This window comes from Enterococcus sp. DIV0561, assembly GCF_050539875.1.
GTDB classification, from domain to species: domain Bacteria; phylum Bacillota; class Bacilli; order Lactobacillales; family Enterococcaceae; genus Enterococcus; species Enterococcus faecalis.
On the sequence record NZ_CP172927.1, the window covers coordinates 1 to 57,671 of the forward strand.

Below are 57,671 nucleotides of genomic sequence, written 5' to 3' on the forward strand. Positions count from 1 at the left end.
ATGCCCGACGTGGAAAGTTTTTGGCATAGCCTTGAAGAAGCTTATCAAGCGATTTTGTCGGCGCCAAGTTTTGATGCTTGGATTAAAACCACACGCCCTTTGAAATTAGACAACAATCAATTGTGGCTAGAAGTCCCTTCTGCAGTTCATCGTGATTACTGGGAAAAAAATCTTTCGGCAAAAATTGTCGAAACTGGATTTAAATTGACCGGTGCAGAAGTGATGCCCCATTTTGTTGTTGCCGATGAAAAAGACGCAGCACTGGCACAAGAACTCGAAGAACCTGCCGAAGAAGAAGTTGTTTTTAGTGAACAAAGTAAAAAAGCGATGCTTAATCCTAAGTACACTTTCGACACCTTCGTTATTGGTAAAGGAAACCAAATGGCTCATGCTGCAGCGCTTGTTGTTGCCGAGGATCCGGGTTCGATTTACAATCCCCTTTTCTTCTATGGTGGTGTAGGGTTAGGGAAAACCCATTTGATGCATGCCATTGGTCATCAAATGTTAGTGAATCAACCAGATGCCAAAGTCAAATATGTTAGTAGCGAAACGTTTACGAATGAATTTATCAACTCAATTCAAACAAAGACATCCGAACAATTTCGGAAAGAATATCGCAATGTTGACTTATTATTAGTCGATGATATTCAATTTTTGGCGGAAAAAGAAGCTACATTAGAAGAATTTTTCCATACCTTCAACGATCTTTACAATGAAAATAAACAAATTGTTTTAACAAGTGATCGCCCGCCGAATGATATTCCAAAATTACCTGAACGATTAGTTTCTCGCTTTGCTTGGGGTTTGTCTGTCGATATCACTCCGCCTGATTTAGAAACACGGATTGCAATTTTGCGCAAAAAAGCAGATGCCGAGCGTTTAGAAATTCCGGATGATACACTAAGTTATATCGCTGGTCAAATTGATTCCAACATCCGTGAATTAGAGGGTGCTTTGGTCCGCGTTCAAGCCTTTGCAACTATTAATGGAGAAGATATTACCACTAGTTTAGCGGCGGACGCCTTGAAATCTCTAAAATCAGTTGGTAGTAAAAATCAATTGTCCATCTTACAAATTCAAGAAGAAGTATCCAAATATTATCATGTGCCTCTTAAGGATTTAAAAGGGAAAAAACGGGTGAAAACAATTGTGGTTCCTCGTCAAATCTCAATGTATCTTGCTAGAGAAATGACCGACAATTCCTTGCCAAAAATTGGTGCCGAATTTGGCGGCAAAGATCATACAACGGTGATTCATGCGCATGAAAAGATTCAGCAATTATTGGAAAAAGATCCAGCGATTCAAAAAGAAGTCAGTGAAATTAAAAATTTATTGAACTCTTAGGATGTGGAAAACTAAATAAAAAAGAACAAAGTTATCCACAACTTATACACAAGTGGATAACTTAGTAAAAACAATGCTCTTTTGACTTTTCCACAGAATCAACATGCCCTATTACTTTTATTATTTATTTATATATAATATACAAAACAGTGGCATACAAAATTAGAACGTATTGAAAATACTTAAAAAGGAGTTTACATTATGAAATTAACGGTCAAACGAAGTGTCTTTTTACAAGAATTACAAACTGTTCAACGAGCAATTTCTTCTAAAACAACGATTCCAATCTTAACAGGTGTTAAAATTGTGTTATCAGAAGATGGCTTATCACTTACTGGGAGTAACGCGGATATTTCAATTGAAAGTTTTTTAAGTAAAGATGATGAAAAAGCTCGAATGACCATTGAACGCACAGGTAGCATCGTTTTACAATCTCGTTTCTTTGGCGAAATTATTCGTAAATTACCAGAAGATATGTTCACAATGGAAGTTCTAGATAACAATCAAGTTGCAATTACTTCAGGAAAAGCTGATTTTACGGTTAATGGATTAGATGCTGACAATTATCCGCACTTACCAGTAATTGATACTCAAAACCAAATGAAATTACCTGTTCATTTATTGACAAAAATTATTAGTGAAACAGGTTTTGCTGTCTCGATGCACGAAAGTCGTCCAATTTTAACTGGGGTCCACTTTATTTTAGAAAATCAAAAATTACTTGCCGTTGCGACAGATTCACATCGTTTAAGTCAACGTGTGATCCCGACAGAACAAGCAGTAGAAGACTTTAACATTGTAATTCCAGGAAAAAGTTTAACTGAACTTTCTCGTTCATTAACCAATGAAGAAGAAATGGTTGAAATCAGCATTATGGAAAATCAAGTGCTATTTAAAACAGAAACAATGTACTTCTATTCTCGTTTGTTAGAAGGAAATTATCCTGATACCAACCGTTTAATTCCAACTAGCCATAACACGCAAATTGAATTTTATGTACCAGAATTGCTTTCAGCAATCGAACGTGCCTCTTTACTTTCTCATGAAGGACGTAACAATATTGTTCGCCTTTCAATTTCAACAGATTCTGTTGTTTTATATGGAAATTCACCTGAAATTGGAAAAGTCGAAGAAGCGTTAAACTATGAAAATGTTTCTGGTGAAGCGTTGGATATTTCTTTCAACCCAGATTATATGAAAGATGCGTTGCGAGCGTTTGGCGATATGAATATTACCGTGAAATTCCTTTCTCCAATTCGTCCGTTTACATTGGAGCCAACCGAAACAGAACTAGATTTCATTCAACTAATTACACCGGTTCGTACAAATTAATCATGTTTAAAAAAGACCTTCGGAAAATCACTATGATCGCCGAAGGTTCTTTTTTGTCGTCTGTTTAAAGCCGATAAACGCTGCTAGATAAGCTTTTTAAAACTGGAATAGCTTTTACGCTAATATGATTGTGAATGTTTGAACTATCGTTTGACGAATAAATTCAGCTTTTTTTTTCATGGATAAAGAAAAAAGCCCTTTAATTTTTCGTTTAAGAGCTGTTCAGTTTTTTATGAACATTTCCTAGTGAAAGAAGTTTACGTTGCTTAAAACGACGCTCAGACCTCTACAAGCTACTTTTCTTCAATGCATGCCCTCTTCGTTTGTCTTTGAGTTACCCCAAATTGTTTTTTAGTTAAACGCTACTCGTCATTTCTGCCAAATCAGGCCCCTTTTTTCTCAAGAAAATATCAATTTCCGTTTTAAAATGCTTTTTAAGAGTTTTTTTATCCTAATAATATTTTCGGTCATTTAGAATTAAAATTGCTTAGAATGAAAATTAGACAGATAAATTTGTTTTCTCTTATGAAAAAGGGTATAATATATATGAGAACGTATTAGAAAAAAGAGGGATGCACATTGAAAAAAACGTTTGTTTTAGCAACTGAGTATATAACGCTTGGTCAGTTTCTTAAAGAAATCAACGTCATTGGTAGTGGCGGCCAAGCCAAATGGTATTTGGCAGACAATAGCGTGTTTGTTGATGGCGAGTTGGAAAATCGTCGCGGACGGAAACTTTATGCGGGCATGATGATTGAGATACCTGAAGAAGGTACTTTTTTTATGGTGAAAAACGGAAACGAGTCCGACGATGCGGCTGAATGAGCTGACACTTCAGCATTATCGTAATTATGAAACAGTCAGCTTAGATTTTCCAAAAACGTTAAATCTTTTTTTAGGCGAAAACGCCCAAGGAAAAACCAACTTGTTAGAAAGCATTTATGTTCTAGCAATGACACGAAGTCATCGAACCAGCAATGAAAAAGAATTAATTGGCTGGGAACAAGCAGCAGCTAAAATTAGTGGCGTAGTTGAAAAAAAGACAGGCACCGTGCCGTTGGAAATTTTAATTTCCAACAAAGGACGTAAAACCAAGGTTAACCACATTGAGCAAAAAAGGCTCAGTGCGTACATTGGGCAATTGAATGTTATTTTATTTGCCCCAGAAGATTTATCTTTGGTGAAAGGCTCACCTCAAGTCCGCCGGAAATTTATTGACATGGAACTCGGACAAGTGAGTCCTATTTATCTTTATGATCTTGTCCAATATCAGTCTGTTTTAAAGCAACGGAACCAATACCTAAAACAACTAGCTGAAAAGAAACAAACAGATACTGTTTATCTGGATATTTTGACAGAGCAGCTAGCTGAATTTGGCGGGAAAGTTCTATACGCTCGGTTAGGTTTTCTTAAAAAATTAGAACACTGGGCAAACTTACTCCATCAAAAAATTAGTCATGGACGCGAAACGCTCACCATTGACTACGCATCAAGCATCCCAATTGACAACACGGATCTTTCCTTAGAAGCACTTCAAAATCAATTGCTCCAACAATTAATGAACAATCGTAAGCGTGAATTGTTTAAAGCGAATACTTTTTTAGGCCCTCATCGTGACGATTTGCTATTTATTGTCAATGGTCAAAATGTTCAAACGTATGGCTCACAAGGCCAACAGCGAACGACAGCTTTAAGTATTAAATTGGCAGAGATTGATTTGATGCATTCAGAAACAGGAGAATATCCTGTGTTATTACTAGATGATGTCATGAGTGAATTAGATAATGAACGTCAAATTCACTTGTTAGAAACGATTGAAGGCAAAGTTCAAACGTTCTTAACGACAACTAGTTTAGATCACATAAAAGACAAGCTAACAGTTGAACCAGATATTTTTTATGTTCAACAAGGCAAGATAGAAAGGAATTCAGCGACATGACAGAAGAAGAAAAAAACATGAGAGAACGTGCGCAAGAATATGACGCTAGTCAGATTCAAGTTTTGGAGGGCTTAGAAGCTGTCCGGAAACGTCCTGGTATGTACATAGGTTCTACTAGTGGCGAAGGGTTACACCACTTAGTATGGGAAATCGTTGACAACTCTATCGACGAAGCCTTAGCAGGATTTGCTAAATCAATTCAAGTAATTATCGAACCAGACGATAGTATTACTGTTATCGATGATGGTCGTGGAATTCCAGTCGGGATTCAAGCCAAAACAGGTCGCCCAGCTGTGGAAACAGTGTTTACAGTGCTACACGCCGGCGGGAAATTTGGCGGTGGCGGCTATAAAGTATCAGGTGGCTTGCACGGTGTTGGTTCCTCTGTTGTTAATGCTTTATCGACCAGTTTAGATGTTCGTGTTTATAAAGATGGCAAAGTGTATTACCAAGAATATCGTCGTGGTGCGGTTGTTGATGACCTAAAAGTTATCGAAGAAACGGATCGTCACGGAACCACTGTTCACTTTATTCCAGATCCTGAAATTTTTACAGAAACAACCGTTTATGATTTTGATAAATTAGCAACACGGGTTCGTGAATTAGCCTTTTTAAATCGAGGCTTACACATTTCAATTGAAGACCGTCGTGAAGGACAAGAAGATAAAAAAGAGTATCACTATGAAGGCGGGATTAAGAGTTATGTTGAGCATTTAAATGCCAATAAAGACGTTATTTTCCCAGAGCCAATCTTCATTGAAGGAGAGCAACAAGATATTACAGTGGAAGTGTCAATGCAGTATACAGATGGCTACCACTCAAATATTTTAAGTTTTGCCAACAATATTCATACTTATGAAGGCGGAACGCATGAATCTGGTTTTAAAACTTCTTTAACACGTGTGATTAATGACTATGCACGTAAACAAAAATTGATGAAAGAAAACGATGAAAAATTAACTGGGGAAGATGTTCGTGAAGGCTTAACCGCAGTGGTTTCCATCAAACACCCAGATCCTCAATTTGAAGGACAAACCAAAACGAAATTAGGAAACTCAGAAGTACGGACCGTCACGGATCGTTTATTCTCAGAATACTTTACAAAATTCTTGATGGAAAATCCAACAGTCGGTAAACAAATTGTCGAAAAAGGTATGTTGGCCTCAAAAGCTCGTTTAGCCGCTAAAAGAGCCCGTGAAGTCACCCGTCGTAAAGGCGCTTTAGAAATTAGCAACTTGCCAGGGAAGCTGGCTGATTGCTCAAGTAAAGATCCGGAAAAATGCGAATTATTTATCGTCGAAGGAGACTCGGCCGGCGGTTCAGCAAAACAAGGCCGTAGCCGTGAATTCCAAGCCATTTTACCAATTCGTGGGAAAATCTTGAATGTCGAGAAAGCCAGCATGGATAAAATTTTAGCCAATGAAGAAATTCGGTCATTATTTACAGCTATGGGAACAGGCTTCGGCGAAGATTTCGATGTTTCTAAAGCACGTTATCACAAACTAGTGATTATGACCGATGCCGATGTCGATGGTGCGCATATTCGAACGTTGTTATTAACCTTGTTCTATCGCTTCATGCGGCCAATTGTTGAAGCTGGTTATGTGTATATTGCCCAACCACCACTATATGGTGTGAAACAAGGGAAAAACATCACCTACGTTCAACCGGGCAAACATGCTGAAGAGGAACTAGCAAAAGTGTTAGAAGAATTACCTGCTTCACCAAAACCAAGTGTTCAACGTTACAAAGGGTTGGGTGAAATGGATGATCACCAACTTTGGGAAACAACAATGGACCCAGAAAAACGATTAATGGCGCGAGTGAGTGTCGATGATGCCATTGAAGCTGACCAAATTTTTGAAATGCTAATGGGCGATCGTGTGGAACCACGTCGTGCGTTTATCGAAGAAAATGCCCATTACGTGAAAAACTTGGATATTTAATGTGTCGCAACGTTGTAAGAGACGCTAGAACATATATTTAGAGGGGAAAAAATTCATGAGTGAAGAAATTAAAGAAAACATTCAAGACGTCAATCTGACCAGCGAAATGAAAGAATCTTTCATTGACTACGCAATGAGTGTTATCGTAGCCCGCGCGTTACCTGACGTTCGTGACGGTTTAAAACCTGTTCATCGCCGAATCTTATATGGAATGAACGAATTAGGGGTAACCCCTGATAAACCACACAAAAAATCAGCCCGGATTGTTGGGGATGTTATGGGTAAATATCACCCCCATGGGGACAGTGCGATTTACGAATCAATGGTGCGGATGGCACAACCTTTTAGTTATCGGGCTATGTTAGTTGACGGCCACGGAAACTTCGGTTCTGTCGATGGTGACGGCGCTGCCGCTATGCGTTATACCGAAGCACGTATGAGTAAAATTGCTTTAGAAATGCTACGAGATATTAACAAAAATACAGTCGATTTCCAAGGAAACTATGATGATTCAGAACAAGAACCAGTAGTTTTACCTGCTCGTTTTCCAAACTTACTAGTTAACGGAACAACGGGGATTGCGGTGGGGATGGCAACAAATATTCCACCACACAATTTAAGTGAAGTGATTGATGCAACAAGTTTATTGATGGACAATCCTGATGTAACGACGAATGAATTGATGGAAGTGTTACCTGGACCAGATTTTCCAACAGGCGGTTTAGTGATGGGGAAATCAGGGATTCGCCGAGCATATGAAACGGGGAAAGGTTCGATTACAGTTCGTGCAAAAGTTGAATTGACTGAAATGCCGAATGGAAAAGAACGTATTTTAGTAACTGAATTGCCTTATATGGTGAATAAAGCCAAATTAATCGAACGAATTTCTGAATTACACAGAGATAAACGAATTGAAGGAATTACTGATTTGCGGGATGAATCTTCTCGTGAAGGCATGCGGATTGTCATCGATGTTCGTCGAGATGTGAGTGCCTCTGTTGTGTTAAACAACTTGTACAAAATGACTGCCTTACAAACATCTTTTGGTTTTAACATGTTAGCCATTGAAAAAGGTGTACCGAAAATTTTAAGCTTGAAACGTATTTTAGAAAACTACGTCGAGCATCAAAAAGAAGTCATTACTCGCCGGACGATTTTTGACAAAAACAAAGCAGAAGCACGGGCACATATTTTAGAAGGTCTCCGAATTGCCTTAGATCATATCGATGAAATCATTGCCATTATCCGTGGATCACAATCAGATGACGAAGCAAAAGCAACGTTAATTGAACGCTTTGAATTTTCAGATCGTCAAGCGCAAGCGATTTTAGATATGCGTTTACGCCGTTTAACAGGCTTAGAACGCGACAAAATTGAAAATGAATATCAAGAGCTATTGAAATTCATTGCGGACTTAGAGGACATTTTAGCCCGCCCAGAACGCGTCATTGAAATCATTAAAACAGAGTTAAATGACGTTCGTACAAAATTTGGTGATGCACGACGCACAGAATTATTAGTAGGTGAAGTCTTAAGTCTTGAAGATGAAGATTTAATCGAAGAAGAAGAAGTCGTGATTACGTTAACCAATAACGGCTACATTAAGCGGATGGCAAACTCTGAATTCCGGGCGCAACGCCGTGGCGGACGTGGTGTCCAAGGCATGGGCGTTCATGATGATGATTTCGTGAAAAACCTAGTTTCTTGTTCAACACACGACACGTTATTATTCTTTACGAACACTGGGAAAGTTTACCGAGCAAAAGGTTACGAAATCCCTGAATACGGTAGAACAGCAAAAGGAATTCCAGTGATTAACTTACTGGGAATTGATTCTGCAGAAAAAATTCAAGCGATTATTTCTGTTGAGGGCAAAGCGGAAGCAGGTAAATACTTGTTCTTCACAACCTTAAAAGGAACCGTCAAACGGACAGCCGTAACAGCCTTTTCTAATATCCGTAGTAATGGATTAATCGCCATTAGCTTAAAAGAAGATGATGAGTTAGTTAACGTGGTAACGACTAATGGCAATCAGAAGATGATTATCGGAACACATGCAGGATACTCTGTCACATTTGATGAAAATACTGTACGTGATATGGGCCGGACAGCATCAGGTGTTCGTGGAATCCGTCTCCGCGAAAATGATTATGTGGTCGGCGCAGCGATTCTGGATGAAAATAAAGAAGTCCTAGTCATTACTGAAAATGGTTATGGTAAGCGTACAAAAGCTTCTGAATATCCAGTTAAAGGACGTGGCGGTAAAGGGATTAAGACAGCAAATATCACTGAGAAAAATGGTCCATTAGCTGGTTTAACCACGGTCAATGGTGATGAAGATATCTTATTGATTACGAACAAAGGCGTCATTATCCGCTTTAACGTTGATTCTGTTTCTCAAACAGGACGCGCAACATTAGGGGTTCGTTTAATGAGAATGGAAGATGGTGCCAAAGTGGTAACAATGGCTGTTGTAGAACCAGAAGAAGTGGAAGAAGAAATCGTTGAAGTTGTAGAAACAACAGAAAACGAAACAACATCAGAAACAGAAGAATAACATAAAAAAGTTTCGCCAGTTGGCGAAACTTTTTTATTGGGGCTTTTCAAAACTATTTCTTGCTTTTGTCCATCAATTAGCATATAATTAGAGATTGTGAACTACCTTTTTAGGTATGTTCTCCTTGCTCTTAGCCAACTAAGAGCCTTGAAGTCCATAGGGAGGTGAAAATCAATGAGTCAAGATACGAAGTACGAAATCATGTACATTATTCGTCCGAACATTGATGAAGAAGCAAAAACTGCTTTAGTAGAACGTTTCGACACAATCTTAAAAGATAACGGAGCAGAAGTTATCGAATCTAAAGATTGGGAAAAACGCCGCTTAGCATATGAAATGAACGGATTCCGTGAAGGCATCTATCATATCGTTAACGTTACTTCTCCATCAACAGCTGGCGCAATCAACGAGTTTGATCGTTTAGCAAAAATCAATGACGATATTATCCGTCATATGATCGTGAAGGTAGAAGCATAATTTGTTTCACATGAAACATTTATTGACGAAAGGAGATGTTTTGAATGATTAATAACGTTGTATTAGTCGGAAGATTGACAAAAGATCCTGACTTACGTTACACCGCGAGTGGTTCAGCTGTTGCGACCTTTACACTTGCTGTAAACCGTAACTTTACGAATCAAAATGGTGACCGTGAAGCAGACTTTATCAACTGTGTGATTTGGCGTAAACCCGCAGAAACAATGGCTAATTATGCCCGTAAAGGTACATTATTAGGTGTTGTCGGAAGAATTCAAACTCGTAACTACGAGAACCAACAAGGTCAACGTGTCTACGTAACTGAAGTGGTTTGTGAAAACTTCCAATTGTTAGAATCTCGTTCTGCTTCAGAACAAAGAGGAACTGGCGGCGGTAGCTTTAATAACAACGAAAATGGTTATCAATCACAAAATCGTAGCTTTGGTAATAACAATGCCGGTTCTGGATTTAATAACAACAACAATAGTTTCAATCCATCATCTTCTCAGTCGCAAAACAATAACGGTATGCCTGATTTCGATAAAGATTCTGATCCATTTGGTGGCTCAGGTTCATCTATCGACATTTCAGATGATGATTTACCATTCTAAACGAATTTGATAGGAGGGAACAAGAATGGCACAACAAAGAAGAGGCGGACGTAAACGTCGTAAAGTCGACTACATCGCAGCAAACCACATCGAATACATCGACTATAAAGATACTGAATTGTTAAAACGATTCATTTCAGAACGTGGCAAAATTTTACCACGTCGTGTTACAGGTACTGGCGCTAAAAACCAACGTAAATTAACGATTGCTATTAAACGCGCACGTATCATGGGATTATTACCATTCGTTAGTGACGAACAATAATTTTATGACAATTTCCAGAACCAAAGAGCTTGCTCTTTGGTTCTTTTTTATCTTGACTAGTGTTTCACGTGAAACATAACAAGGTTCGCAGAATGAAGTGTTTTGTGATAAAATAAAGGATGAAATAACTAGTGAATCACCAGAGCAATATGCTCGTTGGAACAAGTCGCCTCAAAGGTCTGCAGAAAGATTGGAGGCAAAAAAATGCAAAAGAAGAGAATTCAAAAAAACGGTTTCTTAATTGTTGTGGGTCTTCTCTTAGTAGAATTTCTCCTCTATTTCTTATTAACAAATAAATGGCTGCTATTGGCGGTAATTATCGCATTAGATATCTTTCTCTTAGTGGTTATTCGGCTGTTGATTAGAGATGTAGAAATTACGAACGTAGAAAAGATTCAAGAAGCAAGTTCCATTGCTGAACAATCGTTGGATTATGTTGTGAATGAAGTACCTGTGGGAATTATTACGTATAACGGGGAAACACGCGCGGTAGAATGGCTTAATCCTTATGCTGCTTCTATTTTTAATAAAGACAATCAGCTAACGTTAACCGCTAGCCAAGTGACGTCCTATTTAGAATTAGCAGAACGAAACCAAGATATCTTTACGATTGATGAAAATACCTATCGCTTTAGCGTCAATAAAGAACAACATACAATTACTTTTGAAGATATCACTAAAGAAAGTAATTTGTATCAAGAAAAAGTCGAAATGCAAACGGCTATTGGCATTGTGTCTGTCGATAATTATGATGATGTCACCGATACAATGGACGAGAAAGAAATTTCTTATTTGAATAGTTTCATTACGACGATGGTTTCTGATTGGATGGACCAATACAAAGTTTTTTATAAGCGAATCAACGCAGAACGTTATTTTTTCATTGCCCAATGGGAAGATATTCAAAAAATGATGGACGAAAAATTTTCTATTTTGGATACGATCCGTAAGGAATCAGCTAACCATGAAGTAGCCATTACGTTAAGCATGGGGATTGCTTATGGGGGGCCAACCTTAGATCAAACCGGGACCACGGCTCAAACAAACCTAGATACAGCTTTAGTACGTGGCGGCGATCAAGTGGTTGTAAAAGAAGCCAAAGATGAAGCGAAGCCGTTATTTTTTGGTGGAAAAACGGCAGTAACGACGAAACGTTCCCAAGTACGTTCTCGTGCAATGAGCATGGCAATTAAGGGAATTATTGCGGAATCAGCTGACATCTATATTATGGGCCATCGTTATCCAGATATGGATGCGTTAGGTTCAGCATTTGGTGTTGCTCGTTTAGCTTCGTTTAATAATCGAAAAGCGTGGATTGTTTTAGATGAAAATGAAATCATTCCCGATGTCAAAAGAGTGTTAGAGGCGATTAAAGAGTACCCAGAATTAGAAGAGCGCATTATTAGTCCTAAAGAGGCCATGAAGCGCAAGAAAGAAAGTAGCTTATTAGTTATGGTAGATTACCATAAACCGTCTCTATCGATCTCACAAGAGCTCTATGAGCGTTTTGATAAAGTGGTAATCATTGATCACCATCGACGAGGAGACGAATTTCCAGCAAAACCCTTGCTTTCTTATATTGAATCTTCTGCCTCTTCTGCTTCAGAATTAGTCACAGAATTGATCGAATACCAAAGTAATAGCGCAAATAAACTGCAGGCCTTTGAAGCAACCATGATGTTGGCGGGAATTGTGGTTGATACGAAAAGTTTCAATACACGAACGACGGCGCGAACATTTGATGTGGCTAGTTATTTACGAACTTGTGGAGCAGACTCATCTTTAGTACAATATCTATTAAGTTCTGATCTTACAAGCTATCTGGAAATGAACAACTTAATCTCTAAAAGCGAATATGTCACAAAAGATACCGTCGTTGTTGCCGGGAGTGAAGACAAAGAATATGATAGTGTCACAGCTGCCAAAACAGCGGACACATTACTTTCTATGGCAGGGATTAATGCAGCATTTGTCATTACCAAGCGGACGGATCAACAGATTGGCATTAGTGCTCGGAGTAATGGTTCAATTAATGTCCAAATTATTATGGAAAATTTAGGTGGTGGCGGTCACTTTACTAATGCGGCAGTACAATTATCAAACGTAACAGTAGCAGAAGTAAAAGAGCAACTACTTGATGTAATTCGTCAAAATATTAATGAAATGTATGAACAGGAGTGAAGGAAATGAAAGTCATTTTTTTACAAGACGTTAAAGGAAAAGGAAAAAAAGGGGACGTAAAAGAAGTGCCAACTGGTTACGCCCAAAACTTTTTAATTAAAAATGGTTATGCGAAAGAAGCCAATAAAGGAAGCATGAGTGCGTTAGCGGGTCAAAAGAAAGCCCAAGAAAAACATGAAGCAGAAGTTTTAGCACAAGCAAAAGAAATGCAAGCCTTTTTAGAAGATGAAAAGACTGTTGTAGAGATCAAGGCAAAAGCTGGAGAAGACAGCCGTTTATTTGGCTCAATTCCTTCAAAACAAATTGCAGAAGCCTTAAACAAACAATACAATGTAAAATTGGATAAACGCAAAATCGAATTAGCCAACCCAATTCGTTCTCTAGGTTACACTAACGTACCAGTCAAACTACATCATGAAGTTACAGCGAAAATTAAGGTTCATGTCGTAGCGGAATAATACAATTGATAAAAAAGAAGCCGATTTCCCCGGCTTCTTTTTTATATCAAATAAATTACTAGAATTATTTTTATAATGTTTAAAAATAAAATAAAAAAACACTTTAAATTAATAAAAATATTATATTTTTATTAATTGTATATTTTTTAAAATTGGAAAGTGAACTAAAAATAGAGAAATCAGCAGAGAAAAAATGTACTTTTTTTAATGAAATTGTGTTAAAATGGATAGACTAAATGAACCAGAAAGTAAGACATCGTGGGAGAGAACAAAATGAATGAATTATTGCAAGATAGGGTACCGCCACAAAATATTGAAGCGGAACAAGCCGTTTTAGGTTCTATTTTCTTAGATGCAGATGTGCTAATAGAAGCGATGGAATATGTGGAACCTAAAGATTTCTATCGTCGTAGTCATCAGTTGATTTTCCAAACGATGATGACCTTAAGCGACCGAAATGAAGCGATTGATGTGGTAACAATCAAAGATCGCCTAGAACAAGAGAATTTGTTAGAAGATGTTGGTGGACTAAGTTATCTGTCAGATTTAGCTTTAGCTGTGCCGACAGCTGCCAATGTCATTTATTATGCAAAAATTGTTGAACAAAAATCGTTGCTGCGCAACTTAATCCAAACTGCTACAGAGATTGTAACTAAAGGCTTTGAGCAAGGTGAAGATGTTGAATCTATTTTGGATGATGCAGAACGAAGCATTTTAGAAGTCTCTGAAAAGCGGAATCGCAGTGGCTTTTTATCAATTTCAGATGTTCTAAATACAACTATTGCGAATATTGACCAATTATACCAAAATGATGAAGAGATTACTGGTTTACCTACAGGCTATCAAGCATTGGATAAAATGACTGCCGGCTTGCAAGCGGAAGAGCTAATCATTCTAGCGGCCCGTCCAGCGGTAGGGAAAACTGCTTTTGCATTAAATATTGCCCAAAATGTCGGCACCAAAACAGATAAAGCTGTCGCTATTTTTAGTTTAGAAATGGGGGCAGAATCATTAGTGAACCGGATGCTTTGTGCAGAAGGATCCATTGAGGCCAGCCATTTAAGAACAGGGCAATTATCTGAAGAAGAATGGCAAAACTTAATTATTGCGATGGGTAGTTTGTCCCGTGCGGATATCTATATTGATGACACACCAGGGATTAAAATTACCGAAATTCGTGCGAAATGTCGTAAATTAGCACAAGAAAAAGGCAACTTAGGTCTAATTTTGATCGACTACCTACAATTGATTGAAGGAACTGGAAAAGAGAACCGCCAACAGGAGGTTTCTGATATTTCACGTCAATTAAAAAAATTAGCGAAAGAATTAAAAGTCCCGGTTATCGCTTTGTCACAGCTTTCTCGTGGCGTGGAACAACGTCAAGATAAACGTCCTGTGTTAAGTGATATTCGTGAATCAGGTTCCATTGAGCAAGATGCCGATATCGTTGCCTTTCTTTATCGTGATGATTACTATGATCGTGGTGAAGGAGAAGACGGCGATCATGAGCCACCAGAAGTTGACAATGTTGTAGAAGTCATCATTGAGAAAAACCGTAGTGGTGCGCGTGGAACGGTCGAATTACTTTTCATTAAAGAATATAATAAATTTTCTTCGCTTTCGCCGAGGACAGAATTTTAAAAAAACGAACTCATTTTTTGAGTTCGTTTTTTTGCTTATTAAGGGATTAAAATCAGAGAGTAAAACACGAACAATATTCGTATATTTTATTATTTTACAAAAACATAACTAAAAATGTTCGTATTTTTGACAGAAACGCTTTTGATTGTGAAAGAATATTCGATTTTTACCCTTGAAAGGGACTGGTTTTACTGGTACAATGATTCAGGACAAAAAAATTATGAACGAGGTGTTCGAATGTCATCAGTAGTAGTTGTTGGAACGCAATGGGGCGACGAAGGTAAAGGAAAAATTACAGACTTTCTAAGTGAAAACGCAGAAGTGATCGCTCGTTACCAAGGCGGAGATAACGCCGGACATACCATTAAATTCGACGGCGTAACGTATAAATTACATTTAATTCCTTCAGGGATTTTCTATAAAGAAAAAATTAGTGTAATTGGTAACGGCGTAGTTGTGAATCCAAAATCTTTAGTAAAAGAATTAGCTTATTTAAAAGAAAATAATGTTGCCACTGATAATTTACGTATTTCAGATCGTGCCCATGTCATCTTGCCGTATCATATTAAATTGGATCAATTGCAAGAAGATGCGAAAGGTGAAAACAAGATTGGGACAACGATTAAAGGAATTGGCCCAGCCTACATGGATAAAGCAGCACGGGTGGGAATCCGTATCGCTGATTTATTGGATAAAGAAATTTTTGCGGAACGTTTGAAAATTAACTTAGAAGAAAAAAATCGTCAATTCGTTAAAATGTTTGATAGCGAAGCCATTGAATTTGATGATATTTTTGAAGAATACTATGAATACGGACAACAAATTAAACAATATGTTACAGATACTTCGGTTATTTTAAACGATGCATTAGATGCTGGAAAACGGGTTTTATTTGAAGGGGCACAAGGTGTCATGTTGGATATCGATCAAGGAACCTATCCATTTGTTACTTCCTCTAATCCAGTAGCTGGTGGCGTAACTATCGGTAGTGGCGTTGGTCCATCAAAAATTAATAAAGTGGTTGGTGTCTGCAAAGCGTACACTTCACGTGTCGGTGACGGCCCATTCCCAACAGAATTATTTGATGAAACAGGAGAAACCATTCGTCGTGTCGGTAAAGAATACGGAACAACAACAGGACGTCCGCGTCGTGTCGGTTGGTTTGATTCAGTAGTTATGCGTCATTCAAAACGTGTATCAGGGATTACAAACTTGTCATTAAACTCGATTGACGTGTTAAGTGGTTTAGAAACGGTGAAAATTTGTACAGCTTATGAACTTGATGGTGAATTAATTTATCATTATCCAGCAAGCTTGAAAGAATTAAGCCGCTGTAAACCAGTTTATGAAGAATTACCAGGTTGGTCTGAAGATATCACTGGTTGCAAAACTTTAGCTGATTTACCAGCTAATGCTCGTAACTATGTGCATCGGATTTCAGAATTAGTTGGTGTGCGCATTTCAACATTCTCTGTAGGTCCAGACCGTAACCAAACGAACGTTTTAGAAAGCGTTTGGGCACAAATTTAAGCAGATTTTTAAGGGAACGTAAAGGATGGCTTATGCCAATTCAGCCTTTACGTTCTTTTTTAATTTTATATAAAAATGAAAAACTATGGTAAAATAAAAGAAAACATGAAGGGGGCAATTGTCCGTGAATTATCAATTAGTGACAGATTCTTGTTGTGACTTGCCGTATACATACTTAAAAGAAAACCAAGTACCTTTTATTAGCATGAATATTCAAATTGACGGGAAAGAATATCGCGATGATTTAGGCGAAACGTTTGATTATCAGAACTTCTTAACGGCCATTAAAAATGGAAGTATGCCCACTACCTCTCAAGTTAATGTAGGACGCTACAATGAATTTTTCCGTCCTTTTGTGGAGCAAGGGTTACCGGTAATTTATTTAGCTTTTTCATCTGGGTTAAGTGGCTCTTATCAAAGTGCGTTGCAATCAGTAGAGATGTTAAAAGAAGAGTACGATAATGTAGAAATTCATATTATTGATACAAAAGCAGCTAGCTTAGGTCAAGGGATGTTAGTCCGAGAAGCCATTCGATTACAAACAGATGGTCATTCATTAGGAGAAGTTGTTGCCTATCTTGAAGAGCAAAAAATGAAACTTCACTCGTGGGTAACGGTAGATGATTTAAAACATTTAGAACGTGGCGGACGGATTTCTAAAACAGCGGCAGCGCTTGGTGGCTTAATGAACATTAAACCAATTATTCGCGTGGATGCGGCGGGTAAACTAGCATCCGTTGGTAAAACTCGTGGACGAAACAAGTCCTTGCAAAAGATTGCGCAAGAAACGATTCAAGGCATTGTAGAGCCAATGAAACAAACACTATTGATTGCATATGCAGGAACGAAAGATGACGCGGAAAAAGTCAAAGAATTAATTGAAAAAGAAATAGAAGTTAATGAGATACTGATTTATCCTCTAGGACCCACTATTACTAGTCATACTGGAATAGGTTGTATTGCTGTGTTTTCTTTTGGTGAAAAAAGAAAATAAAAAATGAGCCTGGGACAAAAATCACTTTGGATTTTTGTCCTAGGCTTAAAAATTGATAAACGGCGGGAACAGAAGCAACACTACGCGTTGCTCCGATCTCAACAACTTCTAAGAGCTAAAGCTCTAAGAGTTGAAGGTCCTTCGGAAATAAGCCGAAATTCTCCAAAAATTATAGAACAATTTTCGGAAATTCCTTCTTATTTCTCGGAGTTAAACGTTTCTGTCCCGACCTCATTTTTTAATAATCTGAACTGAATAAAACGTCCATTTGTTTTTGAATTTCTGGGTTTTCCAAGAATTCATCATAGGTTGTTTCTGCCCGATCAATGACCCCTTTATCAGAAACAGCAATAATTCGGTTCGCTAATGTTTGGATAAATTGGTGGTCATGTGAAGCAAAAAGAATTGAACCAGTGAAAGCCATCAACCCATCATTTAACGCAGTGATTGATTCTAAGTCTAAGTGGTTCGTTGGATCATCTAAAACTAAGACATTGGCTTTGGAAAGCATTAATTTTGAAAGCATGACACGCACTTTTTCGCCTCCGGAAAGAACATTGACTGGTTTTAGTACCTCTTCACCAGAGAATAACATCCGACCTAAGAAACTACGTAAGAACGTATTGTCATCTTCTTCTTTACCAGCAAATTGACGTAACCAATCTAAAATGGTTAATGGCTCTTCAAAGTCTTTGCTGTTGTCTTTTGGTAAATAAGCTTGGCTAGTTGTAACGCCCCAACGAACAGAACCTGTATCGGGAGTAATTTCGCCCATAATCACTTTGAATAACGTAGTCGTTGTAATATCTGAGTCAGCGATGAATGCCACTTTATCATCTTTTGTTAAGTTGAACGAGATATTATCTAAGATTTTTTTGCCATCAATCGTTACAGAGACATTTTCAACTTGTAATAAGTCATTGCCGATTTCACGTTCTGGTGTAAAACCAACGAATGGATAACGACGAGAGGAAGGTTGAATGTCATCTAAGGTAATTTTATCTAACATTTTTTTACGTGACGTTGCTTGTTTTGATTTTGAGGCATTGGCGCTAAAACGAGCGATAAAGTCTTGTAATTCTTTGATTTGTTCTTCTTTTTTGGCATTAGATTGTGCTTGCAATTTTGTCGCTAGTTGGCTTGATTCCAACCAGAAATCATAGTTACCAACGTAAAGTTTGATTTTACTAAAGTCTAAATCTGCCATGTGGGTGCAGACTTTGTTTAGGAAATGACGGTCATGGGAAACCACGATAACGGTATTTTCAAAGTTGATTAAAAATTCTTCTAACCAATTGATTGAGCGGGTGTCTAAACCATTTGTCGGCTCGTCTAATAGTAAGACATCTGGTTTACCAAAAAGAGATTGAGCTAATAATACTTTGACTTTTTGACCAGCTGTTAATTCGCTCATTTTTTGATCATGTAATTCTTCTGGAATGTTTAGCCCTTGGAGTAAAACAGCTGCTTCAGGTTCTGCTTCCCAACCGTCAAGTTCAGCAAATTCGCCTTCTAGTTCTGCGGCACGAATCCCATCTTCATCTGAAAAATCTTCTTTCATATAGATAGCATCTTTTTCTTTCATTACTTCGTAAAGACGTTTATGTCCCATAATTACAGTTTCTAAAACAGTGTAGTCTTCGTAGTCAAAGTGATTTTGTTTCAGCGTTGCTAGTCGCTCATTAGGACCCATTGAAACCACGCCAGTTGTCGGTTGAATCTCACCTGATAAAATTTTAAGAAACGTTGATTTTCCTGCACCGTTTGCGCCGATTAAGCCGTAACAGTTGCCAGGAGTAAATTTAATATTCACTTCTTCAAAAAGTTTACGATCTGGAAATTGTAAACTTACATCATTAACAGTAATCAATTGTTTTCCTCGCTTTTAATATATTCTTGAACCTCTCTGCATTATATCGGCTACAGAACCTTTTTTCAAGGAGTTTCAATCTTTTTACAGAAACGAATAAAAAGGTGGGTTTTTTATAGAAAAAAAGGCGTTATTTTAAAATGTTTCATGTGAAACAGAAAATTTTTTCATGAAAGGGTTTTTAGTGTATTTTTTTAATGATACACTGTATCATGTAAATTAATTAGTGTATCGATTAAAGGAGCCATCAAAAATGAAGCGGATTGAAAAAATCTATCAATATGTTAAAGAGCAAACGAAGAATTTAACACCAATGACCTTAACAAGTGATGCGGGAGTCACGACACAAGAAATTTCAGAACGTTTAAACATTCAGAGGACCAATGCTAGTAAAGATTTGAATCAACTCGTTCGTGAAGGGCGCTTGAAAAAATTATCTGGTCGACCAGTAAAATATGTCGCGCAGGTGGCGTTTCAGCATCGACCATTAACCAAGCCAGTTAAAAGTTATCGGGAAAAATCAATGGATCACTCCACAAAAACTTTTATCGAACCATTGGTTGAACCAGTAGTCACGACAAGTAAAACCCCAGAAGTTGAAGATATTTTCAAAAAAATTATCGGTTCAGCTGGAAGCATGAAAACGCCGGTGGAACAAGCCAAAGCAGCGATTTTATATCCGCCAAAAGGCTTGAATTGTTTAATTACTGGACCAACAGGTTCTGGGAAAACTTATTTTGCTCATGCCATGTTTCAATTTGCGAAGCTGAACCAAATTGTGGCCAAAGAAAAAGAGTTTGTGGTGTTTAACTGTGCAGACTATGCGCATAATCCAGAACTTTTGATGTCGCATTTATTTGGGTATGTAGAAGGGGCCTTCACAGGCGCTACGAAAGCGAAAGAAGGGATTATTGATGAAGCAGATGGCAGCATTCTGTTTTTAGATGAAGTACATCGGTTACCACCCGAAGGACAAGAAATGATTTTTTATTTTATGGATCACGGCGTGTACGCGCGTTTAGGTGAAACAGTGAAATCACATCATGCGGATGTTCGGATTATTTGTGCTACGACGGAGAATCCTACTTCTTCTTTATTGAATACTTTTGTGCGACGCATTCCGATTATCATTCAATTACCGAACTTTAGTGACCGTCCTGCGAAAGAAAAAATTGACCTCCTAAAAGTGATGGTTTCAATGGAAGCAGCGCGGATTCAACGGCGAATCTCTTTGTCAGAAGATGTGGTCAAAGCGTTAATCGGAAGTGTTTCTTATGGAAATGTCGGTCAGCTAAAATCGAATGTGCAACTTGTGACTGCGCGAGGGTTCCTTAATCAGATGGAACAAGAGGAATTAATGATTACGATGGACGAATTAACGGACAATATTAAAGAAGGCATTATGCAACTTGCCAGTAATCGAGAAGTATTGTCGGAGTTATCGAAATATCTGGAACCGCAATTAGTGGTATCACCAAATGAATCTTTAGTAGCTATTCAGTCAGATGCCTATGAATTGCCTTACAATCTATATGAGATTATTGGAGATAAAGCGGCTCTCTTAAAAGCAGACGGCTTGGACCAAGAACTAATTAATAATTTTATTACAACGGATATCAATGTTCATTTAAAATCTTTCTACAAAGATTATGGATTCACCTTTGATACAGAAAATAAATTGGCTGAAATTGTTGACCAACGAATTATTGATGTCACTAAGAAAATTTATAATTTTGCAGCGAAGCGGTTATCGTATTCGTTTCAACCCAACTTTATTTATGCAATGAGTTTACACATTAGTTCTTTCTTGAAACGCATCCAATTAGGCAAAGATCCTAAGCATCCTTTAAATGAAAGTATTCGAAATATGGTTTTAGATTATCCAACAGAGTTTGAAATAGCGAAAGAAATTAAAAATATTATTGAAAGTAGTTATCAGATGGAGATTCCTGAATCTGAAAGTTACTATTTAGCTGTTTTGCTCATTTCTTTAAGAGAAAATCCTGAGGCTGGCCGGATTGGCATTGTCGTGGCTGCGCACGGAAATAGTACCGCTAGCAGTATGGTACAAGTGGTTTCTCAATTGTTAAATGTTGATAATTTGAAGGCTGTGGATATGCCGTTAGATATGCCACCGAAAGAAGCTTTGCGTAAAATCGTTGAAGCAGTTGGTGAAGTGAATGAAGAGAATGGCGTACTATTATTGGTGGATATGGGTTCATTAAGTACGTTTTCAGAAGAAATTGTACGCCAGACAGGCATTGATGTGCGGACAGTAGACATGGTGACCACGCCAATTGTGCTTGAAGCGGCCCGCAAAACCGCATTAATTGATACACAATTGGAAACACTTCACGAGTCCTTAAAAAACTTTCATGGCTATGCCGATATTCGCCAAAGTGAAACGAAACAAATCATTGAAAATTGGAAAACAAGAGCAATTATTGCTATCTGCGCTTCTGGAGAAGGAACTGCGCGCCGAATGAAAGAGCTTATTGAGGAAGCTGTCTTGCCACAAATAGACTGGCATTTAGAAGTGATTCCTTTGTCCATTGTAAATATGAAAGAAGTCTTGCCTAAAATTCAAGAAGACTATGAAATTATTGCGACAACTGGGATTACCAATCCCAAAATTGGAGTACCTTATATTTCCATGGAAAATTTCTTTTCCGGTGAAGCAGAAAAAATTATTCAGCAATTACTAGCAGAGCGGAAAGAAGAAGTAATGAATAAGCCGTTGGACGAAGCGGCAGCAAAAGAAATTTGTCTCAAATATATGGAGCAAAGTTTCACTTTTATTAATGGAAAAAAAATCATTGATCTGTTGTGGTCATTCGCTAAAAATATCCAAACCCAATTAGCGATGCCAGAAGAGTACACATTTTACATCAATTTGATTATGCACACATCGGGCATGTTGGAGCGTATTTTACGGAATGATACACTGACGGTTTCAGAAAAGGAACTTGGTCAATTGGTTCAAGAGCCAATTTATCCAGTGATTGTGGCCTCAATTGAGACTATGGAAGAAGCTCTTAATATGGATGTTCCAGCAGAAGAAATTTATTTTATCGCACAGTTAGTCAAAAATGCCCAGTGTATCGAAGATAAAATCACCGAAATTGATACACTAGATTAATACAGAAAAATAGATACACTATTTATTAGTGTATCTATTTTTTGATTTTCTTAAAAAAACCTATAATTTTCTAGGTTTCGAACCGATACACTAAAGTTGGCACGAAACTTGCTTATAATAAGGTGTCCCTTTTTACCTAAAATTTTTAAGTAAAAAGACAAAGGTCCTAACCTTTAAAAATGAATTTAAAGGAGCATTCCCGATGGTAATGGATATTCGTTTAGCTCGAATTGATGATCGATTAATTCATGGCCAAGTAGCAACTGTTTGGGCAAAATTGACGAACATTAATCGCATTTTAGTGGTTAGTGATTCCGTTGCTCATGACAATTTGAGAAAAGCCTTGTTGGTTCAAGCTGCTCCACCTGGTGTCAAAGTAAATGTCATCACTGTTCAAAAAATGATTGATGTTTACCCTGATCCTCGTTTTGATTCGTTTCGAGCCATGTTGTTATTCACTAATCCTTTGGACGTGAAACGAGTGGTCGAAGGCGGTGTACAACTAACTTCTGTGAATATTGGCGGAATGAGTTTCAGCACAGGCAAGCGAATGATTACGAATGCAGTTGCAGTGGATGCCAACGATTTAAAAGCATTTCTGTTTTTAAATGAACAAGGTATTGAATTGGAAATTCGAAAAGTCGCAGCAGACAGCCAAGTGAATTTGATGGATTTACTGAAAAAAGAGCGTAGCAAAGAAAATAACGCCAGCTGACGTTTATTTTTACAGACGAAAGACATTGAAAGGATGTGGTGGCCTAGGACCAACATCATTGCTTCATGAACTGTATTGATAAAGGCAAGTGCTGATGTTGAAAAAAATCAAGAACTATTGAAATTTTTTCATTTATTTTTGTCAGAATCTGATTTATCTGATTTTTTTCAAAAAGTGAAAGCGTTTAGCAGTACAACCATGAAAAAAAACATCAATTATACAGGAGGTATAAAAATGGTAGGAATTATCCTAGCAAGTCACGGTGAATTTGCTGAAGGGATCTTGCAATCTGGTGCAATGATCTTTGGCGAACAAGAAAATGTAAAAGCAGTTACGTTAATGCCTAGCGAAGGTCCCGATGATGTAAAAGCAAAAATGCAAGAAGCCATTGCATCGTTTGACAATCAAGACGAAGTACTATTTTTAGTTGACCTATGGGGAGGAACACCATTTAACCAAGCGAACTCATTGTTAGAAGATCATAAAGACAAATGGGCAATCGTTGCAGGTATGAATTTACCAATGGTTATTGAAGCATATGCTTCTCGTTTCTCTATGGAATCAGCACAAGAAATTGCGACACACATTCTTGAAACAGCAAAAGATGGTGTCAAAGTTAAACCAGAAGAGTTACAACCAGCAGAAGCACCAAAAGCTGCTGCGACAGAAGATGCACAGCCAAAAGGTTCGTTACCACCAGGTACAGTTGTTGGCGATGGCAAAATTAAATTTGTGCTAGCACGTATTGATTCACGTTTATTACATGGTCAAGTAGCAACAGCTTGGACAAAAGCAACACAACCAAACAGAATTATTGTTGTTTCTGATGCCGTTGCAAAAGATGACTTACGTAAGAAATTAATCGAACAAGCAGCTCCTCCAGGAGTAAAAGCCAATGTTATTCCAATCAGTAAAATGATTGAAGTAGCGAAAGATCCACGTTTTGGCAATACAAAAGCATTATTATTATTTGAAAATCCTGAAGACGTCTTAAAAGTGGTTGAAGGCGGCGTAGAAATCCCAGAAGTAAACGTTGGTTCAATGGCTCACTCTGTTGGAAAAGTCGTTGTAAGCAAAGTATTATCAATGGGTCAAGAAGACGTTGATACGTTTGATGAATTAAAAGCCAAAGGCATCAAATTTGATGTGCGTAAAGTGCCAAATGATTCAAAAGCGAATATGGACGAAATTTTGAAAAAAGCAAAAAATGAGTTAGCAAACGCGTAACTCGCCAAATACAAATCAAAATAGGAGGCTTATCATGTCTGTTATATCAATTATTTTAGTTTTACTCGTTGCCTTTCTAGCTGGTATGGAAGGGATTTTGGATGAGTTCCAATTCCACCAACCGTTAGTAGCATGTACATTAATCGGATTAGTTACTGGTAATTTAGAAGCCGGAATTGTTTTAGGTGGTACTTTACAAATGATCGCGTTAGGTTGGGCGAACATCGGGGCTGCCGTTGCACCGGATGCCGCTTTAGCATCTGTTGCCTCAGCAATTATTTTAGTTTTAGGTGGCCAAGGTGTTAAAGGTGTTCCTTCAGCGATTGCCATCGCAGTTCCTTTAGCGGTTGCAGGTTTGTTCTTAACAATGATCGTTCGGACAGTTGCGGTTCCAATCGTTCACATGATGGACGCGGCTGCTGAAAAAGGCAACATTAAACAAGTTGAAATGTTACACATTTTCGCTGTATGTTTACAAGGTATTCGTATTGCGATTCCAGCAGGTGCTTTACTATTCATTCCTGCTGACACTGTTCGTAATTTCTTAGAATCAATGCCAGCTTGGTTAACTGATGGTATGGCTATCGGTGGTGGTATGGTCGTTGCCGTAGGTTATGCATTAGTAATCAACATGATGGCAACAAAAGAAGTATGGCCATTCTTCATTATCGGTTTCGTAGTCGCAGCGATTTCTCAATTAACATTAATCGCATTAGGTGCTTTAGGTGTCGCTTTAGCTCTTATTTACTTGAACTTATCTAAAATGGGCGGTTCTTCTAACTCAAATGGCGGAGGCAACTCTGGCGACCCATTAGGCGATATTTTAAACGACTACTAATTCTGAAGGAGGAGCAAAGAAAATGGCAGAAAAAATTCAATTAACTAAAAAAGATCGTTTAGCTGTAGCTTGGCGTTCAACATTTATCCAAGGTTCTTGGAACTATGAACGTATGCAAAACGGCGGCTGGGCATTCTCAATGATTCCAGCAATCAAAAAATTATATAAAACGAAAGAAGAACGTTCAGCGGCGTTAAAACGTCACTTAGAGTTCTTTAATACACACCCATACATTGCCTCACCAATTCTTGGTGTAACATTAGCTTTGGAAGAAGAACGTGCCAATGGCGCACCAGTTGATGACGTAGCGATTCAAGGGGTTAAAGTTGGGATGATGGGTCCTTTAGCCGGTGTCGGTGACCCAGTTTTCTGGTTTACTGTTCGTCCAATGTTAGGCGCTTTAGGTGCTTCCTTAGCAATGGGTGGTAACATCTTAGGCCCAATCTTATTCTTCGTTGCTTGGAACTTAATTCGTTGGTCATTCATGTGGTATACACAAGAGTTTGGTTACAAAGCAGGTTCTAAAATTACTGATGACCTTTCAGGTGGTTTACTACAAGATATTACAAAAGGTGCTTCTATTTTAGGGATGTTCGTACTGGCCGCATTAGTTCAACGTTGGGTATCGATTAAGTTCTTACCAATTGTTTCACAAGTTAAGTTAGACAAAGGTGCTTATATCGAGTGGGATAAACTTCCTGCTGGCGGTGAAGGAATGCATAAAGCCTTTGAACAAGTGAACCAAGGCTTGGCGCTTTCACCAACGAAAGTTACTACTTTACAAGATAACTTAGATCAATTGATTCCAGGTCTAGCACCATTACTACTTACATTCTTATGTATGTGGTTATTGAAGAAAAAAGTTAGCCCAATCGTTATCATTCTTGGTTTATTCGTAGTCGGCGTTGTCGGCCACTTAATCGGCTTATTATAAGAATGACGAGGTCGGGACAGCACCGTTTAGCTCCGAGAAATAAGAAGAAATTTTCGAAAATTGCTCTTTAATTTTTGGAGAATTTCGGCTTATTTCCGAAGGAGCTGGTTCTGTTTCCGCCGTTTATCAGTTTTTGATTCTGGAACAAAAAAAGCGGAAGAGAAGTCGAGAAACTTTTCTTCCGCTTTTTTAAACAAAGATGTAATTTTGTTTGTTTCGATCAGGAAAGAAACGTATAATAAAGAGGAATTAGTCGAATGAAATGGAGCAGATAACATGGTACAATCATTAAACACAAAAGTTGATTTAGTTATAGATGCGACGGCATTTACAGGATTAACAGATTATGGACAAATTATGATAGGTGACCGCGGGTTTGAATTTTACCATGCCAAAGATCCACGTAAGTTTATCCAAATTCCGTGGGAAGAAGTCGATTACGTGTTGGCTTCAGTAATGTTCAAAGGAAAATGGATTCCTCGTTATGCGATTCAAACCAAGAAAAATGGGACGTATACGTTTGCTTCAAAAGAGCCGAAGCGAGTGTTACGAGCTATTCGTGAATATGTTGATCCAGATCACATGGTCCAATCTTTGAGTTTCTTTGATGTCATAAAAAGAGGGATCCTCTCGATTGGGAAAAAGAAAAAATAATTTATAACTGTTACTTTTTTATAAACTAGATGAAAAAGTAGCGGTTTTTTTGTGGGATAAATTGACGGAAAGCAATGGTGATGTTACTTTTATTTATACAAAAATGTCTGAATTTTATACAAAAAAAGATAATTAATGTTTTTTTGTTTTTTTAAATATGTTTATTGTAAGAGTAGTTTTTATAAAATATAAAAAATATTTGACAACATATAAAATAGTAGTAACATAATAAGTGTAATAAATTATTTTATAGAGGAGTGAGTGTCATGGAACAACGACAACATCATGGAATAGACTGGGGTTCATTAGTATTAGGAATTCTATTTGTTCTGACTGCATTAATTTCCTTCCAAAATCCTGCCGGTAATTTAATTGCCATTGTGATGGTTTTTGCGATTTTTGCTATTATTAAAGGGATTTTCGAAATTTTTGTACGTAATCGTATGAAAGAATTGCTAGGCTACAAAGCTTATGCACCAATCATCTTAGGGATTATTGATATCCTAATTGGTGTTTACTTATTGTTTAACTTAAATATTGGTGTCGCTGTGTTACCATTTGTTTTTGCAATTTGGTTTTTATTCGACTCAATTTTCGGCTTATTTACTTTAGATTTTGCTAAACGAGTAAGCACAGGTTACTTCTGGTTCACATTAATTGTTGACGTTTTAGGGATTATCTTAGGTGTAATGTTATTATTTAATCCATTGTCTTCAGCATTAACTTTAAGCTTCTTAGTTGGCTTTTACTTTATGATGTTTGGTATTAGCAATATTGTATATGCTTTTAGATAAAAGAAGTAAAAAAACAGGTTTTCCGAAAAGGAAAACCTGTTTTTTTTTAATAACGACGGTGGCAGTTACCATTATTTCCCGAAATTGTTCGAACAAGCCACACGATAATCGCTACGGGAACTAAAATTTTTACTGCTAGCCACAATAAGCTTCCCACGATACCGACAACGGCACTAAAGAGTGAACCGACAACTAAAAATAAAAGGACCACTAAAAGAATATTTATAAACATTGGTCGTTGATTATTCATACGTACTACCTCCAAATTTTTCCTGTTTTCTATATACAGAGTATAGCAAGAATGCGCAACAAGCACCTCCATCGGAAGGCTGATTTTTTTCTCTGGCGAATGATGGAGCCGCTGTTGGTTATTTTGGACTTTCTGATTGAAATAATCAGAATATTCTGGTGTATAATTATAAAAAAGGATTTAAAGTGAGGGATTGGATGACGACTGAGGGATTAATCGCTTTGTTAGAAAAGAAACGAAATGATTTAAGTAAAATTGAAAATCAAGTACTGGATTATATTTTGACGCATATGACGGAAATTAGTTCACAAACCATTTATGAGGTGGCGCAGGCGTTGTTTGTTTCAACAGCCACTATTTCTCGGACAGCCAAACACTTAGGTTATCGAGGCTTCCAAGAATTAAAATATGCGATCGTCCAATCGGTGCAGAGCGAGAGCACAGAAAGCGATAGTCGTAGTTTTCAAGCCATTACGCAACAATTGATCGCCAACGTGCAAGATAGTTTTCAACAGATGGATGAAGCCAAAGTCGCGGAAATGCTAAAAATGATTGAGTGCGCGAATACGATTGAAGTGTTCGGTGTTGGTGGCAGTTTTCCTATTTGTACTGATTTTGCACGAAAGCTAACATTTTTAGGAAAAAAAGCCTATGCACGATCTGATTGGGATGAACAAGCGGCAGCAGTTAAGAATCTGGATGGACAGGATTTAGCCATTTTTGTCAGTTATACAGGAGAAACTAAGGGGATTTTAGCGTATGCACGTGTAGCGCAGGAACAGCAAGTGCCGATGATTAGTTTGATTTCGACTAAAGGAAGCACCTTGGAAAAATTGTCGACGACGACGTTATTTGCCAAAGGGACGACACGTTATCATCAGCGCGTGGATTTAAGTTCAAGAATTGCTGTCATTTGTTTGTTCGATACGGTTTTATTAATGTACGCAGAGGCAAAGCAGCCGCGGTAATTTTATGCAACACCATACTAAATGATGTAAGGGGATACAGAAAAAGTGTAGCCTCTTTTTTCTTTGTTTTGGGCTAGTTATAATGAGGGCAATGAATGTAAACGCAATCATTTTTAGTTTTGTAAAGAATGAATGGAGGAGTTAAGAAATGGCAGTAAAGAAAAAGAAAGCGACTTTCTGGGAGTTTTTCCAAGGATTAGGCAAAACGTTTATGTTACCAGTGGCTTTATTAGCTTTTATGGGGATTTTGTTGGGATTAGGAAGTTCTTTTTCCAGTGAATCTATGATTGAAACGATCCCATTTTTAGGAAAGCCCGCAGTAAAAATTATTTTCCAATTTATGTCGACAATTGGTGGTTTTGCGTTTGCCTATTTACCTGTCATGTTTGCAATGGCCATTCCGTTGGGGTTAGTTCGGAAAGAAAAAGGAATTGCTGCGTTTTCAGGTTTCGTAGGCTATACGGTGATGAATTTAGCGATTAATTTCTATTTAGTGCAGACGAATCGCCTCGTGGATCCTGAACAGTTGCGGGAAGCTGGCCAAGGAATGGTTTTTGGGATTCAAACGATTGAAATGGGCGTTCTCGGTGGAATTATCGCGGGGCTTATTGTCTATAAGTTGCATAATCGATTTTATACGGTGCAACTACCAGATAGTTTTGCCTTCTTTTCTGGCGCACGGTTTGTGCCAATTATTACTTCATTAGTGATGGCCTTCGTGGGCTTAGTCATTCCGTTAGTTTGGCCACTTTTCGCGCTAATGATTATGGCGATTGGCCAACTTATCCAACGTTCTGGTATTTTTGGGCCTTTTCTGTTTGGGTCAGGGGAACGTCTACTGTTGCCGTTTGGGTTGCATCATATTTTGGTTTCCATGATTCGTTTTACTGAAGCAGGGGGTTCAGCGGTGGTGGCTGGCAAAGAAGTGTTTGGTGCGTTAAATATTTTCTATGCAGAATTGCAAAATAATTTACCGATTTCACCAAGCGCAACAGCTTTCTTGTCACAAGGGAAAATGCCGACCTTTATTTTTGGCTTACCAGCGGCGGCGCTTGCGATGTATCATACTGCAGCTCCGGCGAATCGACATAAGATTAAAGGCTTACTCCTTTCAGGTGTAATTGCTACGGCTATCACTGGCATTACAGAACCAATTGAATTTTTATTCTTATTTATTAGTCCATTATTATGGCTGTTTCATGTCATTATGACTGGTCTAGGTTTCATGGTAATGGCTTTATTGGGTGTTGTGATTGGAAACACTGATGGCGGGCTACTGGACTTTGTTATTTTTGGCTTGTTACAAGGAACTTATACAAAATGGTGGTGGGTTCTCATTGTCGGCGCTATCTGGTTTGTTGTTTATTATTTCGTCTTTAAAACAGTCATTGTAACCTTTGATTTAAAAACACCTGGACGAGACAAGGTCTTAGATGAGACTGAATATACCGATCAAGAAGTTCAATATAAGAAAACGGGTGGCTATGATGCGCCTGGGATTTTAGCGGCTTTGGGTGGGCAAGAGAATATTCAAGCTATTGATAATTGCATTACGCGTTTACGTTTAGTGTTAGCAGATGCTAATAAAGTAGATGATGACAAATTAAAGCAATTAGGGGCTTTAGGCGTCGTGCATTTAGATGCGCAGAATGTGCAAGTGATTATCGGAACCAAAGTGACAACGGTCCGTAATCAATTAGAGATGATTTTAGGTTAGAAAAAAGACAGAAGGTGAAGAGTGTGTCGTTTGATAAAGCAATTGATCGACGAGGAACGTATTGTACACAGTGGGATTTTGTAGAAGATCGATTTGGGGAAGCGGACTTGCTTCCCTTCACTATTTCCGATACGGATTTTGCTGTGCCAGAGGCAGTTCTGGCAACATTACAGGAGCGTTTGAAACATCCCGTATTTGGCTATACGAGGTGGAACCATCCACAATTAAAAGAAGCAATTCAAACGTGGTACCAGACAAGATTCCAGACGAAGATTGAAGAACACTGGATTATGTATACCCCGACCGTTATCTATGGGATTTCTGCGTTGATCCAATTATTAACTAATGAAGGGGAGGGCATTATTTTACAAACACCTGCGTATGATGCATTTTTTAAAGTTATTCAGGAAAATAAGCGGCAAGTAGTGGCAAATGAACTGCTTTATCAAGAGAAGCGCTACAGCATTGATTTTATTGATTTAGAAAAAAAACTAGCGCAACCAGAAAATCGCTGTTTGCTTTTATGTTCTCCGCATAATCCAACAGGACGTGTTTGGGAGCAATGGGAATTAGAGCGAATGGTTTCATTGTGCCAACAGTATGATGTGTTTTTACTTTCTGATGAAATTCATATGGATATCGTTAATAAAGGCCAAGTTCATCGACCAATTACGCAATTTGGTTATAAAAAATCTGCCATTATTACCAGTGGCACGAAAACCTTTAATTTTCCAGGGCTGATTTTTGCTTACGCCCTAATTCCAGATAACGAATTACGTGACGCTTTTCAGCTCAAATTAAAAAATGCCGATGGTTTATCATCAACAAGTATTTTGGGAATGCTAGCAACCATGACGGCCTATCAAAAATGTGGTACTTGGGTTGACGAGTTGAATGATTATTTAGCGGAGAACCAACGTTACGTGAAAGATTTTTTACAGACATATTTGCCAAAAATTAAAGTGACGGAGCTGGAAGCCACTTACTTAATGTGGTTGGACGTCTCAGCGGCAGTTCCAGATGTGGCCCGCTTACAAGAGGCTTTAGTTTCTGTGGGGAAAGTCGCCATTATGGACGGCTCAATTTATGGCGGTAATGGACAGCGATTTTTACGGTTAAATATTGGCTGTTCGCAAGCAAAACTACACGAGGGACTTGAAAGGATGCGCCAATGTTTTGAAGCTGTTTTACAAAAGGATGGCACAACATCAGCGCTTGGGAATAATTGAGAAAAGATAGCATTCCGAAAATGGTTGCAGTACAATGGAAAAATAGAAACAAATAAAATAACAAAAAGTAACAACTTGTCATTTACTGGGGGAAAAGAAATGAGAACAATTAAAACAAAGCAAGCACCACAAGCAATTGGGCCATATTCACAAGCAAAAATTGTGAATGGTTTATTGATTACTTCTGGTCAGATTCCACTGGATCCTGAAACAGGCAAGGTGGTTGGTACAACGATTAAAGAACAAACCAATCAAGTACTGAAAAATATTCAAGGGATTTTAATAGAAGCTGGTAGTGATTTTGCTCATGTAGTCAAAACGACATGCTATTTACAAAATATGGCGGATTTCACGGCATTCAATGAAGTCTATGCTGAGTATTTTAGTGCGGAATATCCTGCACGCACAACGATTGAAATCTCTAAATTACCGATGGATGTGTTGGTGGAGATTGAGATTATCGCAGAAGTAGTGGCGTAAAAAATACAGTTAAAAGAGTGAGAAAAAATCGTCTTAGATTTTTTTTCACTCTTTTTTTTCAATAAAACAATACGATTCAGCCAAAATGTCTAGCCGTGCTGGAAAATTTTCAGCAAATAGGCTACCATGGAAGAAAATCGATAAAACGAAAGTTAAATGAATAGAAAAGAGATATGAAAGAGGCTATGATGAAAAAAAATATTAGCCAACTAACGCAGTGGTTGAAAGAACACAGTTTATTATTGAAACTAATTTTTCTTGGTTCTGTATTAGTTTTCGTGGCTAACCAAGTGACACATATCGCTCAAGGCATGACCTGGGCGGATATTTTTTCCACGATGGAACAACAAAGTACGGGACGTTTAATTGGTATGGTCTTGGCAGGACTGTTAGGGGTTATTCCAATGCTCCTTTATGACTATGTAGTCGTTAAATTATTGGAAAAAGAAGGTAAGCCACCAATGAAACGAATGGATTGGTTAACTTCGGCTTGGGTCACTAATACCATTAATAACTTAGCGGGTTTTGGCGGCGTGGTTGGGGCAACGCTACGGATTAATTTTTACGGAAAAGATGTACCGCGGGGCAAGGTTGTAGCAACGGTCTCAAAAGTTGCTCTGTTCTTGATTTCAGGGTTATCTATTTTATCTTTTGTGGCGTTTGTTGATTTATTTTTTATTCGAACCCAAAATGTTTTTCGTGAATATTGGGTTTGGTTATTATTGGGCAGCCTGATTGCGCCCGCGCTCTGGTTTTTCACGTATTTAAAACGGCGAACATTGTTTAAAACATTTTTTCCAAAAGCGGTGCTCCTTTTATTCGGCGCTTCATTAGGTCAATGGCTAGGTGGGATGTTTGCTTTCTTGATGATAGGTCGCTTGATGCAGGTGCCAGTTTCGATGGTTTCTGTTTACCCAATGTTTGTTATCGCTACGTTGATTGGGATGTTAACTATGGTTCCTGGTGGTATGGGAACGTTTGATGTCTTAATGATTTTGGGCTTATCACAATTAGGGATTGATCGATCACAAGCGGTCGTCTGGTTGTTGTATTATCGTTTGTTCTATTATGTGACGCCTTTTATGACAGGAGTTATTTTGTTCTTGCAACAAGCAGGCATGAAAGTTAATCAATTTTTTGATAATTTACCTCGGTTATTTTCACAAAAAGTGGCGCATTTTATTTTGGTGGCGGCGTTATATTTTGCAGGAATTATGATGGTTCTATTATCGACTGTGACGAATTTGTCGAATGTCAGTCGTTTATTCCAAGTGTTACTTCCCTTTTCTTTTAATTTTTTAGATCAAACATTGAATTTATTTGTAGGATTCTTGTTATTAGGTTTAGCTCGAGGCATTTCTATGAAAGTGAAAAAAGCTTATTGGCCTACAATTATTTTACTAGGATTTTGTATTGTAAATACGGTGGCACGAACGACTTCGTGGCAGTTAATTGCTGTTTATGCCGTTATTTTATTGGCGGTTATTTTGGCTCGTAAAGAATTTTATCGTGAAAAGTTTGTTTATTCATGGGGCGCTTTAACGGTAGATAGTATTTTGTTTGGCTGCTTGTTTATCGGTTATGCGGTTGCTGGCTATTACGCCGCACGACCAGCTGGTGGCAATCAAGTTATCAATCACTTTTTGTTGTTTCCGTCAGATGATGTTTGGTTTAACGGATTGATTGGTTTAAGTATTTCCTTGATTGGTTTATTCTTTTTGTATCAATATTTAGCCGAAACAACTGTTACTTTAGGTGAGGGGTTTGAAGAAGCGCGGTTGACACGCTTTTTGGAAAAATTTGGTGGCAACGAAGGCAGTCAATTTTTGTATTTAAAGGATTATGGTCATTTTTACTACCAAGAAGAAGGCGAAGATCAAGTACTTTTTGGGTTTCAAATGAAGTTTAATAAATGCTTTGTCTTGGCGGATCCAATTGGGCACCGAGAGAAATGGACAGCGGCGACACTGGCGTTTATGGATCAAGCTGATTTGTTAGGTTATCAATTAGTTTTTTATCGTATCTCGGAAGAATATGTTATGAATCTTCACGATTGCGGCTTTGAATTTATGAAAGTTGGGGAAGAAGGCTTGATTCAATTTGATGAGCCGTCAACAGTGAATCAAACAGCCTGGACGGAAACAGTGACTGAAAAAATAGCAGCAGAAGCAGCGGATTTTCAGTTTGAATTTTATCCCGAAACGATTAGTGATGCCTTATATCAAGAGTTAGAACGAGTTTCTGCGGACTGGTCACGGAATCAAAAAGAGCGCTACTTTATTGGTGGACGGTTGGATCCCGAGTACTTGAAATGCAGTAGTGTGGGCTTGGTGAGACAGAAACAAACGGTCATCGGTTTTATTACGGGAAAAGAAATGGAAAAAGGCAAAAGTATTTCGTATGATTTGTTACGTATTCGTTCAGAAGCACCTGCTTTTACTAGAGAATATTTGTTCACTCATTTTATTGAAACCTATCAACAGCAGGGCTATCAATTAATTGATATTGGGATGGCGCCGTTGGCTAACGTAGGGGAGAGCAAGTACTCTTTTTTAAAAGAACGCTTTGTTAATATTTTTTACAAGTATAGTTATCAAATTTATGCGTTTCAAGATACACGCAAGCGCAAAGAACAATATGTCACTAGTTGGCAACCACGTTATTTTGCTTATCCTAAGCGGACCAGTGTACTCTTTGCTTTTGTGCAACTTTCCTTGTTGATTACGAAAGGAAGACATCAAAGTGTTTCGCTTGTGGAAGAAGCAATGACTGAAATTTAAAAAAATCACGCGATGACTTAGCCATCGCGTGATTTTTTATTTGTCTTCTTTTTTACGGTTTCGTCTAGCAGGAATCAAGGTTACGTATGCAACGAAACCACCAGTACATAGAACGAATAACACGATGCCAGGAATCAATCCTTCTGGTAAATAAGAGAACTGAATAGTATGGGTTCCAGCGCTGACAGGAACGCTTAGAAAGGCATCTTTAAAGGCTTTTGGGGTAACTTTTTTGCCGTCAATTTTGACACGCCAACCTTTGTCATAAGGAATTGTAGTGACGAGTACTTGATCTTTGTCGGCGGTAAAGGTACCTGAAGCAGAGCGTTTGCCAGTGGTTAAATCAACGCCTTTTTCTTGCACGGCGGAAATGGCTTTTTCAAATGCATTGGTATTTAAGCCAACCACTTGCGGCTGAACAAAACTTACTGCTTTGGTTCCATAAAAACTTACTTTGAAGTTAACAGTTGTATCTTTGGGATAGTAGCCTAAATTATAATATTGGCCAGTAATGCCAATTTGTGATTGCTGACTTGAGCCGTTCACGGTGACCGTCGCAGTGGAACTTTCCAATTGAGCAAAATCCGTTGGGAATAAACTCAAATAAGCTTGCGTATTGGCGGGCACATTGACTGTATAAGAAATCTCTTTGGCTACGTTATGTTGTTTCTCCGTAAAAGTTACGCCAGCTGTATTTTGCGTAATTGTCACGTTATTTTGAAGCGTCATCGTTGGTTGATAAAAGGTAAAATACCGTTCATTGGTATTGGCTAGAGCATTTAGTAAATTTGTTTGACTACCTAAATTATCATTGAGAGGTTGCCGGACATTGTAAATCTCTTTGTCTGCTAAAAATCCTAACGGCAAAGCATTTTCGTTACGATAAAGCTGATATTTACCAGCAGCTGCTTGTCGCTCAAAGCCGAATTTCATTGGATTGTTTTCAGCAATATTGTATTTAATGCCCATCAAAGCATCCATTAACAAGGTATTATTTTGGTAACGAATATTTAAATTCGTGCCTCGTGAGCGGAAACCTAAGGCGTTTAGGTATGTTGAAGAATGTCGGTTCCGCACGGAAGAAAACATGCTAATGCCACTGTAGCCATAGTTAATGCCGTCATTGGCCGAAACACCATTTAAATTTTCCAAGCGGTAAAAGGTATCATTTTCTTTTTTTGTCTGATCGACTAGATTTTTTAGGTCAGGATAAGGTTCAGAATACAAGCTACGTGATGCGTAGTTCCAATCATCTAAAATACCAGTGACCATCGCCCGTGTGTTAATGATTGCTTCACCAGAAACGAGCAGCAATAACAAAATCACTAAGTATTGCATAGGCGCTTTTTTCAATTGATAAAAAGCAATTCCGAAAAAGTATAATAGTAAAAAAGTTGCTGTTAATACGAAAGAGGTTAAAGTCACATACGTATAACTAGTAGCACCTTTTGTGCCCATTGCAAGAGCAAAAATTGCTAAAAGAATCAAAATCAAGCCGCTTAAGACGCCGAGATCATCCTTTTCAAATTTCTCCCAACCATAACCTGCAAGCAAAATAACTAAGAATGAAAAGAGGAAACTATAGCGGAAAAGAAACATGTTCGGCGCATGCATACCGTGCCAGAATAAATTTAAGGGCGTGATGTAAAAGCTAGCAATCAATAGGACAAACAAACTGCCAAAAAGTAGTTTGTTTTTCAATGGAACTTCTTTCGTAACGAAATAGAAGAGACAAAAAACCAAAGGCAACAACCCAATGTAAATAAAAGGAATGGACCCATATTTGGTTGTATCGTAAACGCCAATCATATTTTTCATAATAATATCTAAAAAGGCAGTCGCTTCTGTTTTAAAGGTTGTAATTTCAGAAAGAGTTTCACCATTGGTTCGTAAATCTAAGACAGCAGGTAAGACCATAATCATGGATGCTCCACCAGCTAAAAGAGAAGTAGTAAAATACGCAACGATTCGAGATTTATATCGTTGCCAGTCTGTAAACGTTCGTGCAAAATAGTACAGGAAGGAAAACAACCCAATCATAAAGCCAAAATAATAATTTGTAATGAAAAGCAAGAAATAACTGACAAACAATAATGTCGGCTTTCGTTGGTCCATTAAACGATGAATTCCTAAAATTACGAGTGGCAGATAAATAAAGGCATCCAGCCACATAATTAATTCTGAATGGGCCACAATGAAGGACATTAGCGCATAAGACACACTTAAAGTCACATGGGACCATTTAGGAATCTTAAAGGTTTGTTTTGCCAAGAACCAAAAACTCAAGCCAGCACTCCCAATTTTCAACAACGTTAGGAAATAGAGCGCATCAGGCATGTTTTGATTGTTAAAGAAAAAGACGAGCGGCGTAAATAAGCCACCAAGATAATAGGAAATTAAGGACAAGTAGTTTAATCCCAAAGAAGCATTCCACGTATAGAAAAGACTTTGTTTTCCATGAAGAACATTGTTAAAGCTTGCGTGAAAGTTTGAAAATTGAGAAAAGGCATCGCTGGCTAAAACACTGCGACTACTTCCTGGATAAATCCCAATACTCAAATAGATAATTGCCATAATTAAAAATGGAATGAAGAAACTGGCTAACATATAAGGCCAGTTGTTTTTTAAAAACTGCCTACTTTTATTTTTCATAAATAACCTCACCTGATTTTTCGAAAGTACCTATAGTTTATCATACTCTTTATTTGATGTACCAATAGAAGAAAAACTTTAAAATTTTATTAGGATCCTAAGGGTGGAGTGAAGAAGAATTAGTAGTAAGAGATTGACATTCAAATGCTAAATCACCAGATTAAACAACGAATATTCTCCGAAAAATTGCTGAAAACACCTTGTGGATAACTTTGTGCATAACTCTGTTGAAAACCACAAAAGAGCTTTTTATCTCGGTTTATCCACAAGGATAAGTTTTCGAGTTGCTAAAAAAAATAGACGTAAGTTCAGAAGTCCTGCTTGCTAAAAGTAAAGGAACCCATAAAGTTGAAAGAAGATGAAAACGTTATTAAAACAACGTTTTCATCTTCTTTTTTCTAGAATTTACAAAGATTTAATGTCGAACAAATAAACACTGTGGAAAAGTTTTTTGGAAAAAATAAGAAATTTCATCCACAAAGTTTTCTGTGGAGAATTTAAAAATGCTTGTCAAGCTTTTTTTGAAAAAATGTGGATAACTTTTTAAAGACACGCTTTTTTCCATTTGCGAATTTGCGTTCGGAAACTAGTAAAAGGGGCAACGCTATTAATGTGAATCCATTTCCAAAGAGGCCATTGTGCTTTGGTGGTCGCCCAAGCCCGTTGTTGAGGTAAAAATAATTCATCTTCGGAAAGCGAGTCAATCCAATGAAGTAATTTTTCTAAGGTGTCTTGCAACGCAATCAGCTGACTTTCTAAACTCATTTGTCCATAGGTTTGATAAAATGATTGATAGAGAGCGCCCAGTTGATTCCATTTATAGCCTTCAGCTGGCGTTTGAACGGTCAGACCACGTTGTTCTTGTTCTTCCCAAGAAAGCAGCAAGTTGAGCCAGCCTAATTGATAGGCTAAGTTCTCTGAAGGTGTTTTAGCTACTATTTCAATTCGGTGATCTTTAAGTGTTTCAGGAATTTCTGCAAATTCAGCTAAATATTTTTGTGAAGCTATTTGAATGGCCTCAATCAAGGCTTCTTTTGATTCATAGGTTCGCATTCTTCGGCTAACGTCCTTTCTTGGTAGGATCTGCTTGTTTTTCATGAGTAATTTGAGTGACTAAACCAAAAGGATCTTTCACAATCGCATAAAATGTTGCAAATTCATTTTCAATTGGTTCTTGGATAATACAGGATTCGGGATGGCACGTGAGTTTTTCAAAAATTGTTTTGGCAGAGTGACGGCTGTCGACGGTTAAGCTGAGGGTCAATTGTTCTGTGGGCGTGGTATTCATTCCTGCAAACAAAGGATTATCAGCTAGTTGTAATTGAAAAGTGTCCATTTGTAAAATCGAGTGAGAAAGCCAGTGTTCTTCGCCAGCGGGAATGGTCAAAGAAGGATTTAAGCGCTCTTTAAATTCTTGATTAGTAATTTTAAAAAGAATATCACCAGCAAAGGCTTCTTGGTAAAACGTCAAGGCTTCCGTTGCTCGTCCATTTAAGACCATAAAAAGGGCAAATTGTGTGTTTTTCATTGTTTGAACCTCCTAAGATTGATAAGATAAGCATAACAACAAAAGGTGTCAAAAAGTGACACCGATGGAGGGAAAAATGAAAAAATCAGAACGTTTAAATCAGGAACTTTTTTTCTTGAGAACCCATCCTCAGTTTAATTTAAATCAGTTAATGAAAACTTTTGGGATTTCTAAAAGCACAGCTTTGCGGGATATTGAAGCTTTGGAAAATTTAGGCGTGCCGCTATATGTGGAGAATGGTCGTTATGGTGGCTATCGAGTTTTAAACAAACCGTTGTTGCCGCCGATTTATTTTAATGAAAACGAAGTGTTAGCGATCTTTTTTTCGTTACAATTACTGAAATTAGTCGCAGAGTCACCGTTTGGTCATTCCTATCAGCAGATTAAGCAAAAATTATTGCATTCTTTAGATGAACCAACCCAATTTAAAATCAGTCAAATGAGTAAGGTCGTCTATTACGAAGGAATTGAACAAGTAGAAGCACCAGGCAATTTAGAGCAGCTGTTTCATTGTATTTTGGCGCAACAAGTAATTCAGTTTAACTATACCAGATATGAAGCAACAACGAAAAAAATCTTACCAACCCGGTTAACTATTTTAGAAGGGTATTGGTATTGTTCAGGCTATGATGTGACTAAAAAGGCTTGGCGTACTTACCGCTGTGATTTTATGGAGGCTATTCAGCAGTTAAACCAAGCACTGGATTTTACGAATGAAGAATTGAAAGAATCGTATCGCCATCAACAAACGACGGCACGTACGATTCCATTTAAAGCAATCATTACAGAAAAAGGCAAAGAATTTTTTTATAAACATCGCTTTGACAATATTCAGTTGGAAGAAACGCCCACGGAGTGTTTTTTAGTTGGACAGATTCATCCAACAGAAACACAATTTTTAGCCAACTATTTTATGGGCTTTGGTGAAGAAGTGACAATTTTAGAGCCAGTCCAAGTGAAACAAGCATATGTAGAAAGTATAATGAGGATTCAAAAAAAATATCAAGAATAGATTGTGGAACTGTGAACAATTCCATGTGTAAAGATGCACATTGGGGAGGAGAAAGAAAAACCCTTGATTTTTAAATCAAGGGTTTTTCTTTCTAAGAACGTGCTTGCCCATTTCCATAAATAACATATTTTGTCGAAGTAAGCTCTGCTAGACCCATAGGTCCACGGGCATGTAATTTTTGCGTACTAATACCGATTTCGGCGCCAAATCCAAATTCAAAACCGTCCGTGAAACGAGTTGAAGCATTCGCATAAACAGCGGCTGCATCCACTTGTTGTAAAAATTGTTGTGTGGCAAAGTAATTATCACTAATAATACTTTCGGAATGTTTTGTATTGTAGCGATTAATATGCTGGATGGCTTCGTCTAAAGAATCAACGACTTTCACTGCTAAGATAAAGTCGAGAAATTCCGTTTCCCAATCTTGTTCAGTCGCTGGAATGGCTTCTTCAAAAATTGCTAACGCACGTTCATCTGCCCGAAGTTCCACGTGAAACTCCTTCAAGGCTTTTTCAATTGTTGGTAAAAAGGCTTCAGCCACTTCTTGATGAATTAATAACGTTTCGGCGGCGTTACAGACAGAAGGACGTTGACATTTAGCATTGACAATAATTTCAGTTGCCATTGTTAACTGGGCGTCTTTGTCCACGTAAATATGACAATTGCCTGTGCCCGTTTCAATAACAGGAACAGTGGCCGTTGTCAAAACAGTTTTGATTAAGTTGGCGCCGCCACGTGGAATGAGGACGTCCAAGTAGTCATTTAAGCGCATAAGTTGTTGGGCTGTTTCTCTAGAAGTATCATCAACAAATTGAATGAGATGGGGAGAAACGGCTTCTTGTATTAGCGCTTCTTGTAAAATTGTCACCAATATCTGATTGGAGTGAAACGCTTCTTTTCCGCCTCGAAGAATAACAGCATTTCCCGATTTGAAACAAAGGCTAGCGGCATCTGTTGTCACGTTTGGCCGCGATTCATAAATAATTCCAATAACACCTAAAGGCACGCGTTGTTGCCCAATTAACAGCCCCGCTTCATTGCGCCACATTTTATCTACTTCCCCAATTGGATCGGGTAAAGTAGCGACTTGGCGCATGCCCTCGGCCATCGCTGTGATCCGTTCTTCTGTTAAACGTAAGCGGTCTTGCATTGTTTCAGAAATTCCGTGGGTAGCGGCTTGCTCTAAGTCTAATGCGTTTGCTTGTAAAATGCGGGGCGCATTGGCTTCAATGGCTGCGGCCATTTTGTTTAACAAAGTATTTTTTTGACGAGTATCCATCAAGCCTAGCGTATAAGAGGCTTCTTTAGCTTGTTGCCCTAGTTGCTTTAAATCAGTCACTTTCATGCCCTCCTTTAATAAATAACGTACCGATATCTTTTCCTTCTAAAATTTCAAAGATGATTTTTGGCTGCTTTCCGTTTGCTAAAATCATCGCCTGTTGATTAGCTAACACACGTTCAGCAGCTTTTAATTTACTAGACATCCCACCAGTGCCAAAGCGGCTCCCCTTACCACCGGCTAATTGGAACAAGTCTTTATTAATTTCATTGATTTCAGAAAATAACGTGGCTTCTTTGTTGACAGTAGGGTTATCTGAAAAGAAACCATCAATATCTGATAACATAACTAACAAGTCAGCTTGAACAATTTGGCAGACAATGGCTGACAATTGATCGTTATCCCCGAACTTGGTTAAGTGATCCAATTCTTCAATTGCGACAGTATCATTTTCATTGACGATAGGAATAATATTCATTTTTAAGAGTTGTTCAAAAGTATTGGTAACATTATTGCGACTTTCAGGATATTCAATAACATCACGAGTTAATAAAACTTGTGCCATTTGTTGGCTATAGGTTGAAAACCGCTGATTATAAATGTTCATTAATTCTGCTTGGCCGACTGCAGCGACTGCCTGTTGTTCTGGAATTGTCGTTGGGCGCACAGATAGATTTAATTTATTCAGTCCGACACCAATTGCGCCAGAAGAAACTAAAATAATTTCTTTGCCTTGGTTGCTTAAATCACTCAAAGTAAAGGCTAATTGATCAATTGCTTTTAAGTTAATATTGCCATTGGGATAAATCAGAGAACTGGTTCCGACTTTGATCACAATTCGTTTGGCCTGTTGGAGTTTGTTTCTCATAAGTGCCTCGTTTCTTTTTACAGTAAAATTTGACACTCATTATAACAAAATCAGCGGCTACTAGAAAGTGCTAAATAATGAATAGTAAAGAAAGTTTAATGAAAGTGTGAACTTTTTGAGGGAATCTTGGGACTTTTTGGGATTTGGTCTGTTTATTTTAAGAGAAGATGATAGACTAAAAGAAGGAAAATAAACAAAAATTCTCCTCTTTTTTGCGTAGTCTAGATTAACTGGGCTTTTAGAAATGAGAAACTTACTAAAAACAACCAGAGTATCAGAGATTATGGTAAAATAGGAGTAGTTTAGACAGTAGGGGAGAATGAATATGAAACAACGTGGTTTTGAGATTATTTCTAAGTATCAAGAAGAGGGCTTGAGTGTCCCACAACGAGCAACAAAAGGTGCCGCTGGGTATGATTTTCAAGCAGCCGAAACGGTCGTTGTACCAAGTCTTTGGAAGTTACAACAAGCTGGAGAAAATCCCAAACCAATTTTAGTTAAAACAGGAATTAAGGCGTATATGCCTGATTCTGAATATTTAGAATTGGTAAGTCGTTCTTCGAACCCGCTAAAACGGTTCCTACTTTTAGCGAATGGTGTCGGAGTCATTGACAGTGATTATTATAATAACGAGAATAACGAAGGACATATCATGTTCCAATTTTTAAACTTTGGATATGAAGATGTTGTCATTGAAAAAGGTGAACGAATTGGCCAAGGGATTTTTAAGCCGTTTTTATTAGCGGATGATGACCAAGTCGAGGCAGAAAGAACGGGCGGTTTTGGTTCGTCTGGACAAAAATAAAGCCCATTTTTTCAGTAGGCAACGTTATTCAAACCATTTAATAAATGTTAAAATAAACAACAGATAAGGAGATTCTACATGGCAAAAAAAGCAAAAGTTCAATTTGAATGTCAAAGCTGTGGGTATGTGTCTCCAAAATATCTCGGCCGCTGTCCTAATTGTGGACAATGGAATTCGATGGTGGAAGAGGTTATTCAAGATACTTCTGATCGTCGTGCTAGAGTAAGTTTGACTGGTAAAAAGACACAACCACAACGGCTATCTGAAGTCGTACCTAAAAAAGAGCCTCGTGTAAAAACTGAATTAGTGGAGCTGAATCGGGTTTTAGGTGGTGGCGTTGTCCCAGGTTCGTTAGTTTTAATCGGTGGCGATCCCGGAATTGGTAAGTCAACATTGCTCTTACAAGTATCGCAACAATTAGCAGCCACAGGTGGCACGGTTTTATATGTTTCTGGTGAAGAAAGTGCTGAGCAAATTAAATTACGAGCGGAGCGTCTAGGCACCGTCAACGAGACATTTTACTTATACGCAGAAACAGATATGCACGAAATATCACGAGCCATTGAAAAATTAGAACCAGATTATGTCATTATTGACTCGATTCAAACAATGACGCAGCCAGATGTTACCAGCGTTGCTGGTAGTGTCAGTCAAGTCCGAGAAACAACTGCCGAATTATTGAAACTGGCAAAAACGAATGGGATTGCCATTTTTATTGTCGGACACGTAACGAAGGAAGGGTCTATCGCAGGGCCACGGATGTTGGAACATATGGTAGACACGGTTCTTTATTTTGAAGGAGATAAGCATCACACCTTTAGAATCTTACGGGCTGTCAAAAATCGGTTTGGCTCAACGAATGAGATTGGTATTTTTGAAATGCAGACACATGGATTGGTTGAAGTTATGAATCCTTCTCAGGTCTTTTTAGAAGAACGTTTAGAAGGAGCCACTGGGTCTTCGATTGTGGTAGCAATGGAAGGTTCACGCCCCATTTTGGTGGAAATCCAAGCGTTAGTTACCCCAACGATGTTTGGCAATGCCAAGCGAACGACCACCGGGTTGGACTTTAATCGCGTTTCTTTAATCATGGCGGTTTTAGAAAAACGGGCAGGCCTTTTATTACAAAACCAGGATGCGTATCTAAAAGCGGCTGGTGGAGTCAAAATTAATGAACCAGCTATTGATTTAGCGTTAGCAATCAGTATTGCTTCTAGCTATAAAGAAAAAGGAACCTCATCTTCAGAATGTTTCATTGGTGAGATTGGTTTAACTGGTGAAATCCGCCGCGTGAATAGTATTGAACAACGAGTGCGTGAAGCGCAAAAACTAGGCTTTACAAAAGTCTATGTCCCTAAAAATAACCTTGGTGGCTGGGAAGCGCCTGAAGGGATTGAAATTATTGGCGTTTCAACAATTGGTGAAACGTTAAGAAAAGTTTTTAAATAATGAAAGTAGAAATAATCCGTTTAGGTTGTTGGTGGCGTATGATTTTTATACGCCCCACAACACTAGACGTCTTTATTAAATAAACGAGGAGGATGGCTATATGCAAAAACGAATCATCACGTTGCTGATGATCATTGCTGGTGCAAGTTTAGGAATTTCTCTTTTCCCCATGGCTTGGGAAATGGCTAAGCAAGGCAATAACAGTTGGTTAAACAATAACTTTACGAACGGATTAATCGGTGCAATTATTTTCTTTATTTTATCTTTAGGGTTAGCAAAGTATATTGTTTCCGCTGTCAAAAAAATCGAAGCAGCTTTAAATGAAATGAGTTTAACCTATTTATTATTTGGAAGTATTGGTGCCATCATTGGTTTAACAATTGGCGTCATTATCTCCATTCCAATGTACAACTTACAAATTCCTGTCGTGAATAGTTTACTACCAATTCTAGTTATGATTATTCTGGGTTACTTAGGTTTCCGAATGGGAACAACACGGATTGAGGAATGGAAAAAAGTTTTCACACCTCGCCAAAAGAAAGCAAATACGGAAGACGCCGAAGGACAAATGTTGGAACGTAAAGTGGAAGACAACTTCCATAAATACAAAATTTTAGACACCAGTGTCATCATTGATGGCAGAATCTACGATATCGCGAAAACAGGATTTTTAGAAGGTGTTTTGCTCATCCCTAACTTTGTTTTATATGAATTACAATACATTGCTGATTCTGGAGACAGTTTAAAACGGGTGAGAGGTCGTCGTGGCTTAGATATTTTAAATGCTTTACAAAAAGAAGAAGGTATCTCCGTTGAGATGTATGACGGAGATTTCGAGGATATCTCTGAAGTAGATAGTAAATTAATCAAATTAGCAAAATTATTAGATGGCGTGGTTGTGACCAATGACTACAACTTAAATAAAGTCTCTGAATTTCAAAATGTGCCTGTTTTAAACATTAATGCTTTAGCTAATGCTGTGAAACCAGTGGTGATTCCAGGTGAAACGATGAATGTGATGGTTGTAAAAGCTGGAACAGAGCGTCAACAAGGGGTCGCTTACTTAGATGATGGCACAATGGTTGTGGTTGAAGATGGCCAGCATTACATGAATGAGCAAATCGAAGTGGTCGTTACAAGTGCTTTACAAACCGCAGCTGGGCGTATGATTTTTGCCAAACCGGCGCATGCGGGTCGCGGGATTAATGATCGCAAGGATAACCATCCTAAAAACGATAAAAATTAAGCAAAGTGAGGACTTAGTATGATTCGAATCGGTCAAGGTTTTGATGTTCATCAATTAGTTCCGCAACGACCTTTAATTATTGGTGGGGTTACTCTTCCTTATGAAAAAGGTCTGTTAGGGCACTCAGATGCCGATGTTTTAACACATGCAATTATTGATGCAATCCTTGGTGCCGCTGGTCTGGGTGATATTGGGCAACTGTTTCCCGAAACCGATCCGCAGTTCAAAAATGCGAATTCTGTAAACTTATTAAAAAAAGTAAATGAAAAAGTTGGGCGGTCGGGCTTTACTATTGGCAATATTGATTGTACAATTTTAGCGGAAGAGCCAAAGATGAGCCCATACTTGGCAGAGATGAAAAAGAATCTAGCCGCGAGTTGCCACTTAGCGGTCACACAAGTGAACATTAAGGCAACGACCATGGAAACGATGGGCTTTGTTGGTAAAAAAGAAGGAATCGGCGCAATTGCCGTTGCTTTATTGGAAAAATAACTGAAAACGACGTTAAACCGTCTGTTTTTAAAAAATGGAAAGAGGAATGAACATGACGAAAGTTCGTGTGCGTTACGCACCAAGTCCAACTGGACACTTGCACATTGGGAATGCAAGAACAGCATTATTTAACTACTTATTTGCCCGCCACAATGACGGAGAATTTATCATTCGTATCGAGGATACCGACCAAAAACGGAACATCGAAGACGGCGAGAAAAGTCAGTTGGAAAACTTAGCATGGTTAGGGATGGAATGGGATGAATCACCTGCTCATCCGGGAGAATATGGTCCATATCGTCAATCAGAACGTAAAGAAATTTACCAACCATTGATTGATCAATTATTAAGTAGCAATCGTGCGTATAAGTGTTATTGTACGCCAGAAGAATTAGAAGCAGAACGTGAAGCACAACAAGCTCGTGGGGAAATGCCTCACTACGCAGGCACTTGTGCGAATTTAACACCTTCTGAACAAGCAGCCAAAGAAGCGGCTGGTCTAGAACCAGTGATTCGTTTCCGTGTGCCACGTAACACAGAATACAAATTTGATGACATCGTAAAAGGTGAAATTACTTTTGAGTCAGATAACATTGGTGGCGATTTTGTCATCCAAAAACGTGATGGGATGCCAACGTATAACTTTGCCGTTGCAGTAGATGATCACTTAATGAAAATTTCTCACGTTTTACGTGGCGATGATCATATTGCGAACACACCAAAACAATTAATGATTTACGAAGCGTTTGAATGGACACCACCTGTCTTTGGCCATATGACCTTAATCATTAATTCAGAAACTGGCAAAAAATTGAGCAAACGTGATGAAACAATTTTACAATTTATTGAACAATACCGTGAATTAGGTTACTTACCAGAAGCCATGTTCAACTTTATTGCTTTACTAGGATGGTCTCCTGTTGGCGAAGAAGAAATCTTCTCACAAGAAGACTTGATTAAATTGTTTGATGAACAACGCTTAAGCAAGTCACCAGCGGCCTTTGATGCGAAAAAATTAGAATGGATTAACAATCAATACATGAAACAAATGGACTTAAGTGAACTAACAGATATGTGTATTCCTTATTTAGTCGCTGACGGTCGTGTTGAAGAAAATCCATCTCCTGAAAAAATCGAATGGTTAAAACAATTAGTTAGCTTGTATCAACCACAAATGAGTTATGCAGCTGAAATTGTGGAACTATCAAACTTGTTCTTTAATGAACATCCAGTTTTAGATGATGCTGCGAAAGAATTCTTGCAAGGAGAAACAGTGCCAACTGTGTTACATGCGTTTAAAGAACAATTAGAAGCCTTGGACGTTTTCGATGTGCCAAGTATTAAAGCAGCGATTAAAGCCGTCCAAAAAGAAACCGGCGTTAAAGGCAAAAACTTGTTTATGCCAATTCGAATTGCTGTTTCTGGACAAATGCATGGTCCTGAATTAGGTGAAACTATCGAATTATTAGGCAAAGAAAAAGCATTAGATCATTTAAATAAAGTGTTATAAAAACACAAAGAATAGAAGAAGTAGACAATCAGATGGATTTCAGAGACGCTGTGGGTGGTGAGAACAGCGAGCATCTTTTGTCGAAATGCATCTATGAGTGGCTTCGGTGAAAAAAGTAACCGAAGACGTCGGCAGGCGTTAACTGTATCGAGGCAAGAGCTAGTTCTTGTGAAGAAAAGTGGAACCACGCATGGGCGTCTTTTAAGCAACGTTTTTTTGTTGCTTAAAAGACGTTTTTTATTTTTGTATAATAGAAAGGAGTTCACCCTATGAGTTGGTTGAAACGTAGCGTCGCAGCTGTTAAAAGAAACGATCCTGCAGCGCGGACCACACTAGAAGTTCTTTTAACGTATCCTGGCTTGCACGCCCTGTTTTGGCATCGCTTGTCTCATTTCTTATATAGGCATCAGTTGTTTTTGTTGGCGAAGATTCATGCACAATTTTGGCGTTTCATAACGGGCGTAGAAATTCATCCCGGAGCCACAATTGGTGCGGGAGTTTTTATCGATCACGGCATGGGCATTGTGATTGGGGAAACCGCGGAAATAGAAGAAGATGTTGTTTTGTTTCACGGAGTGACGTTAGGTGGGACCGGTCGTGATACGGGTAAACGCCATCCAACAGTGAAAAAAGGAGCGATGATTTCGGCACGAGCTCAAATTTTAGGGCCAGTTGTGATTGGTGAACGTTCAAAAATTGGTGCGGGCGCTGTTGTTATTTCAGACATCCCAGCAGATGCCACAGCTGTGGGTGTTCCTGCGAAAGTCGTTCGTCTAAATGGAAGAAAGGTGGAAAAAGGGCATGATTAAAATTTATAATACATTGACCAGAGAAAAAGAAGTATTTACGCCAATTGAGGCGCATAAAGTTCGGATGTATGTCTGCGGACCAACCGTGTATAACTATATCCATATCGGTAATGCGCGCAGTGCGATCGCCTTTGATACGATTCGTCGTTATTTTGAATATCGTGGGTATGAAGTGAATTATGTCTCGAACTTTACAGATGTCGATGATAAAATTATCAAGGCAGCCAAAGAATTGAAAATTACTGCGCCGGAAGTGGCGGAGCGTTTTATCAAAGCCTTTGAAGAAGACACGCAAGCATTGAATGTCCAACCAGCAACGTTACATCCTCGGGTGATGGACCACATGCCTGATATCTTAGCTTTTATCGACGTTTTAATTGAAAAAGGTTTTGCTTATGAGGTCGCAGGTGATGTGTATTATCGCACCCGTAAATTCCCTAATTATGGTAAATTAAGCCATCAATCGATTGATGAATTAGAAGTGGGGGCAAGTCAACGAACTGGCGTTGAACAACAATTAAAAGAAGACCCATTGGATTTTGCTCTTTGGAAAAGTGCCAAAGAAGATGAAATTTCTTGGGATTCTCCTTGGGGTAAAGGACGTCCCGGCTGGCATATTGAATGCTCTGTCATGGCGACAAAACACTTGGGAGAGACGATTGATATTCATGGCGGTGGACAAGATTTAGAATTTCCACATCATGAGAATGAAATTGCACAGAGCGAAGCCAAAACAGGCCATACCTTTGCCAATTACTGGATGCATAACGGCTATGTCACAATTGGTGAAGACGATGAAAAAATGAGCAAATCCCTAGGTAACTTCATTACTGTTCATGAAATGATTCAAAAAGTGGATCCGCAAATTTTACGTTTCTTTATGTCCACCACCCAGTACCGTCGCCCGATTCGTTATAGCGAAAGCACTCTAAAAGAGGCAGCAGCCAATTATCAAAAATTGAAAAATGCGTTTGAAAATTTACGTTTTAGACAAGCAGATGCGGTCGCAAGTTTGCCAGAGGATGAACACTATTTAGCGCAATTAAACGAATTAGAGCAACGTTTTATTACGGAAATGGATGATGATTTCAATGCAGCTAACGGGATTACGGTCGTTTATGAATTAGCGAAGATGATGAATCAGTACAGTGAACAAGCGACAGTTTCGGAACCAGTTCTAGTGGCGATGGATAAGCTTTTCAGTGGCTGGTTAGCTATTTTTGGTTTATTCTTTAAAAACGAAGAATTAGTGGATGCACAAGTCGATGCGTTAATTGAAGAACGGAACCAAGCACGGAAAGACCGTGATTTTGCCCGAAGTGATGAAATCCGCGATTTATTAAAAGAACAAGGCATTGTTTTAGAAGATACTCCGCAAGGAACGAGATGGAGAAGAAGTGAATGAGAGATTACAAACAATTAAACGGTTTAGCTTTGGCCTATGTTGGCGATGCGATTTATGAAATTTACATTCGTGATTATTTAGTTTCCTTGGGACAAACGAAACCGAATGTTTTGCATCGCATGGCGACACACTACGTGTCAGCAAAAGCCCAAGCAAGCTTAATGCAAGCGATGTTAGCGAGAGAAATGCTAACGGAGGAAGAAGAAGTGATGTACAAACGCGGTCGGAATGCTAAAAGTCACACCTTTGCTAAAAATGCTGATGTGACGACCTATCGGGTAGCGACCGGTTTCGAATCCTTGATGGGTTATTTACATTTAACACAACAAAAAGAACGTTTAGAAGAATTAATTAACTGGTGTATCAAGAAAGTAGGTGAAACCAATGAAAAATGAAAAATCTCGTCCTTTTAAAAAAGGTAAGAAACGTCCAGAGCGTTCAGACAAGCGTTCAAAAGAACGGAACCCACGACCAGCGACAGCAGGTGCTGATGGAACCTCAGAAGAGCTAGCAGATAACTTTGTCTTTGGTTTCCATGCCACTGTTGAGGCGTTGCAGCAAGGACGCGGGAATAAATTGTTTTTACAAGAAGATGCTCGTGGCGAGAAAATTGAGCAATTAAAACAAGCAGCGAAAGAACAGGCGGTTCCAGTCAAATGGGTGCCTAAAGCAAAATTAGATACGATGAGTGATCACGGCGTGCATCAAGGCATGGTTTTAGCAATCACAGCGTATCAATATTTAACTTTAGAAGAATTATTGGAACAAACAAAAGAAAAGACAGCAACACCATTTTTCCTAATTTTAGACAGTCTAGAGGACCCACATAACTTTGGTTCAATTTTGCGAACAGCTGATGCGACAGGCGTGGACGGTATCATCATTCCGAAACATCGTGCAGTGGGAATTACACCAACCGTAACCAAAGCATCAACAGGGGCCGTGGAACATATTCCAGTGGCTCGTGTAACGAATCTAGCGCAAAGTATTGCAACGCTAAAAGAGAATCAATTTTGGATTTTTGGTACAGATATGTCTGGGACGGATTATCGTCGCTGGAATACACAAGGCGCAATTGCCTTAATCATCGGAAATGAAGGTCGTGGCATGAGTCAAGGTCTTCATAAAGAAGTGGATGAATTATTAACGATTCCAATGACTGGACACGTTCAAAGCTTAAACGCTGGTGTGGCTGCAGGCTTGCTAATGTATGAAGTCTATCGTGGCCGCAACCCATTATAGAAGAAGGCGATTGTATGAAAAAACAATTGTTAATCGTTGATGGCTATAACATGATTGGTGCTTGGCCAGAATTGGTCCAGTTGAAAAAGCAAGAGCGTTTAGAGGATGCGCGTGAACTGCTTCTTAGTCGTCTGTCCAATTATGCCAAATATGAAGGGTTGGAAATCATTGTGGTCTTTGATGCCCAATTAGTCCCAGGTATTCAGCAAACGTACAAAAAGTACCTTTTGACCGTGGTTTTCACCAAAGAAGATGAAACAGCAGATAGTTATATTGAACGTCTAGCTGGTGAAAAAAATGATCGTTTAACGCAAGTAACAGTCGCAACGAGTGATTTGGCTGAACAATGGGTGGTCTTTTCACAAGGTGCATTGCGGACTTCGGCCAATGAACTTTACAAAGCTGTCCAGAAAACAGAAAAGACGATTGCCATTCATGCAACGGATATCCATTTTCAGCAATTTCGTCGAAATTCTCCATGGAACGTGGAGCAGTTATCAAAACTTTCTGAGAAGCTAGAAGAATTGTCTCAAAAAAAAGATTAAACAAATGTTCGCTTAAGTCATAAATTTCTAACATGCTATGCTCTCCTAAATCATTCGATACGTTTATCGAAAAGGAGGGCTTTTTATGTTAGAACAGATTCAACAAGCATTAGCAGGAGACCAAGAACAATTTCAAGCTTTATATGGGCAATATCAGCCAGTGATTTATAAGTGCATGAAAAAATACTATTTAAAAGATTATGATACTGAGGACTGGCTTCAAGAAGGGCGAATTGTCTTCTTTCGGACGTTAGAACGATTTGATTCAGAAAAACAAGCATCATTAGGAAAGTTTTTTAAACGAAATTTTGAAAATCACGTACATAGCTTAATTCGCCATCAATGCGCCTATAAGCGGCGAACAGATACCTTGTCTATTTCTCTGGAACAACGCTTAGAAAGCGCTGGTGAAGAGTTAGTGGACTATTTAGGGACAGCGGCCACCGATCCATTAGGTCAATTAATGATTCAAGAAAAATTGGCAGCTTTTCCGACACGTCTTTCCTCGTTGGAACAACAAATTTTAAACGCATACTTAAAAGGCTACACGTTAGAAGAAATCGCTAAAGTACGTGGGGGAACTTTTTCAGCTGTCCGAAGTGCCTATGATCGTGCCAAAGCAAAAATGAAATATACATTAGAAAATGAATAAAAATTCGACAAAACAGCCGGTTTGTCGAGCAAAAGTAGTTGCAAACAGACTTCTAGTATGATAAACTTGAAATTTTTTAAAAAAAGTGATATAATGTTTCTCGAGGTGAATGCAATGCCAACAACGTTATCGTCAATTAAGAAAGATTTGGAAGGCCGTATCGGCAGTGAAATTATGTTAGTTGCTCAGACTGGAAGAAAGCGCCAAACAGAACGTAAAGGAATCTTAACGGAGACTTATCCATCTGTTTTTGTTGTTGACTTGGATCCAGACGAGAACTCATTTGAACGTGTATCTTATAGCTATTCAGATGTTTTAACACGCACCGTTGAAATCGAATTCATCGGTCAAGCCGTATAATTTAGAAAGTCCGCTTAGGAGTGAAGGAAGAGCCCTTCGTTCCTAAGCTCTTTTTAATTTCAGCCATCTGTCGTCAGAGAAAGAGCAATCTTCGGTGTACTTCTTCATGGACATATGATAGAATCTAAAAGATTAAAATGTTGGTAGACAAAAGATTAAGGAAGGTGAATCAGGGAACCGATGGAAATAATCGAACGAGCTCCTGCGAAAATTAATCTTGGGTTAGATGTTCTGCATAAACGTGTGGATGGCTATCATGAAGTTGAATCTATTTTTGCAAGTGTAGATTTAGCCGATCATTTAACTTTTGAAAATCTAGAAGAAGACATCATTCGTATTGAAACGGACAGCTCTTTTTTACCCGTGGATCGACGGAATCATGTCTATCAAGCAGTTGACTTATTAAAGCGTACCTATAATATTCATAAAGGAATTAAAATATATATTGAAAAACGTATCCCCGTGGCAGCTGGTTTAGCAGGTGGTAGCAGTGACTGTGCCGCAGCATTACGAGGCTTGAACAAGCTGTGGAATCTGGGGTTGACGATGGACGAACTCTGTGAAATTGGTAGCCAAATTGGTATGGATGTTCCTTATTGTTTAAGGGGCGGAACAGCCTTTGCAAACGGACGTGGGGAGAAAATTGAAGCATTACCGACCATGCCTCAATGTTGGATTGTGTTAGTTAAACCAAGAATTAGTGTATCTACTAGTACCGTTTTTAATGATTTAGCGGTAGATGAATTGCACCATCCAGATATTGCTGGACTAAGAATAGCTATTGAAAATGGTGATTATACTGGGATGACCCAGACGGTCGGCAATGCGTTGGAAAGTGTCACGATTGCCAGACATCCAATCGTGCAACAAATCAAGGATCGCATGCTGAAGTACGGCGCTGATGCAGCGTTGATGAGCGGCAGTGGACCGACAGTCTTTGCTTTATGTGAAAAGAAAACACGAGCACAACGGATTTATAATGGACTCAAAGGCTTTTGCGAAGAAGTTTATTTGGTTCGGACATTGAAATAAATAAAAAACAACAGAGCGTGGGACAAAAATCCAAAGTGATTTTTGTCCCACGCTCTGCTGTTTTTTTAAATTTATTCCTTGACGTCCCGTGATCCATTTGGTACATTATTCCTGGCAAATCGTAAATATTACGGTTTATAATAGGTAAATCGAAAAGAGGACAGAACATGACGAAAATCTACCGCCGTTTGATAATCGGCGTTACTTTAGCAATCAGTGCTTTTCTTTTAGCTAGTTGTGGGCAAACCACACAATCGCCAAAAGAGAAGAAAGAGCTCACGGTAATGACTACTTTTTATCCGATGTACGACTTCGCAAAACAAGTCGTTGGTGATGAGGGAGAGGTTGAGCTGTTGATTCCAGCTGGAACGGAACCACACGATTATGAACCAAGCGCAAAAGACTTAGCGAAAATTACTGATGCGGATGTCTTTGTTTATAATAGTAAAGAGCTAGAAACTTGGGTTCCGAATGTTATTGAAAACTTGGACACGAAAAAAGTTTCAATCGTGGAAGCCAGTCAATCCATTCAATTGATGCAAGGAACAGAAGAGGAAGAATCTGGCGAAGAAGGTCATGAAGGCCATAACCATTCTCACGAACTGGATCCGCATGTCTGGTTAGATCCCGTGTTAGCGCAAAAAGAAGTGATAGCGATTCGGGATGCGCTTATCAAAAAATATCCTGAGAAAACAGCCGTATTTGAAAAAAATACCGCTGCTTATTTGGAAAAATTGACTGCGCTAGATAAGGAATACCAAGCTGCATTTGCAGGCGCTAAAAATCGGACCTTTGTGACGCAACATGCTGCATTTGGCTATTTGGCAAAACAATATGACTTGACCCAAGAACCGATTGCTGGGATTTCTCCAGACCAAGAACCTTCGCCAAGTCGTTTAGCCGAATTAAAAAAATATATTAAAACAAACAATGTTTCTGTGATCTATTTTGAAGCATCGGCTTCTACAAAAGTAGCCAAAACATTGGCAGATGAGACAGGCGTCGAATTAGCCGTATTGAATCCTTTAGAGAGTTTAACTCAAAAAGAACAAGAAGCAGGCGAGAACTATGTGTCTGTCATGAAAGAAAACCTCGCCGCTTTACAAAAAAGCATTCATTAATCTGGCAACAGAAAGGAGCCAACTTATGCATTATATTGAAGTCGAAAATTTAACCTTCTATTATGATGATGAACCTGTTTTAGAAGATGTTTCTTATTATGTTGATCCAGGGGAATTCGTTATTTTAACAGGAGAAAATGGCGCTGCCAAGTCAACGCTGATCAAAAGTACCTTAGGGTTATTAAAACCAACAAGTGGCAAAATTACGGTCGCTAAAAAAAATAGTGCTGGTGAAAAAATCAGCATTGGCTACATTCCACAACAAGTCGCTTCTTTCAACGCGGGCTTTCCTAGCACCGTCATTGAATTAGTACGTTCAGGTCGTTTTCCCAGAAATCGTTGGTTCAAACCGTTGACGAAAAAAGATCATCTTCATGTGGAAAAAGCTTTGAAATCAGTGGACATGTGGGAAATGCGCCACAAACGAATTGGCGAGCTTTCTGGCGGGCAAAAGCAACGAATTAGTTTAGCACGAGTGTTTGCGACTGATCCAGATTTGTTTATTTTAGATGAGCCAACAACAGGTATGGATGAACAATCGCGAAACGAATTTTATCAATTGTTGCAACACAGTGCGCATGAACATGGAAAAGCTATTTTGATGATTACGCATGATCATGAAGATATCAAAACCTATGTAGATCGTCAAATTCGTCTTGTCCGCAAAGAAGATTCGAAATGGCGTTGCTTCCATATGAGTGAAGAATCGTATACGTAAATTTTCCAATAAAACGTTATCTGGCTCGATCATAACGAAAGCCAAGGAACGGCTTAAAGAAATGTTGGAAAAATTTAAAAAATAAGCAGGAATTAAAAAATTAATTCGCTTAAACGTCGCTACAATGGTAGTGTTCATTTTAGCGGTAAGGAGTGAATCGTATGGCAGAAATGCTTTCTTATGCATTTATGCAAAAGGCCTTTTTAGCAGCACTGTTTATCTCAGTGATTGCCCCAATGCTCGGCGTCTTTCTAGTTATTCGCCGACAATCTTTAATGGCAGATACCCTTTCACATGTGTCATTAGCCGGTGTGGCACTAGGCTTCTTTTTTAATTGGAATCCTAATTTAATGACCTTAATTGTCGTGATTGTGGCTGCAATCATTCTAGAATATTTACGAATGATTTATAGCACCTATTCAGAAATTTCGATTGCTATTTTAATGTCAGGCGGTTTGGCTTTGGCGTTAGTTTTAATGAATTTAACAGGAGGCAATTCAGCTGCTAGTATTCAATCGTATTTATTTGGTTCCATCGTCACGATTACGTGGGATCAAGTGGTTATGTTGGCAATTTTATTCGTAGTTTTAGTTCTATTGTTTATGTTATTTAAACGCCCAATGTATGTTTTAACATTTGATGAAGATACTGCTCATGTTGATGGGCTACCTATTCATTGGATGTCGATGCTTTTTAATGTAATTACTGGTGTGGCGATTGCTGTGATGATTCCGATCGCGGGAGCCTTGTTAATTTCAGCAATTATGGTCTTACCAGCTGCGATAGGTATGCGAATTGGTAAAGGCTTCAACACGGTAATCATCATCAGTGTGTTTATGGGCTTGATTGGCATGCTAACAGGGTTGACTAGCTCGTATTATTTGGAAACACCACCGAGTGCAAGCATTACCCTAATTTTTATTGGTTTATTCTTATTAGTCAATATTTATCGCCGAGTGGTTGTTATGGTCCAACGAAAACAAAAAATGCAAAGAAACTAAGGAGAAAAACGAAAGTTTTTCTCCTTTATTTCTTTTTTTTAAAAGAAATGGCGAACTATTTTCAGTTATTTGAAAAAAATCCTCGAATTTTTCGGTTAAACCCCTTATAATAAGGAACGATAGAATGAAAAGGAGTGACGAATTTGAAAATTCGGAGAAGTGAACGATTAATCGATATGACCCAATATCTTTTAGATCATCCCCATACATTGGTTTCTTTGACATATTTTGCTGACCGATACCAATCTGCCAAGTCTTCCATTAGTGAAGATTTAGCAATTGTTAAAAAAACATTTAAAGAACGTGGAACAGGTATTTTAGAAACGATTCCAGGCGCTGCAGGCGGTGTCCGCTTTATCCCTGAAATTCCTTATGAGGAAGCGGAGCAGTTGATTATGGATTTGTGTGATCGTTTGTCAGAACAAGATCGCTTATTACCTGGGGGTTATGTTTATCTTTCAGATTTACTTGGGGAACCGAATTTATTAAGACAAGTGGGCCGGATTATTGCTTCTAAATATTTAGGCAAACAAATTGATGCGGTAATGACCGTTGCGACCAAAGGAGTGCCAATTGCGCAAGCTGTGTCTTATTACTTAAATGTTCCGTTTGTGATTGTTCGTCGCGATTCTAAGATTACTGAAGGTTCAACGGTGAGCGTGAACTATGTATCAGGGTCTTCAGAACGTATCGAAAAAATGGAACTTTCAAAACGCAGCTTAAAACGCGGCTCAAAAGTTTTAGTCGTGGATGACTTCATGAAAGGCGGCGGCACCGTCAATGGTATGAAGAGTATGATTGAAGAATTTGAAGCAGAACTTGTGGGCATTACCGTTTTTGCTGAGTCAAAATTCAATGGCCGTCGTGCAATCGATGACTACACTTCGCTATTATATGTGGAAGATGTGGATACACAAACAAAAACGATTAGCGTAGTCCCAGGAAACTATTTCACAGAGAAATAATTTGAAAAAGAACCTGAAAATGGTCCATTCCATTTTCAGGTTCTTTTTTTCTGTTTTATTCCTTTAAAAAAAGATGAGAAAATAAATTGGTCTACCTTTTAAATGCCTTA

The 57,671-nt window shown here is 38.4% G+C and carries 52 protein-coding genes and 1 other annotated feature; of the genes, 45 read left to right on the forward strand and 7 right to left on the reverse strand.

From position 1 onward, the window contains the following. The 14 genes from dnaA to IGM13_RS00070 all read left to right on the forward strand — a co-directional run bounded on the left by dnaA (position 1) and on the right by IGM13_RS00070 (position 17,275). On the forward strand, positions 1-1,344 hold the full coding sequence (dnaA, locus tag IGM13_RS00005; protein WP_002356013.1) for a chromosomal replication initiator protein DnaA: 1,344 nt from the start codon (positions 1-3) through the stop codon (positions 1,342-1,344). Between the two features lie 201 nt (positions 1,345-1,545). After that, positions 1,546-2,676, forward strand: a complete 1,131-nt coding sequence (gene dnaN, locus IGM13_RS00010; protein ID WP_002419450.1) for a DNA polymerase III subunit beta — start codon at positions 1,546-1,548, stop codon at positions 2,674-2,676. A gap of 579 nt (positions 2,677-3,255) precedes the next feature. Further along, a complete protein-coding gene (yaaA, locus tag IGM13_RS00015) occupies positions 3,256-3,501 on the forward strand; it encodes a S4 domain-containing protein YaaA (protein ID WP_002356015.1) in 246 nt (81 codons plus the stop codon). Next, entirely contained in the window at positions 3,488-4,615 is a 1,128-nt protein-coding gene (recF, locus tag IGM13_RS00020; protein ID WP_002356016.1) for a DNA replication/repair protein RecF, read from the forward strand. The genes yaaA and recF overlap by 14 nt, the downstream gene beginning before the upstream one ends. Beyond that, complete coding sequence (gyrB, locus tag IGM13_RS00025) at positions 4,612-6,561, forward strand: DNA topoisomerase (ATP-hydrolyzing) subunit B (RefSeq protein WP_002359210.1); 1,950 nt, start codon at positions 4,612-4,614, stop codon at positions 6,559-6,561. Before recF ends, gyrB begins: the two co-directional genes overlap by 4 nt. A gap of 55 nt (positions 6,562-6,616) precedes the next feature. Then, on the forward strand, positions 6,617-9,118 hold the full coding sequence (gene gyrA / locus IGM13_RS00030) for a DNA gyrase subunit A (protein ID WP_002361457.1): 2,502 nt from the start codon (positions 6,617-6,619) through the stop codon (positions 9,116-9,118). A gap of 174 nt (positions 9,119-9,292) precedes the next feature. Further along, a complete protein-coding gene (rpsF, locus tag IGM13_RS00035; RefSeq protein ID WP_002356019.1) occupies positions 9,293-9,595 on the forward strand; it encodes a 30S ribosomal protein S6 in 303 nt (100 codons plus the stop codon). A gap of 44 nt (positions 9,596-9,639) precedes the next feature. Next, positions 9,640-10,206: a single-stranded DNA-binding protein gene (ssb, locus tag IGM13_RS00040; protein ID WP_002364599.1), complete on the forward strand. Its 567-nt coding sequence runs from the start codon at positions 9,640-9,642 to the stop codon at positions 10,204-10,206. A gap of 25 nt (positions 10,207-10,231) precedes the next feature. After that, positions 10,232-10,471: a 30S ribosomal protein S18 gene (gene rpsR, locus IGM13_RS00045; protein WP_002356021.1), complete on the forward strand. Its 240-nt coding sequence runs from the start codon at positions 10,232-10,234 to the stop codon at positions 10,469-10,471. A gap of 156 nt (positions 10,472-10,627) precedes the next feature. Beyond that, a complete protein-coding gene (locus IGM13_RS00050) occupies positions 10,628-12,652 on the forward strand; it encodes a DHH family phosphoesterase (protein ID WP_002363542.1) in 2,025 nt (674 codons plus the stop codon). 5 nt (positions 12,653-12,657) lie between these two features. Next, entirely contained in the window at positions 12,658-13,110 is a 453-nt protein-coding gene (gene rplI / locus IGM13_RS00055) for a 50S ribosomal protein L9 (protein ID WP_002356023.1), read from the forward strand. A 273-nt stretch (positions 13,111-13,383) separates the two neighbouring features. Continuing rightward, entirely contained in the window at positions 13,384-14,751 is a 1,368-nt protein-coding gene (gene dnaB, locus IGM13_RS00060; RefSeq protein ID WP_010816223.1) for a replicative DNA helicase, read from the forward strand. 237 nt (positions 14,752-14,988) lie between these two features. Then, a complete protein-coding gene (locus IGM13_RS00065) occupies positions 14,989-16,281 on the forward strand; it encodes an adenylosuccinate synthase (RefSeq protein ID WP_002376293.1) in 1,293 nt (430 codons plus the stop codon). A 124-nt stretch (positions 16,282-16,405) separates the two neighbouring features. Beyond that, positions 16,406-17,275, forward strand: a complete 870-nt coding sequence (locus IGM13_RS00070; protein ID WP_002359214.1) for a DegV family protein — start codon at positions 16,406-16,408, stop codon at positions 17,273-17,275. Between the two features lie 238 nt (positions 17,276-17,513). Here IGM13_RS00070 and IGM13_RS00075 read toward each other — a convergent pair whose 3' ends face one another. Then, positions 17,514-19,145: an ABC-F family ATP-binding cassette domain-containing protein gene (locus IGM13_RS00075; RefSeq protein ID WP_002359215.1), complete on the reverse strand. Its 1,632-nt coding sequence runs from the start codon at positions 19,143-19,145 to the stop codon at positions 17,514-17,516. Between the two features lie 253 nt (positions 19,146-19,398). Between IGM13_RS00075 and IGM13_RS00080 the strand changes: the two genes are divergently transcribed. From IGM13_RS00080 to IGM13_RS00115, 8 genes are all read left to right on the forward strand, one after another. After that, a complete protein-coding gene (locus IGM13_RS00080; protein WP_002419447.1) occupies positions 19,399-22,284 on the forward strand; it encodes a sigma 54-interacting transcriptional regulator in 2,886 nt (961 codons plus the stop codon). Positions 22,285-22,486: 202 nt separating this feature from the next. Then, positions 22,487-22,999: a mannose/fructose/sorbose PTS transporter subunit IIB gene (locus IGM13_RS00085; RefSeq protein ID WP_002385473.1), complete on the forward strand. Its 513-nt coding sequence runs from the start codon at positions 22,487-22,489 to the stop codon at positions 22,997-22,999. Between the two features lie 234 nt (positions 23,000-23,233). After that, positions 23,234-24,226, forward strand: coding sequence for a mannose/fructose/sorbose PTS transporter subunit IIA (locus IGM13_RS00090; protein ID WP_002356030.1), 993 nt, complete (start codon positions 23,234-23,236; stop codon positions 24,224-24,226). A 34-nt stretch (positions 24,227-24,260) separates the two neighbouring features. Continuing rightward, a complete protein-coding gene (locus tag IGM13_RS00095; protein WP_002356031.1) occupies positions 24,261-25,064 on the forward strand; it encodes a PTS mannose/fructose/sorbose transporter subunit IIC in 804 nt (267 codons plus the stop codon). Positions 25,065-25,086: 22 nt separating this feature from the next. Next, entirely contained in the window at positions 25,087-25,998 is a 912-nt protein-coding gene (locus IGM13_RS00100; RefSeq protein WP_002356032.1) for a PTS system mannose/fructose/sorbose family transporter subunit IID, read from the forward strand. A gap of 60 nt (positions 25,999-26,058) precedes the next feature. Continuing rightward, positions 26,059-26,259, forward strand: a complete 201-nt coding sequence (locus IGM13_RS00105) for a hypothetical protein (RefSeq protein WP_002416878.1) — start codon at positions 26,059-26,061, stop codon at positions 26,257-26,259. A gap of 15 nt (positions 26,260-26,274) precedes the next feature. Further along, on the forward strand, positions 26,275-26,652 hold the full coding sequence (locus tag IGM13_RS00110) for a DUF956 family protein (RefSeq protein WP_002356033.1): 378 nt from the start codon (positions 26,275-26,277) through the stop codon (positions 26,650-26,652). A gap of 266 nt (positions 26,653-26,918) precedes the next feature. Further along, on the forward strand, positions 26,919-27,446 hold the full coding sequence (locus IGM13_RS00115) for an HdeD family acid-resistance protein (RefSeq protein ID WP_002383513.1): 528 nt from the start codon (positions 26,919-26,921) through the stop codon (positions 27,444-27,446). Between the two features lie 46 nt (positions 27,447-27,492). On the opposite strand, the gene IGM13_RS00120 is transcribed toward IGM13_RS00115, so the two are convergent. Then, positions 27,493-27,696, reverse strand: coding sequence for a hypothetical protein (locus IGM13_RS00120; protein WP_002383512.1), 204 nt, complete (start codon positions 27,694-27,696; stop codon positions 27,493-27,495). Positions 27,697-27,893: 197 nt separating this feature from the next. Here IGM13_RS00120 and IGM13_RS00125 point away from each other — a divergent pair, with 197 nt between their 5' ends. From IGM13_RS00125 to mprF, 5 genes are all read left to right on the forward strand, one after another. Beyond that, on the forward strand, positions 27,894-28,664 hold the full coding sequence (locus tag IGM13_RS00125) for a MurR/RpiR family transcriptional regulator (RefSeq protein ID WP_010714969.1): 771 nt from the start codon (positions 27,894-27,896) through the stop codon (positions 28,662-28,664). 148 nt (positions 28,665-28,812) lie between these two features. Beyond that, positions 28,813-30,381, forward strand: coding sequence for a maltose/glucose-specific PTS transporter subunit IIBC (gene malX / locus IGM13_RS00130; RefSeq protein ID WP_002378674.1), 1,569 nt, complete (start codon positions 28,813-28,815; stop codon positions 30,379-30,381). A gap of 14 nt (positions 30,382-30,395) precedes the next feature. Continuing rightward, positions 30,396-31,610, forward strand: coding sequence for a MalY/PatB family protein (locus IGM13_RS00135; RefSeq protein WP_002419446.1), 1,215 nt, complete (start codon positions 30,396-30,398; stop codon positions 31,608-31,610). A 99-nt stretch (positions 31,611-31,709) separates the two neighbouring features. Next, on the forward strand, positions 31,710-32,090 hold the full coding sequence (locus tag IGM13_RS00140) for a RidA family protein (protein WP_010816227.1): 381 nt from the start codon (positions 31,710-31,712) through the stop codon (positions 32,088-32,090). Positions 32,091-32,278: 188 nt separating this feature from the next. After that, the gene (gene mprF / locus IGM13_RS00145) at positions 32,279-34,870 is read left to right on the forward strand and encodes a bifunctional lysylphosphatidylglycerol flippase/synthetase MprF (RefSeq protein WP_002383508.1); all 2,592 of its coding nucleotides are present in this window, start codon (positions 32,279-32,281) and stop codon (positions 34,868-34,870) included. A 36-nt stretch (positions 34,871-34,906) separates the two neighbouring features. On the opposite strand, the gene IGM13_RS00150 is transcribed toward mprF, so the two are convergent. The 3 genes from IGM13_RS00150 to IGM13_RS00160 form a co-directional block, all read right to left on the reverse strand. Then, entirely contained in the window at positions 34,907-37,522 is a 2,616-nt protein-coding gene (locus IGM13_RS00150) for a YfhO family protein (protein ID WP_002419443.1), read from the reverse strand. 543 nt (positions 37,523-38,065) lie between these two features. Then, entirely contained in the window at positions 38,066-38,575 is a 510-nt protein-coding gene (locus IGM13_RS00155; protein WP_002419441.1) for a ClbS/DfsB family four-helix bundle protein, read from the reverse strand. Positions 38,576-38,582: 7 nt separating this feature from the next. Further along, positions 38,583-39,050: a VOC family protein gene (locus tag IGM13_RS00160; protein WP_002383505.1), complete on the reverse strand. Its 468-nt coding sequence runs from the start codon at positions 39,048-39,050 to the stop codon at positions 38,583-38,585. Between the two features lie 64 nt (positions 39,051-39,114). On the opposite strand from IGM13_RS00160, the gene IGM13_RS00165 reads away from it, so the two are divergent. After that, positions 39,115-40,062, forward strand: a complete 948-nt coding sequence (locus IGM13_RS00165; protein WP_002419440.1) for a helix-turn-helix transcriptional regulator — start codon at positions 39,115-39,117, stop codon at positions 40,060-40,062. A 91-nt stretch (positions 40,063-40,153) separates the two neighbouring features. Here IGM13_RS00165 and IGM13_RS00170 read toward each other — a convergent pair whose 3' ends face one another. Continuing rightward, positions 40,154-41,407, reverse strand: a complete 1,254-nt coding sequence (locus IGM13_RS00170; RefSeq protein WP_002383503.1) for a glutamate-5-semialdehyde dehydrogenase — start codon at positions 41,405-41,407, stop codon at positions 40,154-40,156. After that, positions 41,394-42,209, reverse strand: coding sequence for a glutamate 5-kinase (gene proB / locus IGM13_RS00175; protein WP_010714974.1), 816 nt, complete (start codon positions 42,207-42,209; stop codon positions 41,394-41,396). The genes IGM13_RS00170 and proB overlap by 14 nt, the downstream gene beginning before the upstream one ends. A gap of 319 nt (positions 42,210-42,528) precedes the next feature. Between proB and IGM13_RS00180 the strand changes: the two genes are divergently transcribed. From IGM13_RS00180 to purR, 17 genes are all read left to right on the forward strand, one after another. Further along, positions 42,529-43,014: a dUTP diphosphatase gene (locus tag IGM13_RS00180; RefSeq protein ID WP_002361472.1), complete on the forward strand. Its 486-nt coding sequence runs from the start codon at positions 42,529-42,531 to the stop codon at positions 43,012-43,014. A gap of 78 nt (positions 43,015-43,092) precedes the next feature. Continuing rightward, a complete protein-coding gene (radA, locus tag IGM13_RS00185; RefSeq protein WP_002356050.1) occupies positions 43,093-44,463 on the forward strand; it encodes a DNA repair protein RadA in 1,371 nt (456 codons plus the stop codon). Positions 44,464-44,563: 100 nt separating this feature from the next. Further along, positions 44,564-45,709 carry a PIN/TRAM domain-containing protein gene (locus IGM13_RS00190; protein ID WP_002383500.1) on the forward strand — a complete coding sequence of 382 codons (1,146 nt, stop codon included), beginning with the start codon at positions 44,564-44,566 and terminating at the stop codon, positions 45,707-45,709. Positions 45,710-45,727: 18 nt separating this feature from the next. After that, complete coding sequence (gene ispF, locus IGM13_RS00195; protein WP_002367570.1) at positions 45,728-46,201, forward strand: 2-C-methyl-D-erythritol 2,4-cyclodiphosphate synthase; 474 nt, start codon at positions 45,728-45,730, stop codon at positions 46,199-46,201. Between the two features lie 52 nt (positions 46,202-46,253). Beyond that, a complete protein-coding gene (gene gltX, locus IGM13_RS00200) occupies positions 46,254-47,711 on the forward strand; it encodes a glutamate--tRNA ligase (RefSeq protein ID WP_010706819.1) in 1,458 nt (485 codons plus the stop codon). Continuing rightward, positions 47,710-47,916 (forward strand) — a binding site (T-box leader). Its footprint overlaps the gene before it by 2 nt. Positions 47,917-47,980: 64 nt before the next feature. Then, positions 47,981-48,520 (forward strand): serine O-acetyltransferase EpsC, encoded by a 540-nt coding sequence (epsC, locus tag IGM13_RS00205; RefSeq protein WP_002356054.1) that lies wholly within the window; start codon positions 47,981-47,983, stop codon positions 48,518-48,520. Beyond that, entirely contained in the window at positions 48,513-49,925 is a 1,413-nt protein-coding gene (cysS, locus tag IGM13_RS00210; protein WP_002370606.1) for a cysteine--tRNA ligase, read from the forward strand. The genes epsC and cysS overlap by 8 nt, the downstream gene beginning before the upstream one ends. Continuing rightward, the gene (locus tag IGM13_RS00215) at positions 49,922-50,320 is read left to right on the forward strand and encodes a Mini-ribonuclease 3 (protein WP_002419438.1); all 399 of its coding nucleotides are present in this window, start codon (positions 49,922-49,924) and stop codon (positions 50,318-50,320) included. The genes cysS and IGM13_RS00215 overlap by 4 nt, the downstream gene beginning before the upstream one ends. Then, positions 50,310-51,167 (forward strand): 23S rRNA (guanosine(2251)-2'-O)-methyltransferase RlmB, encoded by an 858-nt coding sequence (gene rlmB / locus IGM13_RS00220; RefSeq protein ID WP_002378685.1) that lies wholly within the window; start codon positions 50,310-50,312, stop codon positions 51,165-51,167. The genes IGM13_RS00215 and rlmB overlap by 11 nt, the downstream gene beginning before the upstream one ends. A gap of 14 nt (positions 51,168-51,181) precedes the next feature. Continuing rightward, a complete protein-coding gene (locus IGM13_RS00225) occupies positions 51,182-51,712 on the forward strand; it encodes an NYN domain-containing protein (RefSeq protein WP_002356058.1) in 531 nt (176 codons plus the stop codon). A gap of 85 nt (positions 51,713-51,797) precedes the next feature. Further along, positions 51,798-52,364 (forward strand): sigma-70 family RNA polymerase sigma factor, encoded by a 567-nt coding sequence (locus IGM13_RS00230; RefSeq protein ID WP_002356059.1) that lies wholly within the window; start codon positions 51,798-51,800, stop codon positions 52,362-52,364. A gap of 57 nt (positions 52,365-52,421) precedes the next feature. Further along, positions 52,422-52,724 carry a Veg family protein gene (locus tag IGM13_RS00235; RefSeq protein ID WP_002383497.1) on the forward strand — a complete coding sequence of 101 codons (303 nt, stop codon included), beginning with the start codon at positions 52,422-52,424 and terminating at the stop codon, positions 52,722-52,724. Between the two features lie 180 nt (positions 52,725-52,904). Further along, a complete protein-coding gene (gene ispE, locus IGM13_RS00240; RefSeq protein WP_002356061.1) occupies positions 52,905-53,756 on the forward strand; it encodes a 4-(cytidine 5'-diphospho)-2-C-methyl-D-erythritol kinase in 852 nt (283 codons plus the stop codon). Between the two features lie 167 nt (positions 53,757-53,923). Further along, a complete protein-coding gene (locus tag IGM13_RS00245; protein ID WP_002419435.1) occupies positions 53,924-54,877 on the forward strand; it encodes a metal ABC transporter substrate-binding protein in 954 nt (317 codons plus the stop codon). A 25-nt stretch (positions 54,878-54,902) separates the two neighbouring features. Beyond that, positions 54,903-55,595: a metal ABC transporter ATP-binding protein gene (locus IGM13_RS00250; RefSeq protein WP_002356064.1), complete on the forward strand. Its 693-nt coding sequence runs from the start codon at positions 54,903-54,905 to the stop codon at positions 55,593-55,595. A gap of 161 nt (positions 55,596-55,756) precedes the next feature. Beyond that, positions 55,757-56,596 carry a metal ABC transporter permease gene (locus tag IGM13_RS00255; protein WP_002383493.1) on the forward strand — a complete coding sequence of 280 codons (840 nt, stop codon included), beginning with the start codon at positions 55,757-55,759 and terminating at the stop codon, positions 56,594-56,596. Positions 56,597-56,739: 143 nt separating this feature from the next. Then, complete coding sequence (gene purR, locus IGM13_RS00260; RefSeq protein ID WP_002381336.1) at positions 56,740-57,561, forward strand: pur operon repressor; 822 nt, start codon at positions 56,740-56,742, stop codon at positions 57,559-57,561. Positions 57,562-57,671: the final 110 nt, after the last annotated feature.

Bases quoted from the DNA above. Each gene is read 5' to 3' on its own strand.
- IGM13_RS00190 (WP_002383500.1), top strand. From the start codon at position 44,564: ATGCAAAAACGAATCATCACGTTGCTGATGATCATTGCTGGTGCAAGT.
- IGM13_RS00080 (WP_002419447.1), top strand. From the start codon at position 19,399: ATGAAGCGGATTGAAAAAATCTATCAATATGTTAAAGAGCAAACGAAG.
- IGM13_RS00085 (WP_002385473.1), top strand. From the start codon at position 22,487: ATGGTAATGGATATTCGTTTAGCTCGAATTGATGATCGATTAATTCAT.
- malX (WP_002378674.1), top strand. From the start codon at position 28,813: ATGGCAGTAAAGAAAAAGAAAGCGACTTTCTGGGAGTTTTTCCAAGGA.
- IGM13_RS00065 (WP_002376293.1), top strand. From the start codon at position 14,989: ATGTCATCAGTAGTAGTTGTTGGAACGCAATGGGGCGACGAAGGTAAA.
- dnaA (WP_002356013.1), top strand. From the start codon at position 1: ATGCCCGACGTGGAAAGTTTTTGGCATAGCCTTGAAGAAGCTTATCAA.
- IGM13_RS00125 (WP_010714969.1), top strand. From the start codon at position 27,894: ATGACGACTGAGGGATTAATCGCTTTGTTAGAAAAGAAACGAAATGAT.
- IGM13_RS00140 (WP_010816227.1), top strand. From the start codon at position 31,710: ATGAGAACAATTAAAACAAAGCAAGCACCACAAGCAATTGGGCCATAT.
- IGM13_RS00180 (WP_002361472.1), top strand. From the start codon at position 42,529: ATGAATATGAAACAACGTGGTTTTGAGATTATTTCTAAGTATCAAGAA.
- IGM13_RS00100 (WP_002356032.1), top strand. From the start codon at position 25,087: ATGGCAGAAAAAATTCAATTAACTAAAAAAGATCGTTTAGCTGTAGCT.
- IGM13_RS00110 (WP_002356033.1), top strand. From the start codon at position 26,275: ATGGTACAATCATTAAACACAAAAGTTGATTTAGTTATAGATGCGACG.
- proB (WP_010714974.1), bottom strand. From the start codon at position 42,209: ATGAGAAACAAACTCCAACAGGCCAAACGAATTGTGATCAAAGTCGGA.
- IGM13_RS00120 (WP_002383512.1), bottom strand. From the start codon at position 27,696: ATGAATAATCAACGACCAATGTTTATAAATATTCTTTTAGTGGTCCTT.
- rplI (WP_002356023.1), top strand. From the start codon at position 12,658: ATGAAAGTCATTTTTTTACAAGACGTTAAAGGAAAAGGAAAAAAAGGG.
- IGM13_RS00090 (WP_002356030.1), top strand. From the start codon at position 23,234: ATGGTAGGAATTATCCTAGCAAGTCACGGTGAATTTGCTGAAGGGATC.
- radA (WP_002356050.1), top strand. From the start codon at position 43,093: ATGGCAAAAAAAGCAAAAGTTCAATTTGAATGTCAAAGCTGTGGGTAT.
- IGM13_RS00255 (WP_002383493.1), top strand. From the start codon at position 55,757: ATGGCAGAAATGCTTTCTTATGCATTTATGCAAAAGGCCTTTTTAGCA.
- gltX (WP_010706819.1), top strand. From the start codon at position 46,254: ATGACGAAAGTTCGTGTGCGTTACGCACCAAGTCCAACTGGACACTTG.
- IGM13_RS00170 (WP_002383503.1), bottom strand. From the start codon at position 41,407: ATGAAAGTGACTGATTTAAAGCAACTAGGGCAACAAGCTAAAGAAGCC.
- ispF (WP_002367570.1), top strand. From the start codon at position 45,728: ATGATTCGAATCGGTCAAGGTTTTGATGTTCATCAATTAGTTCCGCAA.
- IGM13_RS00225 (WP_002356058.1), top strand. From the start codon at position 51,182: ATGAAAAAACAATTGTTAATCGTTGATGGCTATAACATGATTGGTGCT.
- dnaN (WP_002419450.1), top strand. From the start codon at position 1,546: ATGAAATTAACGGTCAAACGAAGTGTCTTTTTACAAGAATTACAAACT.
- IGM13_RS00215 (WP_002419438.1), top strand. From the start codon at position 49,922: ATGAGAGATTACAAACAATTAAACGGTTTAGCTTTGGCCTATGTTGGC.
- mprF (WP_002383508.1), top strand. From the start codon at position 32,279: ATGAAAAAAAATATTAGCCAACTAACGCAGTGGTTGAAAGAACACAGT.
- rlmB (WP_002378685.1), top strand. From the start codon at position 50,310: ATGAAAAATGAAAAATCTCGTCCTTTTAAAAAAGGTAAGAAACGTCCA.
- IGM13_RS00250 (WP_002356064.1), top strand. From the start codon at position 54,903: ATGCATTATATTGAAGTCGAAAATTTAACCTTCTATTATGATGATGAA.
- IGM13_RS00160 (WP_002383505.1), bottom strand. From the start codon at position 39,050: ATGAAAAACACACAATTTGCCCTTTTTATGGTCTTAAATGGACGAGCA.
- IGM13_RS00165 (WP_002419440.1), top strand. From the start codon at position 39,115: ATGGAGGGAAAAATGAAAAAATCAGAACGTTTAAATCAGGAACTTTTT.
- rpsR (WP_002356021.1), top strand. From the start codon at position 10,232: ATGGCACAACAAAGAAGAGGCGGACGTAAACGTCGTAAAGTCGACTAC.
- IGM13_RS00245 (WP_002419435.1), top strand. From the start codon at position 53,924: ATGACGAAAATCTACCGCCGTTTGATAATCGGCGTTACTTTAGCAATC.
- ispE (WP_002356061.1), top strand. From the start codon at position 52,905: ATGGAAATAATCGAACGAGCTCCTGCGAAAATTAATCTTGGGTTAGAT.
- cysS (WP_002370606.1), top strand. From the start codon at position 48,513: ATGATTAAAATTTATAATACATTGACCAGAGAAAAAGAAGTATTTACG.
- gyrA (WP_002361457.1), top strand. From the start codon at position 6,617: ATGAGTGAAGAAATTAAAGAAAACATTCAAGACGTCAATCTGACCAGC.
- IGM13_RS00115 (WP_002383513.1), top strand. From the start codon at position 26,919: ATGGAACAACGACAACATCATGGAATAGACTGGGGTTCATTAGTATTA.
- IGM13_RS00155 (WP_002419441.1), bottom strand. From the start codon at position 38,575: ATGCGAACCTATGAATCAAAAGAAGCCTTGATTGAGGCCATTCAAATA.
- dnaB (WP_010816223.1), top strand. From the start codon at position 13,384: ATGAATGAATTATTGCAAGATAGGGTACCGCCACAAAATATTGAAGCG.
- IGM13_RS00235 (WP_002383497.1), top strand. From the start codon at position 52,422: ATGATAAACTTGAAATTTTTTAAAAAAAGTGATATAATGTTTCTCGAG.
- IGM13_RS00230 (WP_002356059.1), top strand. From the start codon at position 51,798: ATGTTAGAACAGATTCAACAAGCATTAGCAGGAGACCAAGAACAATTT.
- ssb (WP_002364599.1), top strand. From the start codon at position 9,640: ATGATTAATAACGTTGTATTAGTCGGAAGATTGACAAAAGATCCTGAC.
- IGM13_RS00095 (WP_002356031.1), top strand. From the start codon at position 24,261: ATGTCTGTTATATCAATTATTTTAGTTTTACTCGTTGCCTTTCTAGCT.
- IGM13_RS00150 (WP_002419443.1), bottom strand. From the start codon at position 37,522: ATGAAAAATAAAAGTAGGCAGTTTTTAAAAAACAACTGGCCTTATATG.
- recF (WP_002356016.1), top strand. From the start codon at position 3,488: ATGCGGCTGAATGAGCTGACACTTCAGCATTATCGTAATTATGAAACA.
- gyrB (WP_002359210.1), top strand. From the start codon at position 4,612: ATGACAGAAGAAGAAAAAAACATGAGAGAACGTGCGCAAGAATATGAC.
- rpsF (WP_002356019.1), top strand. From the start codon at position 9,293: ATGAGTCAAGATACGAAGTACGAAATCATGTACATTATTCGTCCGAAC.
- epsC (WP_002356054.1), top strand. From the start codon at position 47,981: ATGAGTTGGTTGAAACGTAGCGTCGCAGCTGTTAAAAGAAACGATCCT.